Origin of the sequence: Listeria cornellensis FSL F6-0969 (assembly GCF_000525855.1) — a bacterium.
Classification (GTDB): domain Bacteria; phylum Bacillota; class Bacilli; order Lactobacillales; family Listeriaceae; genus Listeria_A; species Listeria_A cornellensis.
Genome location: NZ_AODE01000019.1, coordinates 115,344 through 173,014 on the forward strand (window position 1 = coordinate 115,344; position 57,671 = coordinate 173,014).

Genomic DNA, 57,671 nt, shown 5'->3' on the forward strand with positions numbered 1-57,671 from the left:
CTCGAGCTGATCCATAAAATCCGTGTGATTGTAGCCTTCACTGCCACCGAGAAGTGAGTCGCTCGAACCAGTATCTTGAATCGCGCCATCAATATGAAGCACAGCAATTCGTTTATCCTGACTACCGTCCTCAAGCACCATTTCCGTCACTTCTGTATCCATCGCGGCCAATGATTCTGTCCACGACATGCTGTACTCGTCATCGCTTGCCAAGAGCGTGCTCGTAATCTTCGTAATCCCGCTCACTACTAATAAAGCGGCGACAATCCCGATCGCAATCCATCTTTTTGCATTCACATTATTTCCCCCTTTTTTTATTACCATAGAACTATCATAACGGAAAACAGCTACTTTTTACAGCGAAACTTGAAAAATTCTTATTTTTTACAAGATTAGTAGTGAGCATTCGTGTTATAATGGGGTAGAGATTGAATTAATTAAGAACTCTGGAGGTTTTAGTATGGCTGAGACAATTTTTTACTTTTCCTATCGCAAAACAGAAGAATTACAAAAACATGCCGATGAACTAAAAAAAAGTAACGAAAGAATATGGTTTTGAAGTAACCGAGGATTTCGAAGCTGCAACAGCGATTATTAGTATTGGTGGAGACGGCGCTTTCTTGAAATCCGTGCGCGAAACTGGTTTCCGTTCCGATTGTTTATATGCGGGCATCGCCTTGACAGAACAACTTGGACAATATTGCGATTTCCACGTACACCAAATCGATGAAATTATTAAGGCCGCGGCAGAAGATCGCTGGCTTGTTCGCCGTTACCCAACGATTTACGGTACGGTCAACGATTCGAAGGCTTTTTATGTACTAAACGAGTTCAATATCCGTTCGTCGATTATTCGTACGCTACAAATCGATGTGTATATTAACGACAGCCTGTTTGAAACATTCCGCGGTGATGGCATGGTTATTTCGACACCGACAGGAAGTACGGCTTACAACAAGTCCATCAACGGCTCGATTGTGGATCCATTATTACCTTCCATGCAAGTGAGTGAGCTAGCTTCGATTAATAATAACCGTTTCCGGACGCTGGGTTCTTCGTTCATTTTGAGCCCAAAACGTAAATTGCGGCTAGATATGCGCGCAAATGGCGTGAATGATTTCCCGATTATGGGAATGGATTCCGAAGCGCTTAGCATCCAACATGTTGACGAGATTAAGCTCGAAGTTGGCGATCGCTTTGTGAATATTATCAAACTGCATAATAATTCATTCTGGGATAAAGTAAAACGTAATTTCTTGTAAAATCCGAATTAAAGCTTGTTCGTACTGCCAAATTGGGCGTGTGCGAACAAGCTTTTTTATCGTAAAAAAGCCCCATTCCAAATTTCTAGAACGGAGCACATATCCTTATTTATTCCAACAATCCTTAAATTCCTGCCAACTACCAAAATAATATTTAACCACGCGGTAATCATCAAAATCTGTCATTTTTGGTGTTCTGCCTAGAATCCGGATGATTTCATTAGCCTCTTTAATATAACGTTCTTTCGTCTCTTTTCCCTCACCCTCAGGAGCTACTAACGTCAAATCCGCTGCATTCAAAAACTGCTCCCACGAACCAAAGCTTTTAGTAGCAGCTCCAACACCTGGGAACTCCGATGCCGCGCCTATTGGTGGCCTGCCAAGTACTTTCGTAATGCGTTTTACTTCATCTATCAAATATTCATCCGTATATCGTTTTGCCGCCAATTTAATCAACCTCTCGCTATTAAAGTATTCACAAGGATTATTGTACCATATAATTCTTTCTCCAGTCACTAGATAGCCTTAGATTCCGCAAAAATTTTCCTCACTTCAAGGCTCCTCTATCTGGATAGCTATTCCAATTCCTAAAAGATCAGATAATTCATCTGGACTGAGCAATCCACCACGTCTCATAATCATACCATTAACAATAATGATAGGCAAAACTTTTTGACCATTTTCTGTAAGTTCTGCATGCACTAACTTGTTTTGTATAAATGGAATGTCCGATTCTGACTTCAAGTACAGATGCGTGTTGAGCTCTTCTCCAGCAAAAACGAGATGCGCATTTCTGAACGAATCGTTGTGTATACTTTTGAAAACTTCTAGCTCTATATTGCCATTATCATGTGAGCAGTAGTAGCTAATATCCATCTCGTTTATTTTTTCCCAGTAGAACCAAATCCGCCACGATCCGTATTTCCAAGTGACGTGACCTCTGTAATTCTAACCTCTGGCATTTTCGCCATAATTCTAAACTGGCAAATTCGGTCCCCTTTTTCGATAACCGTATCACGCATCGCAATCGCAGGGAATTTCCAGAAATCATTCTCGCCGCAATAGCTCTCATCGATGACTCCCATACTATTCGATTGGATAATCCCAAAATGCTTATATGTACTAGAACGAGGCACGACATGGGCTTCATAACCTTTTGGCAGCTCCATAGCGACGCCAAGTTCGATTAATTTGTAGTCACCAGCAGCTAAGTGGACTCCTTCATTTGCATGTAAATCAATCCAATCACCTTGCTCGATTTTATTTAGCCTAGCATCTTGATCCGCCGCATATTTCACTTTAATTTCCATTTTATATCACTCCAAATAGTTGAATTCTCTACACTGCTAATCCTATCATATATGAAGCGTTTCGGGAATCAACTTTCTCTAAAAAAGAAGCCTGAATGTAGCGTCTATATAAAAGACGAACACTCAAGCCTCCTATTTAAGTCATCTCAGCGCTAATGTATAGTCAATACCATTAATCGTAACTTTTATCAAACTTGGCCACGATTTTTGATCCCATTTACCATCATTCCCTTGTTTTGCAATTTGATCTGCGGCTGAATTATAGAATTTCTTTTGATTTTTATTGTACCACGGATCGTTATGAGGATTTGGCGAAAATTGATACACATGATTACCAGGATTAAAAGTTAATCCTCGATTCTTACTCCATGATGTTTCCACCCATTTATAGTTAATTCCATTTATTTTTATGTTTCCACCTATGCCTGCTGCTTCCGCTCCAATTACGCCTAGGCTTTTATCCAAACTTACATGTCCCGTATTCACCAAGCTGACACCAATAACCGAAGAAAGTCCAAAAAACACAGCAACGGAGAGCCCAACAATTCTTTTTTTCATGTGCATAAAAATCTCCTACTTTCTCTTATTTTTTGTAGAAGGAATGATGCTCCGAACTACTTTAAAATCGTAACATAGAATCGTTACATCTATGTTACGATTTTAAAGTAGTTGTGTATAGTGTTTCCAATTTTTCATGCACATAAAAAATCTCAGAAAAAGCTAGTAGCATCTAGCAATCCCCGAGATTATCTTATTATACCTTGCTTATCTCCACATATTCTGCAGATGGGCTAAGCGTTGCCCGACAGTCTGTTTCCGTATTTATCGTATGAATAAATCTAGGTATCTTGTCATCTTGTACTTTGAGTCTGATACTTCCAATTTCATTCAGAATAGTAGAGTAGTTTGTGTGTACTTGGAAGCGTTTGAAAACTGCTACAACACGCTCCATTTTAGTGATTCCTCCTCCCCGTTATTTTTATAACATTCTAAAAAATCACGAGATACAACAACATTCCCATGCATTACCATTTTACCTTCCTATGTAAGCACTGTCAAATAATACACAAAATCCAATGCATCCGAATAAATGATGCATTGGATTTCAATTTTCATCCTAAAATCATAACTAGCAAGGCTTTCTGCGCGTGGAGCCTGTTTCCAGCTTGTTGATATACGAGTGATTGTGTGCCGTCGATAACTGCTGTTGCGACTTCTTCCTCGCGATGTGCTGGTAAACAGTGCAAGAAGTGATAGTCTGATTTGGCGTGCGCCACTAACTCGCTCGTCACCGCATAGCCTTCAAAATTGGCAAAACGTTTCGCGTTCTCCTCTTCTTGCCCCATGCTCGTCCACACATCTGTATACACAAAATCAGCGTCAGAAACCGCAAGAACGGGGTCCGTCGTAATCTCGATTTTCGAACCAGTTTTAGCGGCGATTTGCAAAGCTTGGTTCCACACAGTTTCGTCTGGCTCATATCCCGCTGGCATTGCGCACGAAATATCTAGGCCAACCATTGCAGCCGCTAGTAACAGCGAATGGCAAACATTATTTCCATCTCCAATATACGCAAGTTTCACGCCTTCAAATGTGTTTTTCACTTCGAAAATCGTCAGCAAATCGGCAAGCGCTTGGCACGGGTGATGCAGATCCGTCAAGCCATTAATAATTGGAATCGACGCATGTTCCGCAAGCTCCTCCACACCTTCATGGCTGAACGTCCGAATCATCACGGCATTTATATATTCGCTCAAGACATGCGCGGTATCCTTAATCGGCTCGCCACGCCCAATTTGCAACTCTTTTGAGGACATCACAATCGCCTGCCCACCTAATTGCAAAATTCCTGCTTCAAAAGAAATCCGCGTCCGCGTCGATGGTTTATCAAAAATCATCCCTAAAATCTGTCCACTTAATGTATGGCTAAAATGCGCGGGGTTTGTCTTAATCGCAAGCGCCAACTGAACCAATTCCGCGATTTCCTCATTGCTCCATTCCAGTAAACTCAACATATCTTTTCCTTTAGTCGTTTCCTTATAGTACGTCATTATTTCATCCCTACTTCCTGTTTTATTAAGACAGATTCAATCAAATTCGCCGCGCATTTCAACTCTTCTTTTGTCACCGTTAATGGTGGTAAAATACGCAATACGTTCGGTCCCGCTGTTAATGTAAGTAATCCTAGCTCTTGCAACGCTTTGACGACTTCTCCAGCTTCTGATTCTAACGCGATTCCCAGCATCAAACCTTCTCCACGAATTTCAACCACGTTTGCCGCTACTTTTTCGGTGAGCAGTTGTTGGAAATAGGCGCCTTTTTCCGTCACATCCACGAGAAATGCTTCATCAAAAACAATATCAATAACCGCGTCTGCCGCTGCCATCGCAATTTTATTCCCGCCAAAAGTCGAACCATGAACGCCTGGTCCAAATGTTGCGGCAAGTTCTGATTTACCAACCATCGCACCAACTGGCAAGCCGTTTCCAAGCCCTTTTGCTAAGGTGAAAATATCTGGTTCAATCCCTGCATGCTCAAAAGCAAAACGTTTACCTGTTCGCCCAATTCCGGTTTGGACTTCATCGATAATAAGCAGCGCGCCGTGTTTTTGACATAGCTCGGATGCGCCAACTAAGAATGCCGTCGTTGCTGGTAGTACACCGCCTTCACCTTGAATAACTTCCAACATGACAGCTGCTGTTTTTGCCGAAATTGTGTTTTCTAAAGCTTCCAAATCATTGTATGGTAAATATGTAAAACCTGGAAGGAGTGCGCCGAAACCATCATGAATTTTTCCTTGTCCCGTCGCCGTCATCGTCGCAATTGTTCGACCGTGAAACGATTGTTGAAACGTGATAATTTCATCACAACCTGTATGTTTTTTCGCGAGTTTTAAGGCAGCTTCATTTGCCTCAGCGCCACTATTACAGAAAAATACGACACGATCCGCGTCCGCTGTTAATTTTGTCGCGACTTGTTCTTGAATACTACTTTCAAAAAGGTTCGACGTGTGCCAAATTTGACCAAGTTGCTTCTGCACGGCGGCTAGAACCGTTTCGTGGCAATGCCCCAAGTTGCAAACCGCGATACCCGAGGTAAAATCCAGATATTCCTTCCCATTAGCATCCTTCACAACCGTCCCTCTTCCTTCTACAATCTCGATTGGAAATTTGGCGTATGTTGGAAATAAATCACTCATCCTATCTTCACCCCTTCGCTTATTATCGTTCCTTTAGTCGTAATTTCATTCGTGATAATGACTTGTCCAACGCCTTGCATCACTGCATTTTTCGCACTTTTAAGCTTTGGAATCATGCCCCCCGTGATGATTTCTGTCTCGAATAAACCGTCCAATTCGGCCGTATCAATATGCGACACCACTTCCCCCGCGTCAAGAACTCCAGCCACATCTGTCAGCAAAATTAATTCCTCCGCTTGAAGAGCTGCCGCCACCGCACACGCCGCCAAATCCGCATTGACATTCAACCATTGCGTCGACATCGTCAAGCCAAGAGGCGCAATCACTGGCACGATTTGTTGCGCAATTAAACTCTCCATCAAGTCCGTTTTGACATGTGTAATTTCCCCAACAAAACCTAGCTCGCTATCCGTTAATTGTTCTGCTTGCATCAAACCTGCATCTCCTGCATGTAGACCAACCGCCGATATGTGTTGCTGTTCTAACGCTGTCACGATTTCCGGTTGCACTTGCCCAATCAAGACCATTTTCGTCACCGCCAGCGTTTCTTTCGTCGTGATTCGCAATCCAGCCTTCGTTTCGACCGGAATCTGTAGCGCCTCCATCATTTTACTGATCTGAACGCCACCACCGTGAACCAAGACGACCTGTTTGCCGTCCCCCTGCCACGTTTTGATTTGCTTGAAAAAACTTTCATGGAGATGACTTCCCGCGACGCCACCTATTTTCACAACAATAATTCCACTCATCTCATTCACCCCTTTTTCACGTCCGGTAACACGCGTTTATTTTGACATAATCATAGCTTAAATCGCATCCCCAAGCAGTTCCTTCCTCTAAACCACTATGCAAATTTACTTCGATACGTATATTTTCCTTTTGCAAATAATCGGCCAGTACATCCGGATCGTAGTCTGCCGTCTCGCTTTTTTCTAAAATCGCCGTTTCACCAATTCTAATCGTGATATTGTCCGGTGAAAAACGACCACCACTGTAGCCAATCGCACAAATAATTCGCCCCCAATTCGCATCTTCACCGAACATCGCTGTCTTCACAAGGCTGGACGATACAATTTGCTTAGCAATCATTCTCGCGTCTTCTTTTGATGTCGCGCCTTTCACTTGGGCTTCAATGAGTTTCGTTGCTCCTTCGCCATCTCTCGCAATGCTTTTTGCTAAATGTTGGCAAACCGCGTAAAACATTTTTGTGAATGTCGCAAACTCTGTTGTGCCTTCTGAAAAAGCCGTATTCCCCGCGCAACCATTGGCCATCACGACAACCATGTCATTCGTCGATGTGTCACCATCCACCGTTATTTGATTGAACGTTTGGTCTACTTTTTGTTTTAGCAATTTTTGCAATAGTTTAGCTGGCACTGCTGCGTCTGTCGTAATAAAGGAGAGCATCGTCGCCATATTCGGATGAATCATCCTGAACCCTTTGCTACTCCTGAAATCGTGATGGTTTTACCGCCAATTTCCGCTTGTAATGTGAGCTCTTTTTGCACCGTATCCGTCGTTAAAATGGCTTCATGAAAATCAGCGCTCGTGCCAGATTTTGCATCCAATGACGCAATCCCTGTCGCCACTTTTTCCATTGGTAAGTAGTCACCAATCACGCCCGTTGACGCAACCGCCACATCCGTTTCTGCAATGTCTAAATGTTTCGCCGCTAGCGCCCGCATTGCAAAGCCATCTTCCAAGCCTCGTTTCCCAGTGCACGCATTCGCCACGCCACTATTGACCACAATCGCCTGCAACGTCTGGTTCACCGCTAAACTATCCTTTGTTATAAAAATTGGCGCCGCCTGCATCTGATTCATCGTGTAAACCGCTGCCGCCTCAGCTGGCGTTTCCGAAAAAATAATCCCGATATCCTTCCTTTTGCGCTTTAACCCACAATGCTTGCCATCCGCGAAAAAACCGAGTGGCGTTGCAATTGTGCCATTTTCAACCGTTATCCAATCCTCTTTTTCCAATACCTTCTCCATCGTATTTCCCCCTAATCAAGGATAAACCGGTATAAAATCAAGCCCAGCCGTCTCCTCAAATCCGGCCATCAAATTCAAATTTTGAATTGCTTGTCCCGCGGCCCCTTTGACCAAATTATCAATCACCACAACAATCGTAATCATATTCGTTCGTTCATTATAACAAAGCCCAATATCGCAAAAATTCGAAGCCGTCACCTGTTTGAGCGTGGGATAAACATCCTGATCCTGAATACGCACAAATGGCTTCCCATCATAACTTTCTCGGTAAAGCTCGAGTAGCTCCTCCGTCGATGTCTCCCCCTTCGCCTTCACATAAATCGTTGCAAAAATACCTCGCGTCACTGGAATAAGCGATGTCGAAAACGTAATCGCATCAATTCCTGCATCCCATACTCGCAACTGCCGAATAATCTCTGGAATGTGTTGATGCTGATTCATCCGATACAGCGTCATGTTCTCATTCGTCTCCGGAAAATGCGTATTCGCGCTCGGCGTCTTGCCCGCCCCAGAAATGCCCGATTTCGCATCCACAATAATCGAATCCGCCTCCACCTTGCCATGCATCACAAGTGGCGCTAAACCAAGCAAAGTCGCCGTCGCATAGCAACCAGGATTCGAAATAAATGTCGTATCCACGTTTTCTCGCCATTCCGCCAACCCATATTCTGCCTGATCCAAGTAAGCAACCGGCGCAGCGTCCTTGTTATACCACTTCTCATATTTTTCCTTCGTCAACCTGAAATCTCCCGATAAATCAATAACCTTCATCCCAGCATCGATAAACGGCTGTGCAGCCTCCTTCGCGACCCCACTCGGCGTTGCAAGAAAAACAGCTTCACTTTCCTCCGCTATTTTCGCCACGTCAATCTCGGCAAGCTCATGATGGTAACCCGTATGTAAATGCGGGTAAAATCGCGAAATATCATCCGTCTGAGCGGAAAAACTATGCAAAGAAGCAATCTCGACCTGCGGATGTTGATGTAATAGTCGAAGTAATTCGAGCCCTCCATAACCTGTTGCCCCAATAATCGAAACTTTCATGATTTTCCCACCCTTCTTATTTTTTATGATAAAACTTATTATAAACTTGTATATTTATAATGTCAAATGGTTTTTTATAAATTATAAAACTATTTTATACACTTTTTTATGTATATAACCTCTTTTTTTTATGCAAAATATATTCACATACAGACTCGCAAAATCCATCAAAAAAGACCGCTCCTTAGAACGGCCTTCCATCTTATTTCTCTTTATCCGAGTCCTTCTTCACAGCTTTCCTCACACCTTCTGCCGTTTCTTTTGCGTCCGATGCTGCTTCTTTCACCTTGCCCTTCGCTTTTTCCAAAAAGCCCTCTGTTTGCTTCTCCTTATCGCCAGTCAATTTCCCTGTTTTTTCCTTCACTTCACCTTTTACTTGCTCTTTCTTGCCTTTATCATCTACCATACATCTATTCCTCCTTCTTATTTTTAACTAATGATGTGCAGACAAAACATTTCCTTGCCTCTATTTCATTTTTACCCTGTTAGTTATAGAAAAAACATATCTGAAATATGAAAAGATTCCCACCAATAAAAAAAAACGACACCCCAATCGGCATCGTCTCCCTTTTAAAATAGATCTGAAAATTCATCCTGTACTTTTTTTTTCATCTGCAACTTCTACTGAAAATGTTTCTGTTGCATTCACCGCTTCTTGCACTAACGCCTCAAAATCAATAAAGCTCTCATAACGCTCCACTTTATCTAACTTAGGACGTGTTTTCGGAGATGGCGGCGTGAAAATCGTACAGCAATCCTCGAACGGCTGCACAGAAATATCATACGTATCAATCGCCTGCGCAATCTCGATAATCTCATTTTTATCCATCGATACAACGGGGCGAATAATCGGCGTTGTCGTCACAGCATTAATCGCTAGCATACTCTCCAACGTCTGACTCGCTACCTGACCTAAACTCTCACCATTCACAATCGCCAAACCTTCCCGGCGTCGGCGCAGTTCATCCGTCACCCGCAACATCATCCGGCGCGTCACCGTCATCGTGAAACCTTCTGGGATTTGCTTTTTAATCATTTCCTGAATCGCGGTAAATGGCACCACATGCATCTGCACCTGTCCGCTATACTGCGCCAATTTTCCAGCTAAATCAACTGCTTTTTGCTTCGCGCGCTCACTCGTGTATGGCGGACTATGGAAATGCACCGCCTCCACCTCCACGCCACGCTTCATCGCCAAATACCCCGCAACAGGACTATCAATCCCACCCGAGAGCATCAACATCGCGCGTCCCGAAGAACTCACCGGCAAACCGCCCGCGCCTTGAATTGTCTGACACGATAAAAAGATTCCCTCACTGCGAACGTCCACAAGTAGCTTCACATCTGGATTTTTCACATTGACATGCAAGTCATCGATATGCTGCAAAATAAACCCGCCAAGCTCGTGATTAATCCCATTCGTATCCAGCTCAAACGACCGATCTGCACGCCGAGCATTCACTTTAAAGCTCCCGCCAGCCTGATGCATCGCGCGAACAAGTGACAATCCAGCTTGCTTCATCTCCTCTAAATCTTGAGGTACCCGAACCGCCGGACTAAACGACTGAATCCCAAAAATCGGACGCAATCGCTCTAAAATAACCTGATCATCCGCTCCATTTAATAGTAAATACATCCGATCACGCTCTCCAAACACTTTCACTTCTGGAAAATCAGCAATCGCGCGCTTCACATTATGTGCTAATTTCTTAATAAACTGTTTCCGGTTCCGGCCTTTTGTTGATAATTCGCCGTACCGAACGACTATACGATCATATTTCATCATTTCACCACTTCATTCAAATTTTTGATAATTTCTTGTATTGCTTCCATAAAACGCTCTGCTTCCGCCATCGTATTTTGGTAAGACAAGCTCACACGAACGGCGCCCACAGCTTCTTCATCTGTCACCCGCATCGCCTTCAATGTACTACTAGCAAGCTTGGCACGCGAAGAACAAGCGCTCGTCGTCGAAACATAAATCTCATATTTCTCCAGCGCATGCACCAAAATTTCGCCACGATGCCCAACAACTGAAAAACAGCAAATATGCGGTGCCGCTTGGTTTTTATCCGTATGAATCGAGACGTCTGGAATACAGACAAGCGCGTCCAGCAAATAATCACGAATCGCTTCTAAATCAGCACTATGCTCCTTCTGCTCTTCCAAACCAATCCGCAAAGCCTTCGCAAAAGCCACCACGCCAGCCGTATTTTCCGTGCCATTTCGCAGACCAAATTCCTGCCCACCACCATCCAAAAGTGGCGTAACCGAAACGTGTTTCTTCTTTATTAAAACGCCCGTCCCATTCAAGCCATGTATCTTATGCCCAGAAATACTCACCAAGTCAACTCCCGTAACATCTAGCATCACTTTCGTCAACCCTTGCACATAATCCACATGAAAAAAGGTCTGCGGTCGTGCTTTCAAGACATCTGCAATCGCTTGAATCGGTTGTACAGAGCCAACTTCATTATTCACATGCATCACCGACACTAAAATCGTATCTTCCCGTAGCGCACTTTTCAAATCCTCCACCGAAACAACGCCGGATGCATCGACCGGCAACCGCGTCACTTCAAATCCTTGCGCCTCTAGGCTATGCATCGAATTTTGCACCGATGGATGTTCGATCGCCGTCGTAATCACATGCTTTCCGCGATGACGATAAAATCCCGCCACGCCCTTAATCGCCATATTATTACTTTCCGTCCCACCAGAGGTAAAAATAATTTCCTCAGGCAACGTCCCGAGCATCCCAGCCACAAGAACTCGCGCCTGTTCGTGCAACTCACTGACCTTCGCACCATAGCTATGAAGAGAAGACGGGTTCGCAAAATAGTTCGTCGCTACTTTTGCATACGTCTCCACACAAGCATCCAGCGGCTTCGTCGTCGCACTATTGTCAAAATAAATCATCCAAAAAGCCCCCATGAATTAATTCTCATTCATTATTCTATCACAGAATAGCAAAAAGAAAAATCGTCCCATCCTTCTTACTCGGATAAGACGACATTTCCCACTTCACTATTCCTCTACTTCATCCACATTTATCTTCATTTCATACGCCTTCTCAATCTTCTTAAACGCACTCGGCTCCACTTTTTCCAAAGCAGTCACCGAAAGTTCCAGCGCTTTCTTATATTGATAATCATCATAAAAATGATCTTCTGCTTGACGCAGCGCTATTGCAAGGTCCGGCGTCTGCAAACGATAACGGTTCGCATACTGAATCACATGCTCAACTAAATGCGCATTCTCAATCATTTCATCCGCTTTTTCAGTCAAATGATCTAAATCCTGTTGCGCTACTTGCCACTCATGGTTCACCGATTTCATATTCAGCGGCTTCTCTTCCAATTTCTGTTCTAACTTGGAAATCGATGCTTCCATGTGCTCACATAGCGCCAAGTAGTCCTCTGGCTTACCAGGAAGACGCTCACGATCCAATCTGCGGTTCAGATTCAGAATCGCCCGACGCATTCTATCTGCATCCTCACGCGCCTCTAATTCATCTTTTCGTAAGGAGCGCAATTCTTCTGCAAACGCGTCTTGCTCTAGGGAGATCGTCGACACAACCGCATCGATTTCTTTCAACGCATCCTCTGCCGCAGAATACGCAATTTTGACCTCAGAAAGTCGTTCCGTAACGGTCGCCAATTGTTCTTTTTGGAGCTCTAACTGGCTTGCAATTTTCAGGTAGCTCGCCAAGTCTTCTTCCGTCACATGATAGGTCTGCTTCACTTCTTTGATTTGCTCTGCTAACGCGTCCGACACACCCAGCTGTTTCTCTAGTTTCGCTTCCACCACAATGCGATTTTCCTTCACAAAATGGCGCGCCTCGACCTCATGCTCTAACGTATCGTAAAACAAGTTAATTTCCGTATGCAGTTCTGCCACACCGCTTTCCACGGCTTCCAGTTCCCCTGCCACAATCTTGTCTTTCAAATCCGTCACCCGATTGCTCATCCGGCCCAATTCCGCAGCCAGTTGCAATTGTTCTAAGAAATAGCCTTGTTGCGCCATTTCATCATAACCCGCTTGCAACTTGCTCATTTCGTCTGGTAAAATAACGTCGCTCTCACGCAGTAGAACAGGTATTTTTTCCAGTTTCACGCCTAACTTCTCCAGATCATGTTGGACATTCAACACCGTTTCCCGTGCCTCCAAATAATCTCCTTGATCCGTCAGCATATCAAACCGATTCAAGTTCTCCGCAATCGTATCTAACTCACCTTCCACGCTATGTAACGCGTCACCAAGCTTATAACCATTACTCAAAACCTCACGGCGCAACGTCGTGAACTTATCCTTCGCCATCCGAATATCCTGCGCATTGCGTTCCTCACTAGCAATCAATTCCTTCAACCCACGCAAAATTTGCTTCATTTGCGTATCGATTTCATGAATCACCTGCTCGACCTGATTCTCCATCTGCGTCGCTTGGCGGAACTGATAACGATCCGTATGTTGCTCCGCTCCAAGAATATACTCTTCCAGGTTCGGAAATAACTTCGTTGCAATATCATCCCACGAGTCGCGCCATGATTCAAACAAATCCTCCGTCTGCCCGGTAAGCCTCAACTTCTTCACCTTCGTGAGCTCATCAATCACCGGGCGCTCCATCAATTCTATTTTTTGCTCCTCAAGTGCGTTGATTCGCTGATAATGCTTTTTCTTCATTATGTATCCGACCGCAAAAACAACGGCTACTATGACTACAAAGCCAACTAAATACCAAACAAACATGTCGTTTCCTCCTATTATCCCATTATCTCTATTTTTTAAATCGATTCATTAAGTACAAATGACAAATCCATGCTATACTAATTCATTATACACATACACTATTCTAACACGATTCCGCTGTATTTGCCTTATTTAAAATCAAAAATTATGAAAAAGTGGTGAAAAAAATGATTGAAATTCCAAAATTCACTGGAACAAAAGCAGAAAACTATCAATTATGCGTCAAACAAGTCGAAGCAATGATCGCAGGTGAGCCTAACTTCCTAGCCAATATCAGCAATATCTCCGCTCTATTGAATCAAGCGCTAACCGACATTAACTGGGTTGGCTTCTATTTATATGAAGAAACGAGCAATCAACTCGTCCTCGGTCCATTCCAAGGCCTTCCAGCATGCATCCGAATTCCACTCGGTCGCGGTGTTTGTGGGACAGCCGCAGCAGAACAGAAAACGTACCTCGTCCAAAATGTACACGACTTCCCCGGGCACATTGCTTGTGACGCAGCATCCAATTCCGAAATCGTTATTCCGATTGTTCATGATGGAAAACTGCTTGGCGTTTTAGATGTCGACAGCCCCTCTGTCAACCGTTTTGACGAAACAGATCAACATTACTTAGAGCAAGTCGTCACTATTTTAAAAGCATCCATACAATAAAGTTTGACAAGCGTATGCAAAATGTACTATACTAGAAAGCGTGTAAAATGCAGCTTGAGTGATGATGAATATGACCGTTGTTTATCCCCGATTTTTTTTCGTGGTGTATCCTGTAACCTGCTGCTGCAAGGGCGAAGATACATGAAGATAAACTGCACGTATTTGGTTGGTCACACTTGTTTGTTTTATGCTAAAACAAATTTAAAGGAGGAGTCAATCAATGGCTCGTTATACAGGTCCAAGCTGGAAAATTTCCCGTCGTTTAGGGTTATCACTTTCAGGAACAGGTAAAGAATTAGAACGTCGTCCGTACGCTCCAGGGCAACACGGTCCAACACAACGCAAAAAAAATCTCTGAGTACGGTTTACAACAAGCAGAGAAACAAAAATTACGTCACATGTACGGCTTAACAGAACGTCAATTCAAAAACACGTTCATAAAAGCTGGCAAACTACAAGGTAAACACGGTGAGAACTTCATGATCTTACTTGAACAACGCCTTGACAACGTGGTATACCGTTTAGGTCTTGCTCGCACTCGTCGTGCAGCACGCCAATTAGTAAACCACGGTCACATTGTAGTAGATTCAAAACGCGTAGACATCCCTTCTTACCAAGTATCACCTGGTCAAGTAATCAGTGTTCGCGAAAAATCTCTTAAATTATCAGCAATCGCTGAAAGCTTAGACGTTTCGGCATTCGTGCCTGAATACCTAACTTTCGACGCTGAAAAACTGACAGGTACATTAAGCCGCCTGCCAGAACGTTCAGAATTACACGCTGAAATCAACGAAGCATTTATCGTAGAATTTTATTCACGTTAATAGCCATAAAAACCACGGATGCCACTCGCATTCGTGGTTTTTTGTTGCAAAAAAAGCAAGATATCACGAATCCCCTTCTCGGATTAGACGTAATATCTTGCTTCGAACAAAACGAACACTTTATAAATATTTTCTCATTGTAATATCGACTACTTCAAAGCCCATCTTTTTATACACGTGAACCGCTCGCTTATTATGCGCAAAAGCATGTAACGATATCTCCGTAATTCCTCGTTCTTTTGCATTTTCTTCAAGCAAAACTAACAATTCACTGCCGAGGCCTTTATTTTGAAACGCATCGAAAATCAGAATATCATAGATAAAATACGTTTTCTCTTCTTGAAAAACCCATAATGTCCCGACAAATTCCTTACCTTGCATCACTTCCCAAAGAAAATGATCCTTTGTTGCAACGCCATCAGGAAGCAGTTCCATTGTCGTCATTCTCGCTTTAAACAACGCTTCATCGCGTGGCCAAATTCCTGCATCCGCTTGATCCTTTGCATAGCCCACACTAAGAGCCTCCGCAAAATCAGAGAAATGTTCTTTTGGCATCGCCGTTAAACGTAACCCCTCAGACATAGCGCACCAAGAAATATTTTTTCTTACCGCGACGAACAATCGTAAAACGGTCTTCCACACGATCCTCTTTTGTCACTACTTTCTCCAGATCCTGCACACGTTCACCATTGATATAAATCGCGCCATTCCCTATATCCTCACGTGATTGGCGTTTCGACGGCTCAATACCAAGGTCCACAAGCCAGTCTACAAGCAGCTTCTCTTCATGCGTCGCCTCAAACGTTGGCACATCTTTAAAACCTTGCTCAATCTCATCCGCCGTCAACACTTTCACGTCTCCACTGAATAAAGCTTCCGAAATCTTAATCGCTTGATCCAGCGCCTCTTGCCCATGAATAAAGCGCGTCATCTCAGCCGCTAAAGAGCGTTGTGCCGCACGACGATGTGGTTCCAATTTAACCGCGGATTCCAAATCACTAATTTCGCCTTGATCTAAGAACGTGAAGTATTTCAAGTATTTCACAACATCACGATCATCCGTATTAATCCAGAACTGGTAAAACTCGTACGGTGTCGTCTTCTCCGGGTTCAGCCAAATCGCGCCACCTTCTGTTTTACCAAATTTCGTACCATCTGCTTTTGTTAGCAATGGGATCGTTAAACCGAACGCTTTGGAGCCCTCACCTTGTTTTTTACGAATCAAGTCAAGCCCCGCTGTAATATTTCCCCACTGATCACTACCGCCAATCTGCAAACGACAATGATGATTTTCATATAACTCATTGTAATCCATCGCTTGCAAAATTTGGTACGCGAATTCTGTGAACGAAATCCCTACTTCTAGACGATTGGCCACGATATCCTTCGCCAGCATCGTGTTCACATTGAAATTTTTACCAAAATCACGTAAAAAGTCGAGTACCGTCAAATCTTTCGTCCAATCGTAGTTATTCACCATGATTGCACCATTATCACCAGCAAAATCAAAAATCGTTTCTAACTGACCACGCAGGCTCTCGACGTTTTTATTGACTTGTTCAAGCGATTGCAATTGACGCTCTTCTTTCTTACCGCTTGGATCACCAATCGATCCGGTCGCGCCACCAACTAAAATAATCGGACGATGCCCTTTGTTTTGGAAACGACGCAAAATCATAAATGGAATCAAATGCCCAATATGCATCGAATCTCCCGTCGGATCAATCCCACAGTATAGGGAAATCGATTCCTTCTCGGTTAATTCACGAAGTCCCACTTCATCGGTCTGTTGGTAAATCGCGCCACGCCATTCTAATTCATCAATAATATTCATTTCATTCTCTCCTTTTCCTTTATGGACTTCCTAACAAAGCAAAAAGTCCCTCCGTCTATTGACGAAGGGACGCAAAATATACGTGGTACCACCCAACTTAGGAAAGAAATCTTCCTCGCTTCATTAAGATAACGGCAAAAACCGTTTGCAAATGCAAATATGCTCCAGGATGTAATTCGTCCGCCTTATTTGTACTGGTTTGCAGCGACCACCAGCTCTCTTTTCCACAGGGATAAGCGACTACTCCGTCCGTTCATAGCTTTTCGATATGATATTGTACTTCTATTTTTAACACAGCCCAAAACAGATGTCAAGAAACTATTAAAAAAAAAGCCAAACAAATCTATTTCTAGACTGTCCGACTCGCCTTAAAATTAACGCGTTGTTCCGCGCATTTTTTTCGCTATGAGGTAAAATGACTGTTTTTTCTTCTACTTCTTCGTTTGCCATTAATTTCGTCAATAGACGCATCGCCACCGCACCAATATCATAAAGCGGTTGAACCACCGTGGATAATTGCGGACGCGCCATCAATGTCAATTTCGTATTATTGGAAGTCACGATTTCAAGCTCTTCCGGCACTTTCACACCAGCATCAAGCGCAGCGTTCAAAACACCCATTGCAAGCTCGTCATCCGCCACATAAATCGCATCCGGCGTCGCTTTCAAACTGCTTAATTGTGCCCAAGCTTTAACACCTGCTTCATAATTATAAGCCGCCTCCAACACATAGTCTTCGTTAAATTTAATTTTAGCTTCTTTCAGCGCTTCACGATACCCGCCTAATTTCAACTCGCTGTTTACCGGTTCATCTAACGAACCGCTAATGAACGCCACCTTTTTATGTCCATTCTTCGTGAAACGAGACACAGCCTCATAACTTGCTTGTTTATAATCGATATTTACCGATGCAATCTTATTTGCTGCATCCACAGAACCCGCCAAAACAACCGGCGCTGGTGAACGATCAAATTCCTCTTGTAACTGCTCGGAAATACGCTCACCCATGTAGATAATGCCGTCCACTTGTTTACCAAGTAACGTATTCAAAACTTGCAATTCCTTATCTTCATTCTCATCCGAATTACTCAAAATGATATTATATTTATACATCGTCGCAATATCTTCAATTCCACGTGCCAATTCTGCATAAAAAACGTTTGAAATATCAGGAATCATCACACCAACCGTCGTTGTCTTCTTACTAGCCAACCCTCTAGCCACTGCATTAGGACGATATCCCAGCTGTTTAATAACATCCAATACTTTCTTTCTAGTAACCGGCTTTACATTCGGATTCGCATTGACAACACGAGAAACCGTCGCCATCGAAACATTCGCCTCACGCGCCACATCATAAATTGTTATATTCATTCATTTCACTCTCCAGATTCATTTATTTTAACGGTTAGCCATATGTAACCATTGTAAACGTACACAACCGTGCCTACACTTAATAATACGATAGTTTTTTTTCGTTATGCAATTGTTTTCACTTATTATTTACATTACTAAAAATTCAGAAGAAAGCGTTTCATTTGATTATTCAGCCCCTAAAACCATAAAACCCATTCGCAAAGCCAATGTATTCCCTTACATATACTCAAGTAAACCAACCCATCCCTGATTTTTATACACAAAAAAAGCAGCTAGGAAATCATTTCCTAACCACTCTCTGCATACGACTAACTAAAAAATCCGGCTTCCCCACCAAACCTCAGCGCGGCGACAAATGATTAGCCCCTAGGAAAAAGCGAGTACCGAAGCCGAGCCTACTGGTGTATGTTGACTAAAAACAGGGAGGGAGTCTTATCCCCGACCATGTGGGAAGTTATGCGAAACATGGTGTAGAAGAGCATCGGAACACAGCTTTTAACGACGGAAGTGATCGTTTGTCGCCGCGCTGAAGACTTTATTGGATGTTGGATGGGACCAATTTCGATTTCAAAATTTCTTCCCAGAAAGCGTCGAATTCTTTTAAGTCCATTTGTTGCGCTGAATCAGATAAAGCTACTGCTGGATCTGGATGCACCTCAGCCATAACGCCATCCGCACCAATTGCAAGTGCTGCTTTTGCACATGGAAGTAATAAATCTTTACGCCCTGTAGAATGCGTTACATCAACCATAACTGGTAAATGTGTTTCTTGTTTTAAAATTGGAACAGCAGAGATATCTAATGTATTACGTGTTGCTTTTTCGTACGTACGGATACCACGTTCACAAAGAATAATTTGATCGTTTCCTTGCGCCATGATGTACTCGGCTGCACCAACAAATTCTTCAATCGTCGCAGATAACCCGCGTTTTAGCAAGATTGGCTTGTCTACTTGACCAACCGCTTTTAGAAGTTCAAAGTTCTGCATGTTACGTGCACCGATTTGAATTACATCGATATGATCTAACGCCACTTCGATATCACGAGGCGTCACGATTTCACTAATCACGCCTAGGCCAAATTCGTCAGCAACACGTTTCAAAATTTGTAATCCTTCAACGCCAAGTCCTTGGAAATCATATGGGCTCGTACGTGGCTTAAATGCGCCACCACGAAGTAATTTCAACCCTTTATCACGGACAGCGCCAGCAACCGTTGCAACTTGCTCATAAGATTCCACAGAACACGGACCGAATACAAATGTTGGTACACCATTTCCAATCGGCACGCCATTGACATTGACAATCGTGTCCTCTTTCTTATTTTTGCGAGAAACAAGTAAAGCCTTCGAATTGTCGTCTTCTTGTAATTCCAAACCAGCTTTAAAAATTTCTTTAAATAATTTCTCAATCGTGCTATCTTCAAAAGGACCTTTATTCACATCTGTAATCGCATTTAGCATTTGACGTTCACGAACTGGGTCAAAGCGAATAACTCCCTGCATGCCTTTTATTTTGCCGATTTCTTGTACTAAGTTTGCTCGTTTATTGATAGCCTCTAAAACCTCGATATTCAAGCTATCAACTTGTGCGCGTAGTTCTTCTAAATTTGGATTTCCCATATTTTTTGCCACCTCTCCAATTCCCTGTACATCTTTGTAATGTATACCTACTCAATTATAGATGAAAAATAATGATTTGTCACCATACTACTTTTCCGCTTAAGCGCTTTTAAGCATTAAAGTGAATAAAATAATATTAACATTACTTCCTCCCAATTGCAAGCTTATTTTTATACACATCGAGTAGAAGCCTAGAAAACACAAACCTATGTTATAAAAAGAGACAAGAAAATATACGTTAATCCACTGCATTCAACAATCCCATTTTTCCCAAGAAGAATACTATGCGCGTCGTCGTAGCTTTCTGCCTCCTCCAGATTCTAGCTCACGGTGAACAGCCTAACAGTTCTTACTACCTAGCCTATTATTGATTTCCACCACCTAGCACTGGCGCATGCTGGCGTACAAAAAAAACATGTAGCAGCTTTTGCCACCACATGTTTTTTCATTCTTATTTCGTTATTTCTAGTTCTAACTGATCCATTTCTGAACATCTTGCATCGTAGCCACTTGTACCACTTTTCCTTCCACAATAAGCTTAATGGAAACGATATCTGGTGCTGTAATCGAAATACTGGTATGTGGCTCTTCCATCGCTATTATTCCGAGAACAAACTTGCATATTTTCCAACCCATTGCGATTTTGCTGGTTCAGATAAAAGTTGGATTGCAACCCATACATCATCTTTCATCTCCGAATTCACAGCATTCGCCAAGGATGGATTAGCTTGGATTCTTGCTACCACTTCGTTAATTCTTGTGATCAAACTCTCTTCAGGATTATTTTTAAGCCGCTCATTTTCCAAGCCTTTGTTTGTTAGGATAAATGTATTTGTTTTTTGTGATACGTCCACAATGTTTGCGCCGCCTACTTTTAAGCGACCTGGTTCCGCATGATAAATCCGCAATTTATACCCTGCTTTGATATTTATTTCAGCTTTATCAACAACAGTATTCTTACCAGTCATTGATTTCGTATACACAACTGTATCATTTGTATCTAGCACTTCTAATTTTGCGTAAACAACATCAGCAAAATAATCATGCGGCGTAGCAAAACTAGTATTGACGACTAACTTACCTTGCTCTAAATTCACCGTAGCAGAAGCAAACTCCCCATCCGATAATCCTAAGAATCGAATTTTTTGATCTGCTATAGGTCCCACGGTTTTTGGTGTATATTTGATTGTACAATCATTTGTCGTCTCTTTTACGCGTAGGTAGTAATTATCTAGGCTATATTTCACTGTATTACCCGTTGGTGCATCAATTGTGTAAATACCATTAGGTAACGTTCCAAGTGAAATATCTTTCCCCGTTATTTCTACTTTCTTGATTTCTTTCTTCCCGTTCTTGATAGTTAAATATTTACCTTTTAATTGCGTGATATCGTCAATATCTAGATGGATTGTAGCTGTTCCTGATAGACCACTTTTTGCTAATTGTTCTATATCTACAAAGTTCAGATACGATTTCAAACCTAATAGATTTTGAATAGCCTCAAGTTTAGACGCGGGCACAAGTTCTACCAATGGAGCGACTGCGGTGTAGCCCTCTGCACGATTTTCTTCTTGCTGTGTTTTTGACATGACTCCCCCTGATGTCTGAATAACTGGTGTAAAATCAAAGCCACTAGCCTGCCCAAAATATTTTGAAACTAAATCCAGTAAATAATGTTCATTAGCTTTAAAACCTTCTGTATTAGCTAGTTTACGATATTCTTGATTAAAAGTTGTTAAGCCCTTATCCCCAGCTTTTTCAAGGAACATCCTTAAATATAGTTGCTTAGCAATGTCACCCCAATCGTTCACCGGACCCTTACCCGCACCATGCCACCATTCATCCATCGTGTCGTCATTAAATTTCTGCGCACTTTTAGCAGTAGCTATCCCGGCTTCCGATGTATCCTTTTTCTGAACACTATCACTATAAGTAAATGCATATAGCATATTCCAGACTTCGCCAACAGTGAACGATCCGTCATTAAAAGTACCTTGATACCCGTGACCTATCTCATGTAAAGCAGTTACATTAGTTGTTAACAAATCCTCTACACTGTCACCAGAATTGGCTGTATGACTTCCTCCATAATAAGCATAGTTCTTGCCAACACTACTTTTATCGGCTTTCATGAAATACTTGTTAGGAATATTTTTATCTGTAGGATTTTCTGGTGTAAATGATAAGCCCGCTAATTCATTGTATTTCTCAAATGCACGAGTGAAATAATTACATAACTCATGAACCGTTTTAAAGTCACGCATATTTTTCATATAGGCCTTATCTTTTTCGGGGACCAAAATTTGGAGATACTTTGTTTTTATAAGAGCAAATTCTGCATCTGTACTATCCCAGTCTTTAAAAAAGGCAGCTTCGATATCGCCTTGCATATAGTTCGGTAAAGCTTTCATTGCATTTGTTAGCTTAAATTCGATGATGGGTGCCTCACTCCCAAATGTTGTGTCAATCAATGGAACTGATGTAACCGTATTACTTACTTTAGTCCAAGAAGATGTGATTGAAGCACTTTTTTTCTGTTCTTGAATCATCGTTTAAGAGCTCTATTCTTAGGTTCTCTGTAAACTTTGGATTCACTTGACGAACCTCTAACTCCACATTGGCTGGTAAAATAATTCCAAGGTCTTGTTTGTCATGCCCAATCCCTTTACCCAATCCCGCATTGCTCAGCCATGTTGGATTCTCCAGTTTATATAACTTCATCGTCTTGATTTCGTCAGCGTTCGCTTGCATTGAAAAGCTGACACAGGTAATCGCTAGTAAAATTACTAGGAATCCCGCCATTTTTAACTTTTTCATCTCAAAACCCCTTTTCCTTTTTTGTATGCATTTATTGGAACACACATACAAATCTAGTCTACCATTTTAAATATTATTGGTACATACGTTTATGTTGAAATTCACCATAAAAAATCTATTTATGTATTTTTTGTGACTATTATCAATTATTATCATTAAAACTACAAAAAAGGCTATGAATCATGTACAGAAACACATGATTCATAGCCTTTCGCTCATTATGATTCGTCCTTACTTTTTCAGTTCTTTTTGCGCGTCCTCTACAATTTTCTCTGTCTTATCTTTCGCTGTTTTCGAAGCGTCTTTTACTTCTTCTTTTGATTTATCTGCCGCTTGCTTCACATCACCGCCCGCGTCTTTCACTTCGGACTTGAACGTTTCGCCTGCTTTTTGCGCCGCTTGCTTTGTTGCTTCCATGCCTGCTGCAGCTGTGTCTTTTACAGTTTTCGTTTGTTTAGAAACCGTTTCATATAGTTGACCAGACTTATCTTTTACTACGCCAACAAAATCTGACGCAGAATCAACAAGGGCATCTTTTTTTGTCTTTCGCTACGTTGCCAATTTCAATGCCTTTTTCGTACGCAACATCTTTCCATTGCGAACCTTTTTCTTTCATCACATCTACGTGCTCGTTTAAGTCGCCGCGTAGTTCTTTACCTGATTTTGGAGCTAAAAGTAGTGCCGTTACCGAACCTACGATACCTCCGATTAAACCACCGATTAGAAAATCTTTTACGTTAATTCCATCTTTTCCAGACATATATTTTCCCTCCATCTTCATTTTATAAAGTGATTGTTTCTTCTTTCGCTTCCGCCGCAGCTTGTTTGGCAGCTTTATTGGCTTTCATCTTATCACGGAATGATAAAATGGAGTTACTAAATGATACGGCTTGTACGATTTTCGTCTCATTTGTGTGGACTTTATTCGTTGCAAGCGTTGCTAATTCACGAACAGATTGACTTAGCCCAAGAAGCGATACTCCGATGTCTCCAACAGCGTCGAATACTGGATCTACTTTTGCTACTTTGCCATTGATATCCTCGAGAAGATCGTTCGTTTTGCTCATTAGTTTCTCGGCCTGATCCGTAATACCCTTGACCTCACCTGTCATTTCCTCGAGCGATTTGGCCACTTCATCCATTGTTTTTGAGGTTGATTTAAGCGTCATGCCTAGATAAACCGCAATGACAAGTAGCGCGATTGCAGCAATTAGAGCCGCAATGTATAAAATTATTTCCACCTTCTCCACACCTCCACATATATCTAACACTTTACCCCTAATGCGTCTATGTAAAACGACCATTTTTAAAGAACGGGCTGTCTTCATTTTAGCAATATTATGCGAAAAAGGGAAGTAAAATAGCATGGCGGTAACAAGATAAATTCTTTTTGGAAGCATATTTCGTAGATTTGAAGTAAACTATAGGGGTGCCGCGAAACGGTGGAAAAAATGAAATGGAGTGATTTTCTTGAAAGACCCACGTATTGAAAAACTAGCGTATAACTTAATCAACTACTCTGTAAACCTACAACCAGGCGAAAAAGTACTTATCGAAAACTTTGGCTTGCAAAAGGAATTGGTGACATCCCTTGTTGCTGAAGCCTATAAAGCTGGCGGATTTCCATTTGTATCCTTGAAAGAACCGCAAATTGACCGGGAAATGATGCTGGGCGCAAATCCAGAACAATATGCGAAAATTGCTGAATTTGAAGGCAACGTGATGAAGGAAATGGATGCATACATCGGCTTGCGTGCTGGTGATAATATTAATGAGTTATCAGATGTTCCTGCTGAGAAATTAAAAATAAACGGCGAAACAGTCGGCAAAATGCATACGAGTATTCGCGTGAAGCAAACGAAATGGGTCGTTCTGCGTTATCCAAGTGCTTCTATGGCACAATTATCTGGTATGAGCACCGTTGGCTTCGAGGATTTCTATTTCCAAGTTTGTACACTTGATTACAGCAAAATGGGCGAAGCGATGGAGAGTCTTGTAACGTTGATGAATCAAACCGACCGCATTCGTCTCGTCGGAGAAGGCACAGACCTACGTTTTTCGATCAAAGACATTCCTGCAATCAAATGTGCTGGTCAATTAAATATTCCTGATGGCGAGGTTTATACGGCTCCTGTGCGCGATTCTATCAATGGAACCATCACCTACAACACACCTTCCCCTTATCAAGGTTTCGTTTTTGAAAATGTTTCCTTTACTTTTGAAAACGGAAAAATCGTGAAGGCTACTGCCAATGACACCGAACGTATTAACAAAATTTTGGACACAGATGAAGGCGCACGCTTTATTGGTGAGTTCGCGATTGGTGTGAATCCATTCATCCATGAGCCGATGCAAGATATTCTATTTGATGAGAAAATCGAGGGTAGCTTCCACTTCACGCCTGGTCAATGTTACGACGAAGCACCAAACGGCAACGACTCTGCAATTCACTGGGATCTTGTGAATATTCAACGTCCAGAATACGGCGGCGGCGAAATTTACTTTGATGATGTGCTTATTCGTAAAGACGGCCAATTCGTGATTCCAGAACTTGAGAAATTAAACCCGGAAAACTTAATTTAAGCAGCAAAAAGGAATCCCCTTCTCAGCATCGGGATTCTTTTTTTAGGCATGCAAAAAAAGAACTGCAAACCAGGAATCATCCCCATCTACAGTTCCTCATTTATTCTATTAATTTACTACTCGCTTTTCTTCCATTATTTCCACACCTGCGTCGAGAACACCTTCATATGCTGCTTGGAACTTTTGAACATCTCCTGCACCCATAAATAGGATGACTGCATTCGGGTATGCCAATAAACTCTCCATATGCTGTTCTTGAATCACGTGATTGCCTTTTGTTTTCGCTGCTAAGTCTTGAATCGTTAGTGTGCCACGATTTTCACGGGCTGAACCAAAAATATCACACAAATATACTTCGTCAGCTAAGTTCAAGCTATCCGCAAAACCTTGCAAGAACGCTTGTGTACGCGTAAATGTATGTGGTTGGAATACTGCAACAACTTGACGATCTGGGTACTTTTGTCTTGCTGCATTAACGGTCGCTCGGATTTCAGAAGGATGGTGTGCATAATCATCGACTAGCACTTGATCCTTTTTCTCCGTAATACTAAAACGGCGCTTCACACCTTCAAATGTGCGCAGTTCTTTCGCTACATCTTTGGCTGTAATTTTCTCATATTCACTCAGCGCAATCACGCTGAGCGCGTTAAGTACATTATGATCACCATAGGTTGGGATGACAAAATTACCGTACAACTCACCATTATGATATACGTCAAACGTCGAACCTGTCGTCTCTTTAATAATATTTTTAGCTTGGAACTCGTTACCGTCTTCGAAACCGAAATAAACAATCGGAACATCTAGTTTTAAACGACGCAATTGCTTATCATCGCCCAATGCAAAAACGGCTTTCTTCACTTGTTTCCCAAACGATTCAAACGCACTGAAAACGTCATCCTCGCTCTTGAAATAGTCGGGATGATCCCAATCAATGTTTGTCATAATAGCATATGTTGGGGAATACGCTAGGAAATGACGTTGGTATTCACACGCCTCTAACGCAAAATATTTAGCATCACGGTTTCCTTTTCCGGTTCCATCACCAATCAAATAAGATGTCGGGCACAACTCTTCCAGCACATGAGAAAGAAGCCCCGTCGTCGATGTTTTCCCGTGCGATCCAGTAACAGCAATACTCGTATAGCCATCAATTAATTGTCCTAAAAACTTGTGATAACGAATAACCGGTAAATCCATATCCAGTGCTTTCTTAATCTCTGGATGATCGTCCTTAAACGCATTCCCAGCAATAATGGTTAAGTCTTCATGAATATTATCTTCAGAAAATGGTAAAATCTTAATGCCATCCTCTTCTAGTGCTTTTTGTGTAAAGAAATATTTCTCAACATCGCTTCCTTGCACACAGAAACCTTTATCAAACATAATTTGAGCCAGTGCACTCATACCTGACCCTTTAATCCCAACAAAATGATACGTCGTCATTAATTGAACCCCCAGAATTTTAATCTTTGAAGAGGTAGCCTAAAAAATAGTGTGTTGCCCAACTAAAAAAGCATTGTCATTATTTTTATTATTTCTAGACATCTTCTTGTACTACAGTTTAAACGTGTGTTTGATGTTCATCTACGCTGTGACCGAAAAATCTCACTAATTAATTATAGCACTTTCTCGCGCATTAAGAAATCCTTGTAGAAAATTTATATCCAAGGACTTATGTTTTTGCCCTTTTATGCGCAGTAAAGTAGATTTTTATACGCTAATAGAACTACTGATGTATTAATTATCACGTACTTTTTCTAATTGCTCTCGGGTGATAATAACGTCACGTGGTTTTGATCCGTTCGTTTCTGAAACAATACTATGTTTTTCTAGCGCCTCCATCAATCTAGCTGCACGATTGTAGCCAATTCGGAAATGACGTTGCAAAAGCGATGTGGATGCACCGTTTTGCGCCAGTACAAAATCGCACGCTTCATCGAACAAATCGTCCTCCGCCTCTTTTGCTATTTCACGCTCTAAAAGCTCTTCTTGTTTAAACAGATAGTTCGGCTCTGCCTGATTTCGCACATGAGCGATGACGGCATCAATTTCTTGGTCGCCAACATATGTTCCTTGTAAACGAACCGGCTTGGATGATCCACTTGGTAAGAAGAGCATGTCCCCTTTTCCGAGTAGTTTCTCAGCTCCACCAGTATCGATAATCGTTCTAGAGTCAATTTGGGAAGAGACAGAGAAAGAGACGCGCGTCGGGATGTTTGCCTTAATAAGCCCTGTAATAACGTCTACAGAAGGCCTTTGCGTCGCGACAATCATATGAATACCGCAAGCTCTAGCTTTTTGCGCAATACGACTGATAGCTTCTTCTACATCGTTTGGGGCAACCATCATCAAATCTGCTAATTCATCGATAATAATTAAGATATACGGTAATTTTTCACCAGAATGTTCCGGATGGGAAGAATATTCGTTAAATTTCTCCATATTCCGAACACCTGCATGCGAAAATAACTGATATCTGCGCTCCATCTCTTCCACCGCCCATTTGAGTGCCGCCGTTGCTGCTTTAGCATCTGTAATAACCGGGCTAACAAGATGTGGAATACGATTGTAAGGAGCAAGTTCGACCATTTTGGGATCGATGAGTAATAGTTTTAGCTCGTCCGGCGTGGCTTTATAGAGCAGGCTGATGAGTAACGAGTTGATGCACACACTCTTACCAGAACCCGTTGCTCCAGCGATTAATCCATGGGGCATCGTTTGCAAATCCGTCACGATGGGCATGCCAGAAATATCGAGTCCAAGCGCCGCTGTTAACGGAGACTTACTCGTTTGGAACGCCTGACTATTCATAATTTCCGAAAGCATCACGGGACGGCTCGTTTCATTCGGAATCTCAATGCCAATCGTGCTCTTCCCAGGAATTGGCGCCTCGATTCGAATATCTTTTGCAGCTAGACTTAACTTGATATCATCCGTCAAATTCGTGATTTTGCTTACCTTCACGCCTTTTTCTGGTTGCACCTCAAATCGCGTTACCGCCGGACCTTGTGTGACGTTAACGACTTTGGCAGATACATTGAAATTCTCTAGTGTCTCATTTAAAAGCTCTTCTTGGAATGCTAGCCATTCGGCATCCTCATTTTCAAAGACGGGTGGCTTTAGTAAGTTAAGAGATGGGAAATAATAGCCACTTGCGTCTTCTCTCAGATGTTGCTCTGTAGGGAAAACCGGGGCTATTTCTGGTTCTTCCCCTGTCGCTATGATCGGCTCTTCAACAATCGCTCTCTTCTGCTCGACATGTTGTTTGTCTTGATTCACCATCATCACATTAAATGGAATCCTCGTTTTAGGTGGCGTACTAGGTTCTGGTTGCTCTATCTTTTCCGGTTTCGGCGCTTCGTGAATGAGCTCAATGCGTTGTGGCGTAGCAGGAATTTCTTCTTGTTGCATAATTTCCTCTTCCTCTACAACTGGCGAAATTTCCTCTATTTCTTCTAAAACAACTGGTTCTGATTCAACCTCCAAAGCTGCTACAAACTCAGATTCAACTTCTTCCTGCATCGGTTCCACAACCGCTACTAGCTCCTCAATTACGTCACTCGATTCTGGTTCTTTTGTGACATTAAACTCAAAACGACTCGGTCTTTTTTGGAAAGCAAAAACTGGAGAAGGGACATCTGTTGGTCTGAATGGTCGTTTCTTCTCGAACTTTGGCGCCTCTGCATTTTTCGAATGAGCTCTCGGTTTTTGGCGCGGTATCGGTGTTTTATGTAGTGCTGGTTTTGTTTCCGCTTGTTTTTGTCCATCAGGAATGAGCGGAAAGCGGAACTCGCCTTTTGGATATTGATAAACCACTTTGGCATGGACTTCACGCTTTTGTTTCGTCGATTGCGTATTCCCACGTGGTATATTTATCGTTTTCTTGATTTCATTTACGGCTGCTAATTGAACTGGGGGCGCTGTTTCTGCCTCTTTTTTTTGGCTTAGCCACTTCTACTTCTTCATATTCCGCATCTCGATCAGCGAAGAAAAATTCTTTAAACCATCCCATACTATCATCACTACCTATTATATTTTTTAACCGTTTCTTAAACTGATTCTAACAGAGAAATTTAGATAAAGCTATCATGAATGTGCGGTGAAGATGCTACCTAATTAAAAAAAATGTGAAAAGTGGCTGTGCATAAGCATTTTCTCGTGCATAACTTAAACTTATGTCACGTCCCGCCTCGGAATAAAGAACATTTTATAGGTTTATTGTATACGATTAATCACGAAAATAAAACAGCTTTTCGTTAAAAAAGCTGTCCTATTTATACTAGAAGGAAACCGGGAATTCTACGCCAATTTCGTAATTAGCATCCAACACCATAATTCCTTTTTCTTCCGGCGCATTCGGTATCGCTAACTCACGTGCCGCACAAATCATCCCAAATGAGTCTTCCCCACGAAGGTTAGATGGTTTAATAATCAAGCCGCTTGGCATCACCGCACCAATTTTTGCAACGACTACTTTTTGTCCCGCATCGACGTTTGGCGCACCGCATACGATTTGCACTGTTTTATCTCCCAAATCGACTTGACATACATTTAATTTGTCCGCATTTGGATGCTTTTCCTTCGACGCAACATAACCAACGACGAATTTAGGCGAAAGATCCGCTTCGATCACGAAGTCAAAACCATTATCCGCTAATTCTTTGTTGATAAACGCCACATCTTCAAGCGTCAACGAAACCTTACCATTCGCATCAAACGCGCGCTTTTTCGATACGTCGAAAATATTAATCGCAACCGTTTCGCCAGTTTCGACGTCAAAAATACGCGTTACATTCCCTTTTGATTCAAAATCTGTTTTTTCTACATCATTGAGGTGGACTAACAGCGTGTCCCCTACTCCTTTTTCGTTATAAAATGCATTTACAATCACGTTAACTACTCCTTTGGTCTGTTTTTAGCCATAATAAAGATCGGTTCTAGTTTACCATCATTATATACGAGAGGTAAAGAGGTAATTGGTGCAAGGCCGTCCGCAAAAAACTGCATCGTCATGTGCGCCAAGACATCATAGCCTGTATTATTTCTAATGTCCGCGATAATTAAAACGTCCTGATGCGGCACGGCAAGCACCATTTCACCCTCGATACGCGCACGCATTTCTTCTAAAAATGGCTCATTCAAAATCCGACTTGCATCATAACCATCATTTGTTCGCACGAAATAATAATCATTGCCACTCACAGAATCTCTTTTCATCGTCGTTTCTCGCGTACGCAGATTCGCAAACGCCGCAAGCCTGACATCGTCTATCGTTACATCCGTGTTTTCCAAACTCTCTTCCTCGATAAAACGATACGAAGCGCCAACATCCACCACGTAAAAAATAGCTGTTTCCGCTGTGTGTTTCTCCGTCAAAAGCGCCTTACCATCTTTCGTTTCCCGAGGGAAAGACGTTGCTCGGATAACCGGATAAACGTTCGGTAAACTTACCTGAATATCCATTTTGTGTTGCGACGCTTTTAGGCCTTCCTCGACATAATATACGATTTTTTCAACCGCTACATCCGCCTGTTCCTCCCAGTTCGCAATAATTTGTGGGATAGACAGCGTAATTGAATTGCCCGCTTCCGTCACTTTCAGCATGTCCTTCTCCCGATCATAACGAAATGTCCGATTCGCACCAGCAAGCTCTTTTTCAAGCCTTTCCTTCATCTTCATCGTTGTCATTTTCATCGTAGCGCCCTCCCCTCTTCCTTATAACGCGTCAATAAAATCCGTAATTTCTTCTTTTGTTTTGCGATCCTTACTGACAAATCGGCCAATTTCCTCGCCATCTTCAAACGCCAAAAAGCTCGGAATACCGAAAATTGCCAAATCAGCACACAGGCCGATAAACTGGTCACGATCCACATGAGAAAAGGTAAAATCATCATGTTCCGCCTCAATTTCAGGCATAATTGGCTCGATAAACTTACAATCCCCACACCAATCCGCACTAAACATAAAAATCGTTTTACCATTATTTTTTAACACATTAAATTCTTCAACTGTTTCTAAATGTTTCATCGTTCACTCGACTCCTTCTTATCCCTACTTACCTAATCCTAAAGCCCCCACGAAAATTAGTAAAGAATTACGCTCACAAAAGTTGCTATCGGACGCATTTTCTTCTATCATAGCAAGGAAGGAGGCGTTTTTTGATGGACTATCATATTTATTTAGCAGGCGAAATTCATTCGGATTGGCGGGACCAGTTGCGAGCTAGCCTGAAGGAAAAACCAGGAATCCACTTCCATTTTTCCGGACCGCAAGAAAATCACGATCTATCTGACGCTATTGGCGAACACGTGCTAGGCGAGCAACCAAATGCCATTTACAAAGACTTACAAGCTTCAAAAATCAATAATTTACGCACCGAACTACATTTGAAAAAAGCAGATTTAGTGATTGCATTATTCGGCGAGAAATTCAAGCAATGGAACACCGCCACAGATGCCGCCACAGCTATCACGCTCGGAAAACCAACGATTATTATCCGACCAGAATCACTACACCATCCGTTAAAAGAGCTATCTGAGAAAGCGAATGTCACCGTGGATACGATCGAACAAGCCGCGCAAGTTATTGATTACATTTTTGCGTAATCCCCCATGAAAAAGCGCCCCATTCAACGGAGGCGCTTTTTCGCATTCACTTGATCTTTCCAATACCACATAAAACCGAATCCTAAAACGAGCACGCCACCGATAAGCGTCGTCAGAATCCAGCCAAGCTCTGTCTCTCTTAAATAAGGAATACGAAAGAAATGCCCTATCAAGAAAATAAGCGCAGAGAGGAACATGACACTCCCCGTCAAGATAACAGGATGCCGCCATATTTTTTTAAGCATTGTCACGAATCGTTTCCCATGTTGTTTTATCAAGGGCACGAACAATCGTTGTAATCATTTCTTTTGCCGCCGCGTAATCATCCACGTGCAGAATCGAGTTAGAGGAGTGGATGTAACGCGCCGGAACACCAATAACCGCACTAGGAATCCCGCTGTTAGACGTGTGCACTTTCCCTGCATCCGTTCCACCTGGCGAAATGAAATATTGATACGGGATCTTGTTAGACTCCGCTGTATCTAGCAAAAATTCACGCATACCGCGATGCATAATCATCGTCCGATCAAAAATCCGCATTAAGAAACCTTGCCCAATTTGACCGAACTGCGTCTTATCACCTGTCATATCGTTCGCTGGACTCGCATCAAGCGCAAAGAAAATATCCGGCTGAATCATATGCGCACTCACACCCGCACCACGAAGCCCAACTTCCTCTTGTACATTCGCACCTGCAAACAATGTATTCGGCAACTTATCATCCTTCACCGCTTTTAAAAGCTCGATTGCAAGACCCACACCATAACGATTATCCCACGCTTTGGCCATGATTTTTTTCGGATTAGCAAGTGGGGTGAATTCTGCAATTGGAACGATTTGTTGTCCAGGTTTCACGCCAATCGCAATCGCATCCTCGCGATCATCCGCCCCAATATCAATCAAAAGATTTTTCGGATCAGTCGGTTTGCTCCGTTCTGCTTCTGTCAGTAAATGCGGTGGAACAGACGCCACTACACCAATAACTGGTCCATTCAGCGTGATCAATTGCACACGTTGCGCTTGCAAGACTTGCGGATTCCAGCCACCAAGCGTTTGAAAAGCAATCATCCCGTTATCCGTAATCCGCGTCACCATGAAACCAACCTCATCCAAATGCCCAGCAACAAGGATTTTCGGCCCATCTTCCACGCCGTGACGCACACCAAAAATACCGCCTAAACCATCTTGAATCACCTCATCTGAGACAGGCGTAATTTCTTTTCTTACAAAATCTCTCACAAACTGCTCATTTCCAGAAGTGCCCGGCAACTCCGTTAATGTTTTAAATAACTCCAACGTTTCTTTTTCCACTTATAATCAGTCCTTTTCGGTGATATCTCTAGCATTATACCACTTTCAGAAACGTTACGTCTAAGAATTCGGTTAGCCAAATCAGCACGCTCCGATGTAAAGGCTTTTATATTTTTAGTTTAGAGGGTATAATAAGACACAGTAAAGCTATAAAAGAGAAGACAAGTAAGATTTAGGGAGGCAAACAATGAACTGGAAAGTATTTATGACAGGTGTCGCAGCAGGAGCAGCCGCGGGTCATCTTATCAACTATTACCTACTAGAACCAAAGACCATTTCAGGCGATGTAATTCTTGAAAATGTCAAAGAAGCATTCAAAAAAGAGGGGCCAATCGAAGGCTCATGGATTCAATTGAAAAAACAACACTACAAAAAAATTCGCGATGGATACGTTCGTGTATCACGGAGGCATCACAGCCATTCGCGATGGCGAGAAGAAACAATTCGAATTTATCGCAGACGCGACGACCGGGACGGTTATCGACGTTTACTTAACTTGATAGAAATACGAAACTGCAGGCCGATTGCGCGCCTGCAGTTTTTTTATTTGATAAAACTATCCACGCGTTTTTGATCGTACGCTCCTCTTTCAACCATATCTTTCATCTGTTCGCTGAAAATAACTTTTTCGGCACTTTGTAATGCTTTTTTCACCGCAGCAACTTGCAACATAATGTCCTCAAAAGAACGCTCTTCATCTGTCATTTTCTTGATGGATCTAACATGCCCTTCGATTTTAGCGAACCGATTGGAAATGGATTTCCTAACCTCTGACATCGATATACCCCCTAACAATTAAAATAATATTTTTAGACATGTACCGAAAAACAACTCATAAACAGCAATTTTCGTAACCCCCTACACAGGTTACTTCCCACCATACTCTATAGGGGTATGCTAAATTCCTCTTTCCACTCTTACTTTATCCATCACATTTCCATCCACATCAAACTGCAAAGCACGATAGAAAGCATCATGATAAAATAGCAACCATTTTCCCGTTCCATCCAATTCATTCCGAATCCGTTCTTTCGCAAAAATAGAGTCCATTGGATAGTCATCGTATGCCGTCACCCATAGAACATTTTGATGGGCATGCGTTGGAAAAATATCCGCCATATGGATAGCTGATTCACCTTGATTATCTATCCGAATAACCGCGTGTCCATTACTATGTCCGCCCGTTTTCTCCAACGAAATCGCATCATTTAATTCCAAATGTTGCGAATAGGTCTGAATTTGACTCGCAATTCCCTGCCAATTTTCAGGCCAGTATGTCGCTTTGGAACGAATATTGGGTTGGCGAATTTCTTGCCATTCCGTTTCCGTTGTATAAATCGTCGCGTTCTTGAAAATACTTTTTCCACTCGTATCCGTCAAGCCAACGATATGATCAAAATGCAGGTGTGTCATCAGGATACAATCAATGTCTTCCGGCTCAACACCAAGCATTGCTAAATCTTCCAAAATAAACGATTCTTCCACGATGCCGAAATTACGTTTTTGCTTCTCCGTCAACCGACCAACGCCAATTCCCGCGTCAATGAGATAATGCTTGCCCTGATATTCAAAATACATCGGATCCGTCACGCACCGAATTTGATTTTTTTTCGTTCGCTTCATATTTTTTGCTCCATAACGCCTTCGGAACAACGCCAAACATCGCGCCGCCATCGAAATGAGTCACACCACCGCGCAACCAATGAATCGTTATCTCCCCTACCCGCAAAGTATCCATCTTTTTCGCCCTCCTTTAAACTAAAAAAGGCCAGAGTAACCACAATTACTGGAAACTCTAGCCTTTCACTATGATTTAAACGTCGCCTCTAAGCGATAAATCGGAAAACCTTGTGCCGAAAACTTCTCTTCATACTCCGTCATAATATTACCTTCAAATTCACTGTTATGAAGATCAAGCGACAAGTAAGTTAGCAAAACACCATACTCCGAAAACGCCACAAGCGAATATTCAAACAAGCTGCGATTATCCGTTTTAAAATGAATCTCGCCTTCCGCTGGCAACAACGCCTTATAAATATCCAAAAAGCTCGAATGCGTCAATCGACGTTTCGCATGCCTTTTCTTCGGCCACGGATCAGAAAAATTCAAATAAACCCGCGCGACTTCATCAACTTCAAAATACTCCAATAAATCCGCACCATCCACAGACAACAAACGTACATTCGGAATTCCCGCCGCCAAAGCCTTGTCTAATGCCGTAATCAGCACACTTTCTACGACTTCAATACCAATATAATTAATATCCGGATTCGCCTGTGCCATCCCTGTCACAAACTGACCTTTTCCAGTCCCGATTTCAATATGAATCGGATTCTCGTTTCCAAACAGTTGGTGCCATTTCCCTTTTAACTCCTCAGGATTTGCCACACACACTTCTGGGTGAGCCAGAATTTTCTCCCGCGCCCACGGTTTATGTTTTACTCGCATAACGTTTCGTACACCTCATTATCTTCCATTATTTTTTTCAAAAGTATTTCCAAACGGGCAAGTTCTGGCTTTCGATTATGCTCAAACTGCCAATTCATCGCCATTAGAACCTGACAAATAGAAAACCATTTCACCCGTGTATAAAAAGCTTGCGTTAGCTCCTGACCATATTCGCCGAGCCATCCGTCCCACTCCGAATAAGGAATATACTGATACAATAAAACACCAAGATCACTCGCAGGATCAGCAAGCATCGCGCCATCCCAATCGACCAGATAAAGTTCATCCCCTTCCGAGAGCAACCAATTATTATGGTTCACATCGCCATGACAGACAACATGACGTCCCTCTTCCAGTTCATCCACATTCTCTATTAAATATCGATACGCCTCTGAAACTTTCGTATCCACTTGATTCAAGTTATGAATACCATCTGTCACCTTTTCTAACATATAAAAGCAGGAATAGTCCTTTTTTTTCAATGCGCTGCAACATATCCCGCAACGCCTCTGATTGGTGAATTTTTCCTAACAACCTTGCCACACGCGGTTCTCGCATCTCTTTTGCCGTTAATGTCTGCCCATTATTAATCCATTTCTGCGCCGTAATGACGTCTCCATTTTCAACCCGCCGCGTCCAAATTAATTTCGGTACAATATTTTCAACAGAAAGCGCAGCTAAAAAAGGCGAGGAATTCTTTTTTAAAAAGAATTTTTCGTCTTCATGAATCGCAACGAAGGCCTTTCCAGTTTCTCCGCCCGCTGGCTCTATTTCCCAATCTTGCCCAAACAAATTATCTTCCATTCTACATTCACCTTCACTTACGTCGTTGTCTTTCTATTATTTCATTATTATTAACGACGAATCTAGCTCTTACACAACCCCTGTTGATACGCCAAAAATTTCGAGATATAATAAAATTCCAGCGCAATACTTATGTACTTTAGAAAGATGGATAAAAAAAGAGCTATCACAATCCCTTAATAGCTACCCTTTAAATTTTACTTCTCTTCGCGCTTCCCGTCAAGTCAACATACGTTCGTATCCATAGGGCTGCTCCCAACACAAAAAGCAGCAACCCTCTTCCACCGTGAAAACATAGTTTAATTTCTCTTAAACAAAAGACGGGTCATCGTTACTGTATTCCGGAAAAATCGCAACCGCATCGATAAGAAAAGCGGCATTTAAAACCGTTCCGTCTTTTAATACGCCTTGCACTTTTATTTGCGGCGTGACTGGCGTAGTTGGTGGTTGTTTTGCTGCCGGGTCGATTGTTTTGAATGTGTATGAAATTTCATGCCACCCTACCGCCTCACTATTACGTAATTGCGCCGGCATTTCTGTCGTTGTTGCAACATCACCAGACGCAGCAAAATTAATATAAGCGATATTAGTCAATGGCTTTACTTTTAGTCGAATCGTATGGCTGAAGCCCGTCCGGATTGTTGGCAACACGATTGTCACGCCATGATAATTAGCTTTTGTTGTTACTTTAATTGCCTGATTTCCAGAAATGTAATCTGTCAATTCAGAGGTGAGCGCTGACAAGCTAGCATTGGACGATTTGATAGGTAGCGTCTGCCCACTCATAAGCGATGGATTAGCTAACAAGTTCTTGTGTGTTTGTTTAGCATCATAGACGATGACCTCCCCGTCAGCAAGGCTTGCATCGGCATGGATATTTTGTAATCCTAACGCTGCCATATTGAGTGATAACATAGCTCCATTAAGATAACGAATCCCATTTGCATTCTGACCAAAAGCAATACTTTCAATCGTGGCAGCTCCACCATCTACAAAAATAGATCCCGTCGCAATATTCAAATTGCGCACAGCTATTGACTCGCTATTTGTCAAATCAATCGCATGAGCATAGCCGTTCTCCAAGCCAGTCTCATCTAATTCTTCAATCCAACCATTCGAAATAGTCCCCACGGAGCAATCCGTTACACGAATCGAATTTCCCATTAACGCATTAGGGCCTCCCGCAATATTAAACCCCTCTAATTGAAACACATTAGCGTTCGTCAGCGCTAGACCAGAACTATATTTCCCAATAATTTCAATATTCGTCATCATCACAGCATTACCTAGTATTTCCAACGCACTATCCCCCATATTCGTGCTGTTTTTATTGTATATGGAAAGCTTGTCAATACTAAGCATGCTATACATCTTCAATCCAATATTCAAAACACGTTGAAAATTCATCACGCGAATATTTTGAACCGTACACGCAGAAACATTATTATCACATTTCAAAAGTCCAAAATGCGGGGTATTAGACGCTGGATTTGCGTTAAAAGTTAAGCCCTCTATTTCCCACCCTTTTGTCTCTGCACCTAAATTATCAAATAACCACTGATCCTCGGCCAATTTCACCGATAGCACACTCGCTTCCTGAATCCCAAATATCGTTAGCCCACTTGGAAAAGGCAACGTCCCTGTTACTTTATAAATACCCGGTGGAAAATATACTTGCTTTACGCTTACCCCGCCAGAAAGCGCCGCATTTATAGCACTCCTTAACGCTTCTGTATCATCCGTTTGTCCATCCCCTAACGCCCCAAAATCCTTTACATCAATACGTACACTACTCATAAACACCATTCCCCTCCTCGAAAACGAACGAATGTTCTTGTTCGTTTTTTTAAAATTATACAGGATTTAGAAGAATTGTCAAATAAATAGCAATAAAAAAAAAGGCTGCACTTAGTTAGGAGCTAAGTACAGCATGTTTGATTAATGTTCGATGACTTCCGTTTTACTTACAATCGGAGCCAATGATTGTTTTTTCTTTTTGATAAATATTGCCAAAATGACAGCGATAACCGAAAGAATAGAGGATACAAGGAAAGCTGTCTCAATACCATGAATCAACACATGGTTCGCAATTTGTTCTTTTGTTTTCCCCGCAACATCCGCTGCAGTTAAATTCTCACCAAAGCTTTTCGCACTTTTTGACATGGTGGTTATGAGTAGTGCCGTTCCTAGCGAGCCTGCGATTTGCCGGACAGTGTTAAACATCGCCGAGCCGTGCGCCGCCATCGAAAGTGGTAATGAGTTGAGCGCTGCCGTTTGAAGCGGCATCATCACCATCGCCATTCCGCTTGCCCGAATGGTTTGCACGATGACGATATACGTTAAAGTCGTGCTTTCATCGAGATTTGTAAACATAAATGTCGTCACAGCCATGATAATAAGGCCAATTAATGACAAATATTTCGCGCCGAAGCGGTCAAACATAACCCCAGTTATTGGTGAAAGTGCCGCGGTCATCACAGCCCCTGGTAAAAGCACGAGCCTGATTCTAGCGGTGTGAAATGTCGTACACTTTGCAAGAAGATTGGGAATAAAAGCATACCGCCGTATAATCCCATCATAACAAAGAAACTAATGGTTGTTGTCAAAGTAAATGTTCTGTGCTTAAATACGTTGAAATTTAGTAACGGTGCTTTCGCGCGACCTTGGTACCAAATGAATACAGCCAATACAACAAATCCTACTAACACGAATCCAAGCACTTTCGCAGATAGGAAATCATGATCCCCCGCGTTACTGAAGCCTAGTAATAGACTACCAAACCCGATAGTCGATAAAATAACCCCGAAAAAATCCAATTTTGGAAAAGTACGTTTCCCGACATTTTTCAGTAAGAAAAAGGCCACGACAACATCGAGAATTGCGAATGGGATAATAATGTAAAAAAGATTTCGCCAATCATATTCCTGCACAATCCAACCAGATAACGTCGGCCCAATCGCTGGTGCAAAGTTCATCGCAAGGCCAATCAGTCCCATTGCTCTACCGCGTCGCTCCATTGGGAAAAGATTTAGTACAACCACGGTTAAAAGTGGCATCACGATACCCGCACCAATCGCTTGCACCATCCGCCCAATAATAAGTACGGTATAATCCCCTGCAAAACCAGAAATCGTTGTACCAATTGCAAAGGTAACCATCGCAAATAAGTATAGTTGTCTCGTCGTAAATCGTTCAATTAAGAAGGCCGTCATCGGAATCATCACACCATTGACAAGCATAAACCCTGTCGTTAGCCATTGTCCTTGACTCGCCGTAATATTGAAATCTGTCATAATACTTGGGAGTGCCACATTCATCAACGTTTGGTTCAAGATTGTGACAAATGCCCCCATCAGCATCACGATTAAGATACCATTTGTTTTAATTCCATCACTCGCTGCTTTCATATTCATTATTCCGCTTCTCCTTTTCGTTCTAGTAACGCAATCATTTTGTCATGTGTTGCGAGCATAGCCCTCAGTTCTTCCGAGTCTATTTCTAACACCGCCTCTAAACGGTCAAAAAAAAAACATCGTACGTTTCATCCACTTTTGCGAGGCCTTCTGGGGTTAGTTGTAAATTCAGCGCCCGACGATTGCCTTCATCGCGTCCCCGCGTTAAGTAATTCGCCTTCACCAACCGATCAACAATCCCACTCATCGTGCTCTTATTCACGCGCACACGTTCTGCCAGTTCACCTAACGTCAAATGCGGCTCCCTTTTCAACGTACCTAATGAAAATAATTGTACGGTTGTAATGTCACGTTTTGTTGCCTCTTCTTGTAAGTAATGATGTATTTTACGCTGCATCGTTCGAAAAGAGAGAACTACCTCACGTATTAATTTCTCATTCAAATTCCGTTCTCCTCCTTTAATGTTCACAAGCGAAAGATTCGCACGCGAACTATTAACAACGCTTATTATACGCCGATTCCACATGATGTCAAGTAGCTTTTTTCATGAAAGCGGGCACAATAACCGTATAGCAACGAATATTTTTTATATGTCATTATTTATATACATTTCGTTCCCTGATGAAAAACGAGTTGCCATCTAGCATCATTGAATTTCCAGATCGAGCTTCGTAGTGATTCTTGTTTTTGCGCGGCATTAAAAATACGATACGTCGCCAAAACAACATTTTCCGCTAATTCCCGTATTTCAAAATCGCTCAAAGCCATCTCCACTTCCCCGATACCATCCTCGCTAATCGATTCATTTTTGTAAAGCACGCGTCCAGAACTCCCAAATTCGAAAAAATCCTCCGCCAAAATGCATTGCAACGCTTCCCGAGATGATCGAATTTCTGGCTTTAGTAATTGTTCCTCCAATTGTTGCAAGGCCGTTTTTAGTGAATTATCCATTTTAAAAACCTCTCAATCAAAAAAAACCGAATCGATTCATCTACTCATGAATCCATCCGGTCTCATCATTTTTAGTTTACTGCCAATTCCCCACATTGCTGCATAATTTCTTTTGTAAAGGCGTCGTGCAATTTTTTCGTTATCGGTCCGCGTTTGCCATCGCCAACGACTTTACCATCAATTTCGACAATCGGTGTCACTTCAATCGTTGTGCTGGAAATAAACACTTCGTCCGCAGCCGCCAAATCAGTTAGCGTAAAGCCAGATTCAACAACTGGAATACCGTTCTCTTCTGCCACTCGCAAAATAATTTGGCGTGTAATACCTTCTAAAATCAGATTGTTAGAAGCATGCGTCATCAGTTTGCCATCTTTAATCATGTAAGCATTCGCAGCAGAACCTTCTGTCACGTTTTCCCCACGGTGCAGAATCGCTTCAAACGCCCCGGCTTGATGCGCTTTATTTTTTGCAATCGAATTTCCTAGTAAGTTAAGGCTCTTAATATCGCAGCGCAACCAGCGAACATCCTCTTCCAGAATTGCTTTTCGGCCGTTCTCAAATAGCGTCGTATCACGCGGAACTTCGCTAGCGGAGGCCGTGAGAACAGCTTCAGGCGGCGTGCTTGGAATCACATGATTACGTGGCGACTGCTCCCCACGCGTGATTTGAAGATACACATTACCAGTCCCAATATTGTTCGCTTTCATCAAACTGTCCACAAGCGCGCGCAATTCCGGCTTGCTATAAGGAATCACAAGATCAATTTTGGCCGCGCTAGCATACAAACGCTCGATATGCTCATCATATGTAAAAAATTGGCCATTATACATACGAATAACCTCGTAAACCCCGTCTCCGAACTGGTAACCTCTATCTTCAACATCAACTTTTGCTTCATCACGTTCTATTAATTGGTTCTTCACTAATACTTTCATCTCTTCAGCACTCCTTCGCGAATGTTTTTGCAACTATCTAAAAATTCCAATCAAGACCAGGGCAGAGGGCAAAACCTGCGTTTCGTTCCTCTGCTACATCCAGTCTGAATCTTAATTTTTTTCAATTATATACTTTACTTCGCTAGTTTGTAAAGGGCTTCGGCGTAAATTGCAATGGTTTTAATTAAATCGTCGAAATACGCGAACTCATCTTTTTGATGCATGGTGTCTTCGCGGCCTGGGAATAGCGCTCCAAAAGCAACACCAGTCTCCATGTGACGCGCATAAGTTCCACCACCAATAGCGAGTAATGTTGCTTCTTCGCCAGTTTGGTTCGTGTAGACTTCTTGCAACGTTTGGATTAGCGGATGGTCTTTTGGTACGAATAATGGTTTAGAGTCGTCGTAATGCGTGTATTGACCGTTATACTCGTTCACGACTGTCTCCATTTTAAGCTTCAGCTGATCCATGTTTGCTGTCACCGGATAACGGAAGTTCAGGCCATAACGACCGCCTTCTTCTACACTATAACGAATCACACCAACGTTCATCGTCAACTCGCCGCTCTCGTCGTCTTCATAGCGAATGCCAAGTTTCATCGCGCGCGAATCACCATATAAGTAATCTTTACCAAATGTTATAAAATCACTTGCAGCTCCCGTTTGCGTAAATTTGCCAAGGAATGCAACGAGATGAAGTCCAGCGTTAATACCATTATTTGGTTCCATCGCATGTGCCGCTTTACCGACCATGGAAATTGTCACCGTGTTGCCTGATTCTACTAGTTCACCAGCTAGTTTTGTTTCTTTTTGATACGCTGCGAATTTTTTAGAAAGCACGTCAAAATCTTTCACGTTCTCTAAAACTGCTTTCGCGTGGTCTGGTACCATATTATAACGCGCGCCAGATTCGAAACTAATCAGACGGAAATCAGCGTTTCCTTCTTTTTCGCCGTCTTTGAAAGAAATATCAAGTTCAGAAATACCTTTTTCAGCGTGGATAATCGGGAATTCGGCATCTGGCACAAAGCCCATTGTTGGTTGTTCTTCTGTTTCGAAATAACGCTCTACGCACGACATACCACTTTCTTCATCCGAACCGTAAATCATCCGAACGCGGCGTGATAGCGGTAAATCAAGTTCTTTAATAATTTTCATCGCATAGTAAGCAGCCATCGCTGGTCCTTTGTCATCCGCTGAACCTCGCGCGAATACTTTACCATCTTTTAAAATCGGGTCAAATGGATCGTGTGACCAATCATCGCCAACCGGTACCACATCGACATGACCAAGCGCAGCAACTAGTTCTTCGCCTTGACCAAATTCAGCGTGCCCTGCAACATTGCCAACTTCTTTCGTTATAAAACCGTCTTTTGCCGCTAGTTCTAAAGCAAAATCCAATGCTTTTTTCACGTCTGGGCCAAATGGTGCGTCCTCCGTTGCTTTGGAATCATCGCGCACACTCGGAATGCTCAAAATCGCAAATAAGTCACGTTTGAAATCATCGCGGCGCTTCTCTACTTCCTCTTGCCAATTGATCGTACTCATATTATAACAATCCCTTCAACAGTTAATTTACCTACTCCATTGTATACCCTTTTGCGCTCGTATGAAAGCATTTTGAGAAGAATTACGACATAAATCCTTGAATCGCTTCAAAATCCCACCGGACCATCCGTGAGGCGAACACAACATCCATTCGTTCGAGGCTGCTCGCGTCAAGCGGAAACCATTCGTATGCTTGATGTTCACTTGAAAGCCGTACATCCCCATCTGGTTTTTCACATAAGTAAATCACGCCTGTTATTTGATATTCTGGTTGAAAAAATTCCCACGTGTCATACAGAATAAACGGTTGGACTTGAAGCCCTGTTTCTTCTTGCACTTCCCGAAATAGCGCCTCACCTTTCGTCTCTCCAAAGTTCATTCGTCCTCCTGGAAGCTCCCAGACATCGCCTTCTACACCTGCTTTTTTCAAAACTAAAAATTGGCCGTTATGTATGATGACTGCTTTTACTGCTGGAAAAATTGGTTTCATTTTACTTCACTCCTTTTGTGCATAGGTTATACTATATTGGACAATTTGGCAAGTAGGTTTATAATGGAGACTAAGATTACATACTATAAAAGAAAATTTGGAAAGGTTGTGGCACAATGAAAAAAAATCACGCCCAAGGTTATTTGCGCTTGGATCAAGCAGCGCGAAGAGGAGTCGAATAAAGGTGATTATGGTCGCGTCTTATTAATTGGCGGTACAGAACGGCTTGGTGGTGCGATTATTATGGCTGCACAAGGCGCGATTTATAGCGGCGCTGGACTTGTTACTGTCGCGACGCATCCTGTGAATCGATCGGCACTCCACGCAAGACTCCCAGAAGCGATGTGCCTCGATTATAATGATACGGACTATTTAGTCGAGATGTTGCCACAATTTGATACCATCTTAATTGGACCAGGACTTGGCGTAGACAAGATGGCGCAACAGCTTTTGTCGCTCGTTTGCGAACACGCCCACAAGGATCAGCGCGTCGTAATCGATGGGGATGGGATTACGCTATACGCTTCGCAAGATTTCCAAAAACCAAATGCGGCGCTTGTTTTCACGCCTCACCGTAAGGAATGGGAACGACTGACGCATATGGAAACCGAAAATTTAGATGATATCACAAACCAGGATTTTGCGACAGAACTCGACGCGATTGTCGTTTTGAAAGACCACCGTACGCGTGTCTACATTGGCGAAGATATTTGGCAAAACATTTACGGAACTCCAGCCATGGCAACGGGCGGTATGGGTGATACGCTGGCGGGTATGATTGCCGGACTACTCGGCCAACTAGAGAAACCAAAACATGCGGTTCTAACTGCCGTATTTTTGCATAGTTATATCGGGGAGACGCTGGCGAAGAAGAAATATGTCGTCCTACCTACCGAAGTCGCCGAACAAATCCCTTATTATTTGAAGAAATTTAGTGAAACAGACGATAATCCGTATTAACGTCATATGTATAGCTCCTTTTTAAAATTTCCCATATTTCTAAGTTATAGCATCTCCAAAATCATTTGAATAGCCTAAAAAAGCTTGCAAAGTCTAGATACGACCTGCAAGCTTTATTCGTTATTCTTTTGTTCTTGGAAGTTTCAATCCAATCGTCATGCCAACTAATAAAGAAGCAAGCATGGCGAATGGAATGGCAACCCAAATGTAGTCTAGAAATAGTGCGCCCAGTCCTGCTATGGCGCAAATCACGCCGAGTGTCAAAAATACGCGGGCTCGCCGTGCTTCTTTTGACCGCTTTCTTGTTCGTTTTTCCATGATGTGTTTGCCTCCCTTTTATGCTTTTATGCGCAGTTTCCGGCGAATTGTTGCGGCTCTTGGGCCAAATACTTTGTCGAATAGGCGTAATCGCAAGCTTAGATAACCGTATACGAACGCCCCTACCCCACCACAAAGGATGAGTAGAATCATCGAATTGAGCTTCGTTTCTGGATTAATAAACATCGTCAAACCTTGATATACAAGCAATACGGAGATTGCCATCGCTAAATTAAGGAGTAACATTAAGACCGTTCTTCTCAAAATGACACTGAAATTGTAGTTCGCGTATTTCCGAATAATGATCATCGCGAAAATAACGGATACAGTATAGCCAAGTCCAGTGGCTGCAACGGAACCGCGCGCTCCCATCCACATCATCAGTGGCATTTGGAAAACGGATTTTGTCAATAAACCGATAAGTAGGCTCAAAATCGTGAATCGTTGCTCATCAATTCCTTGCAAAATCGCGGCCGTCACGCTGAATAAAGACAGTAAAATCGCGACTGGTGCATAGAACGCCAAGATTTGAATTCCCGCAGGATCATGTTCATAAAACACCGTGTAAAGCGGTTCTGCGAGTAAGGACATCCCGATACAAGCTGGTAATGTGATGAAAAGTAGTACTTGGAAAACATCATTTAGTTGTTTTTTCACGTTTTCCTGTTCACCACGCGCATAGGCCGCCGTCACGAGAGGCACAATCGTCATCGAAAACGCAGTCGCCAAACTGACTGGAATGATGACTAATTTTTGCGCACTGAAGTTAACGATACCGAGTAAATTCTCTGCTTCGTGGCCACTGTAGCCAATCCACGTTAAAATTCGGCCAAACGTGAACTGGTCGATTTGTTGGTAAAGTGAGCTGGCAATGCCGACAACAACGAATGGCACCGCCGTAATGAAAATATCTTTGTACATCGACGGTAATGAGACCGTCACTTCGCCTTTACTGGTTCGTAACAGGGCATCGAGACCTTTTTTGCGTTTGAAGAAGTACCAAAGTAGGCAGGCAAGACTCGCCAATGCGCCGATGAAAGCTGCAAACGTCGCGATACTGATGGCGCTAACGATTGTGCCGTGCAGGATATAAAGCACCGTTGCCGAACCGACAAGCAGGAACGCAATACGGACAATTTGCTCGATAACTTGTGAAACCGCAGAAGGCCCCATCGATTGGTACCCTTGGAAAAAGCCACGAATCAGGCTCATAACCGGGATAACAATAAGCGCAAAACTGACCGCACGGATAACCCCCGTCACGTCCTCAACCGTATAACCGCTACCTTCAATTGATTGCAACCCAGCAAGTACAGGCGCTAAAGCGTACATCGCGATAAAGCTGACAACACCCGTTGCGAGCATTAAGTAAACGCCCGTTCGGAATAAACGACGCCCAATTTCGTACTCGCCAATCGCGTTATATTTCGCGACATATTTCGCGACCGCTAGCGGAACACCAGCCGTTGCAATTCCTAGAAAAATTTGATACGGGACATACCCGAAATTATACAAAGTCATTGGTCCAGCGCCACCCATAATCCAATAAAATGGAATGACATAAAAAAGACCTAAAAATTTAGAAATAAAAGTTCCCAACGTTAAAATGAAAGTTCCTCGAAGTAGTTTTGATGAAGACATAGACCTCGTCCTTTATTGTGAAGTGCTCGTTTTTGAGCCGATTAATGACACTCGCTTTTTCATAAAATAATGGTTTGTTTAAAACTCAACTAAATTTTAGTTTACTCCTTCTTGCACAAGCTTGCAATCATTAGTTGAAAATAAATAGAAAAAAAGCGGAAAAATATCCGCTTTTTTTCTATTTATTTAATTTGACTCGCCCCAGTAATAAACGCACTAAGCTCTTCATACTTCCCATCATGCAACAACTGCACAACTTTACTCCCCACAATCACCCCATCACATGCAGCGGCAAATCTCGCCACATGATCCAGATTCGAAATGCCAAACCCCGCCAAAACCGGCACAGGACTAATCGTTTTTAAGTACGTCAAATTTTCATCAATCTTATCGCCGAACACTGCGCGCTCGCCTGTTGTCCCGTTCACTGTCACCGCGTAAATGAATCCTTGTGCTTGTTTCGCAATTAATTCCATCCGCTCTTTCGGACTCGTCAGCGAAATCAACGGAATCAGGGCAATATCGGTATTTTCTAAATGTGGCAAAATTAAATCGCGATGTTCATATGGTAAATCAGGAATAATCAGCCTTTAATCGGTGTTTTTTTAGCAAGCTCGATGAATTTTTCAACGCCAAGGTGATAAATCGGGTTAAAATAACTCATCACGACTAGCGGAATCTCGATTTTGCTCGTTGTCAGTGTTTCTAAAATCTGCTCAAGGCTAATCTTCGCCGCCAAAGCACGCGCGCCAGCTTCTTGAATCACCGGTCCGTCAGCTACTGGATCCGAGAAAGGAATACCAAGTTCAATCGCCGTCGCACCTGCATCACTGAGTAGTTGCATCTGATTTTCTAACTGGTCGAGGCCGCCATCCCCCGCCATAATATAGGGAACTACGGCTAAATTAGCTTTTTCGATTGCGTTTTGTAATATCATTTGTCATCTGCTCCTTTCAAACGTGCGCGGATTTGGTCCACGTCTTTATCGCCACGGCCAGATAGGCAAACGACGATGCTTTCTTCGGGTTTCATTTTGCCAGCGAGTTCTACAGCGAAGGAGATCGCGTGTGAGCTTTCTAACGCTGGAATAATGCCTTCGGTACGGCAAAGCAATTGGAACGCTTCTACGGCCTCGTCATCGGTCACAGAGGCATACTCGGCGCGTCCTTCGTCTCGTAAAAAACTATGTTCAGGACCGATTCCTGGATAATCCAAGCCTGCCGAAATCGAATAAGCTTCCTGAATTTGACCGGCATCATCTTGCAAAATATGCATCATCGCGCCATGCAAAACGCCAATTTCACCTTTTGAGAGTGACGCTGCGTGAAAAGCGGTATCCAGACCAGAGCCCGCCGCTTCAACACCGTACATTTTAACCGATGTATCATTCACAAACGGATAAAAAAGTCCCATCGAGTTACTGCCACCACCGATACAAGCCACTAATGCGTCTGGCAAACGGTTCTCCTTCTCCAAATGCTGCGCGCGGGCTTCCGCTCCAATCACGCTTTGGAAATCGCGAACAATCTGCGGAAACGGATGTGGTCCTAAAACCGATCCCATGATGTAATGCGTATCTTCCACGTTCGCCACCCAATAGCGCAACGCCTCATTGACAGCGTCTTTTAGCGTGCCATTCCCACCTGAAACACTGACCACTTTCGCGCCGAGCAACTCCATTCGGAAAACGTTCAACTGCTGACGTCTAATATCCTCTTCTCCCATAAAAATCGTACATTCCAAGTTAAACAAGGCAGCCACAGTTGCCGTCGCTACGCCATGTTGCCCAGCTCCCGTTTCCGCCACGACTTTCTTTTTCCCCCATTTGGCGTGTCAACAAAGCTTGTCCGATGCAATTATTGATTTTGTGCGCGCCTGTGTGGTTCAAATCTTCCCGTTTCAAATAAATTTTGGCACCACCCGCATGTGCCGTCAATTGTTCCGCAAAATAAAGCGGAGACTCGCGTCCAACGTAATCGCGCAAATAGTAGCTCAATTCCTCTTGAAAAGCCTCATCTGTTTTCGAAATTTCGTACGCCTCTTCTAGTTCTGTGACAGCTTTCATCAATGTTTCAGGGACAAATTTCCCGCCATAATTTCCATAAAAACCCGCTTTATTCGGTGCATCATAACTCATTTTCAGGACTCCTTCGCTTTTTGAATGAATTTTATTATTTTTTCAGGATCTTTCGTACCGTTCGTTTCGACACCCGAGGAAACGTCGACAGCAAATGGCTGGAATTGCTCGATTGCTGCAGCGACATTATCTATGTGCAAACCACCCGCGATAATAAGCCGTTCCTTGGGCAATTCGCTGTTCACAATCGCCTGCCAATCAAACGTTTCGCCGAGCCCAGCAATTGGTGCATCGAGTAAGATCAGACTATCTGGAAACGCTGTTAGATCGCCATTTATCTTGCCATGCTTCACTTGAAAAGCCTTTATTGTCGGACGGTTTATTTTCGCTAAATCCGCCGCCGTCTCTTGACCGTGACATTGCACGATATCCAGCGGAACCATCGCCGCAATTCGGTTGATTTCCGCAGGACTTTCATTCACAAACACGCCTACTTTTTTGACCGAATTTGGTATATGCTGCGCTAAAATTCGAGCCTGATTCGGTGTCACTTGGCGCTTACTCGGCGCAAACACGAAACCAATCATCTCCGCTCCATTCGCGACCGCAACCTCGATATCAGGACGGTATTTCAATCCGCAAATTTTGACCTGTGTCATACGCGGCTCACCTTCAATGCACGCGCGGCTTGTTCCACATTTTCCGCTCGCATCAACGCTTCACCGACGAGAACCACACTAAATGCTTTCGCCACGCGCGCCACATCCGCCGGTTCACGGAAACCACTTTCACTGATATAAAACGTCTCCGCAAGTGAAAATTCCTCAGCCACGCGTTCACTCACCGCAATATCCACCACAAAACTATGTAAGTCGCGGTTATTCACGCCAATCAATTTTGCACCTAGTCGTTCAGCAATCTCCAATTCCGCTTCATTATGCACTTCCACGAGAACCTCTAAATCAAGCGCCGTTGCCTGTTTGTACAATGTTGTCAAATCTTCCTCCACCAAAGCCGCCACAATCAACAACACTATCGAAGCCCCCGCGTTTTTGGCGCGAATCAACTGTTTTTCACTAATAATAAAGTCCTTGCACAAAACCGGAATGCTCACTGCCTCTGCCACAGCCCGCAAATCCTCGATATCCCCTTTGAAAAACTGCTGATCCGTCAAAACTGAAATCGCACCCGCGCCAGCCGCTTCATAACTTTTCGCCTGGGCAACTGGATCCACATCTAGATTAATCGCGCCTTTCGATGGAGAAGCTCGCTTTACTTCCGCAATCAACTGCACCGCGCCTTTATTCGCCTTTAAAAAATCATGAAAATACGTTTTTTGTCGCCCTAATTCTACTTTTTCAACCGGCATTTCTGCCACTTCCTGCGCTTTTTTCGCTAAAATCTCTTCTAAAAATGTCATCCTACTAATCGCTCCTTTTGACAAGCTAATAATTGTGTTAATTTGGCATAAGCCGCACCGCTATCAATCAAATCACGCGCCATTTCGATTCCCGAAACAAGCGTCGTTACTTTTCCATGCGCTAGCAAACCAAGGCCAGCATTCAAAATCACCGTGTCGTAATACGCACTTGGCTCCGCTTTTAAAACCGACAGCAAAATTTCCGCATTCCGTTTCGCATCGCCGCCTTGAATCGACGCCAAATCGCGACTTTCTAAGCCAACATCCTCTGGTAAAAAGCGATGCATCGTCACCTCACCATTTTCGAGGAGCGCGTAGTGATTCTCACCCGCAAGCGATGCCTCATCCATGAAACCACCGCCATTCACGACAATCGCGCGCTTCCTGCCTAATTTTCCAAGCACTTGCGCGGTTTGCTCCAATAAATCACGGCGATAAATTCCCATCAATTGCGTTTCCAATTTTACCGGATTCGTCAGCGGTCCAATCAAGTTAAAAATCGTCGGCGTATTCAACTCCCGCCGCACTTCCATCACATACTTCATATTCGGATGCACATGTGGCGCGAACAAGAAAGCAATACCAGCATTCTCCAGTAAATATACCATATCCTCCACGCCAAGCGAAATATCAATGCCCAACTCCTGGCAAACGTCCGCGCTTCCCGACTTACTTGAAATACTGCGATTACCATGTTTCGCGACCTTAATACCCGCTGCCGCCAGAACAAAAGCTGATGTCGTACTCACATTAAAGCTGAGCGATTTATCTCCGCCAGTTCCGCAATTATCCATCGTATTTTCAGACGCCATCGGTAACTGCAACGCAACGCCCTGCATCGTTTCCGCAATCGCCTGCATCTCCTCAATCGTTTCCCCTTTTATTTTCAGAGCCATCAAGAAAGCCGCGATTTGCGCCTGACTTAATTCCCCTGCAAAAATCGCCGAAGCAACCCTCTGCATCTCCACTCGCGTCAAATTCTGCTGATCATACACTTTTTGCAAATACGCTTCCATCTCGCTCACCCTCCTTTTCCACAATCGCTACAAAATTCGCCATCATCCGTTTGCCATCCAACGTCCCAATCGATTCCGGATGAAACTGCAACCCATAAACCGGAAAATCGCGCAACTGCATCGCCATAATCTCATCATCATCCAACGACCGCGCCAAAACTTCCAAAGCATCTGGAAACCCGTCCTTCTCTACAATCAGCGAATGATACCGCATAATTTCCAGTTCCTCATCTAGCCCCGCAAAAATCGCGCCTCCTACCGTTTGTCGCATCATCGAAACCTTCCCATGCCGAATCACACCAGCCTGACTCACCGTTCCACCAAATACCTCGCCGATAGCCTGATGCCCTAAGCAAATCCCCAACATCGGCAACTTATGCGCGAACCGCCGTACAACCTCTTCCAAAAGCCCCGCTTCACTCGGTTTCCCAGGCCCAGGCGACAGCACAATCCCTGTCGCACTCGCCGCCAACTCCATCAAATCCGTTGCATCATTCCGACAAACCACAACCTCATCTGCAAATTCCGCCAAATACTGCTCCAAGTTATACGTAAACGAATCATAATTATCGACTAATAAAATCATTTTCCAACCTCCAATAACGCTTTGGCTTTTTGTAACGTTTCTAAATATTCACTCTCCGGATCCGAATCATAGACAATCCCAGCACCTGCCTGAACATAGGCCGTTCCCTGATGCAACACCATCGTCCGAATCGCCAGCGCAAAATCACAATCCCCTTGATGCGTCAAATACCCGACCGCACCTGCATAAGGACCACGCTTCACATTTTCCCATTCATAAATCCGTTCCATCGCTCGAATCTTCGGCGCACCGCTCACCGTTCCAGCCGGCAGCACCGATTTCAGCGCATCCATCGCCGTCAACTCTGGTTTCAGCGTCCCTTCCACAACCGACACTAAGTGCATCAAAAAGCGATACCGCTCTATTGTCAAGTATACCGGAACAGTCACACTACCCGTCACCGCAATTTTGCCAATATCATTACGCCCCAAATCCACCAACATCCGATGTTCCGCAAGTTCCTTTTCATCGTGCAAAAGTTCCTCCGCCAAGCGCTCATCCTCCTGCTTCGTCCCCCCACGTTTTCGAGTCCCAGCAATCGGATTCGTCACGACCACATCGCCCGTCACACTCACCAAACTCTCCGGAGAAGACCCAATCAACGTCGTCTCATCAAAATCAACGAAAAACAAGTACGGCGAAGGATTCAACAATCGTAATTTCCGGTAATAATCAAACGCATCACCCTTAAATGGCGCCTCCAAACGCTGCGACAACACAATTTGGAAAAAGTCTCCGTTCCTAATATGCTCCTTCGCCCGCTCCACCCGCGTCATATACTCCGCCTTCGTCACATTACTCGTATATTCCATCGGTGTCACCACAACGTCCCGCGCCTCGCGCTCACCCGCCGTCACCAACTGCTCCTGCATCCGGTCCAGCGCCTCCCGCATCGCACCCTCCGCCCGACCCGAGTAGCAATTATCCTGCACCAGCGTCATTTCCTCCGCCTGATGATCCATAATCAAAAATGACTCATACAGCATAAAATGAATATCCGCTAGCCCCTCGCGCGTTTCCTGTGGTATCTCGCCCAAATCCTCATATAACGCAATCGTATCATAGCCAACATATCCAATCGCACCCGCCTCAAAAGGAAGCGAATCCGCATTTTTTGGCGCCGTCCGAATCACCTTATCAAGCTCCGCCAGCGGATCAACCACCGTTCTCTCCACCCCATCCAGCACGAATCGCTGACCATAGACCTTGATCTCATGTACCGGATCCATCGCAATAATCGAATACCGTCCCGCATCCGCATCCCGCGCCGCACCCTCAAGTAACGCTTTATTTTTCCCATCTAAGCGCTCATAAGCCAAAATCGCCGTAATCGTATCCGCATTTATTTTTCTCGTTAATTTCATTTCTCATTCCTCCAATTCCAGAATACAAAAAAGCCCCCTAAAGAACGCAGCCAAAATCACTGTTTTCTTTAGAGGGCGAATAATCAAATACCGCGGTACCACCTCATATTGGAACCATAAAAGTTCCATCTCATTCGAGCACGAATCACATACTCTATCTCTTTAACGGGAGAACCCGGCAGCTCCTACTTTTTCGTTCAAAGCCACACGCGCAAGGACCACTTCGGCAAAATAACTTTATCAGTTCACACCAACCACTGACTCTCTGTAAAAATTATGTTTGCTTACTCTTCTTGCTTTATGATTTAGATTATTTGTTTTAGTTTCGTTTGGTGGTGCTGCGATAGAGAAGGTGATGGATTACATGCTCACTGCGTTCTCATGCATATTGCGGTTCTAACTCAGCACACGACGCTTCGTAAGAACCGCAACAAAAAAGGGCCTCCCTCCATATCTAATAGACTTAGATAAGGACGGGAGACCCGTGGTACCACCTTAATTAACCGAAAAAAAAACGATTCACTCAATCCCACAATAACTATGGGGTGCCTTGTATAACGATAAGGCCTAATCGCTAACTCCTACTGAGGAAAAATCCCGTTCAGCTTAGTTGCTCCGAAGTCCATTCACATCATCTCTGCTACTGATTCACACCAACCATCAGCTCTCTTAAAACATCCATCATGTTACTTACTCTTCATCCACGCATTCATTTAATATAACACTCATATTAACCGATGTTCCTACTAAAGTCAAGCATTTTTTACAATGAATTCTCCTTAAGTCGCTTGTGAAGATGACCACATTTTTCAAGAACATATTCGAATGTCCTCCTGTCTTCATCCAAAAAAATATACACATTCTGCATCCTATTATAGCCGATTTCAATATCCCTATCTGTCTTCAGGCACTCCCAATAGTTGAATTTACTAATAGTTTTCCCTAAAGTCTTAGCTTCATGGCTCAAGTCTTGTTCTATCCTCTTTTGCTCAACGATAAAATACAGTTCACTCTCTGATTCCAATAGCAACTTTTGAATGGAAGTCAACTCAAATAATATAATCGGTTCCATCAAATACGCACAATGTGGCTCAAACGTCGTAAAAGCCGTCGTCTCAACCTTGACTGTCCCGACTCTTCGCAGCGAATCTTTCTTTGAAAAGTCAGTCTCAAATAAAATATTATACTCATAAACCGATGTCCTCAAACCACTTCCCGAGACACTTTGCGGATGTGCTGTATTTATCTCCAATTGTGTATAACGCGAAGTCACTTTCTTCAACGCATTACTTTTACTCGTTTTAGAAATAAATTTTTCATTATTAAATGTTAAATCGATATCTTCTGAAAAGCGATTAATCCTCTTTAAACATTTATATAATGCTGTCCCACCTTTAAAATATACGTCATACTCTCGTTGTACAGCAGCTATTTCCTGCAACATCAAACATACATAATAATCTTTCTCTAAAATCTCTGGTAATATGTCGCACTCATTAAAAATGGATTCTAGTAAATCCCTAAACGCATGTCGATCGTGATGCAAAGTATAGTACATTAACCAATCAGCTCCCTGTCTAGAACAGCCTCCGCTAGTTCATCCAGTACGTGCATTACTTTTTGATTATAATATTTCTTTGCGTAGCCCAGTAGTTTAAAGCCATCGATTCGCTCTCGTTCCATATAGTCATAAAGCGACACGTAAAAAGAAGCATCCAACACATGATACTGCTCAATATCTCGCAATGTATCCAGCAGCTGAAAATAACGATAATTATGCTTAGAAATTGGCACTTTAGGCTTTTTAATGATTGGTGGGTTACTAAATTTATGAATCGGTTTCTTCACGTTGTAATTATTTGTCACGATTTCCCGCCGATTCGTCATATTATTAGAAAAACCATTAGCGCTAAGAAAAGCAGCCCCCGCAACGTATCCAATCACCTCATCCTCATCCATGATATAGGCCTTCTTAATAAGTTTCTCTTTGTCGATAGCGCTTCGTCCAAACTTAGTCTCTTTGCTACGAAAATAAATACCATCATCATATTTAGAAATCACGCCTCTTTTTTCCAATCTACGCAAATATTCATTCACTGTTCTCGTAAAACCATCATTACTGGCTACTTCAAACTGTTCATTTACTTGTTGCTTAATCTCCTTCGTGAAAATCGGCTCCCCAACCTGATATTCCAAGGCTAACCCTTCAATTTCTTCCATTAATACTTTCTTCGCACCCAAGTCGTCCCCCATCATTATCACCTTCTTCATCAAGTTTCCTTTATTGTATCACAAACTCCTTATTTTAGCGAAAAAGGAAACTAAAAAAAGATAAGCCGCTGTTGGCCTATCTTTTTGAAATTATGTAGCAAACAAATCAAGATTCCCTAAATCGATTCGTCGCTTCCCTTGATGTCCTTATCTGCTCGATCATTTCCTCATAATGATGCGAAGCGTAAAAGTAGAACAAAATATCAATCACTAAAAACTGCGCTTGCCTTGAACTCGTAGCCGCACTCCTGAGCTCGGTTTCTGGCGCGCGTGATGTTTCCAGTGCAACTGCCGCTCGCTGTTTCAATTTATTCTGCCCAAAACGGGTCAAACTAAGCAGTTCTAAGCCATTGTTCAGCGCTTCATCAGCCAACTGCAATACTTCACTCGTTTCCCCACTATTGGAAATCGCGAAGAAAACCGCATTTTTAGAACCCGCCGCAAAAGCCATCGCTAAAATATGTGGATCTGCAATCGCAATCGCGTGTTTTCCAGCGCGCATCCATTTTTGAGCAATATCCTCGGCAATTAACCACGAAGCGCCAACACCATACGCATAGATTGTATCCGCTTTATAGAGAATCTCGCACGCATCCATAATTTTTTCTTTCTCTAGCTGCCCAACCGTGTCATTCAATGTTTGCACCGTGTTAGAAACAAGCTTCCGCGTAATCTCTTCAAACTCCTCATTCGGCTCAATATCGTAATAGCCTACCTTTTCAGGCCGAACAAGCTCGACGGATAGCTTCATTTTCAGCTCTGGAAAGCCTTCTAACCCCATCGAATGGCAAAAACGAATCACCGCAGCACCACTTGCGCCAGAAGTTTCAGCCAGTTCATGAATCGACATTTTTACAATTTTACTTGGATCGGCTAATATTGCGCGACCTACTTTTGCCTCTGACTTCGGTAGTTCTTCTAAAATACCTTGAATTCGATTCATCACACTTCCCATTATGTTTGTTGCCGCCTCCTTCGAATAAATTCCATGCTTTGATTATAACATGCGACTAGACAATACAACAAAAAAAAGTGAGACACATTCGCCTCACTTCTCTGTTTTACTCTTCAACCACTTCCATCGCATCTTTTGGAACACCCCATAGATACGTGAGGATGAAACCACCAAGATAGGCTGCTAGTAGGCCGATAACATATTCAAACCATGTGTTATTAGCGATAAGCGGGATGAGCGCTACGCCTGATGGGCCAATTGCGATGGCTCCAACATTACCGAAGAAGCCAATAATAGCTCCACCGATACCACCACCGAGACACGCCGTAATAAACGGACGACCAAGTGGGACCGTAACTCCGTAGATTAATGGTTCGCCAATACCGAGAATTCCGACTGGCAAACCTCCTTTAATCATAGTAACTAAAGGTTTGTTTTTACGACAACGCATCCAAATCGCGATGGATGCACCAACTTGTCCGCCACCTGCCATCGCAAGCATTGGAAGCAAAATGGTATAGCCGTCTTGCGCAATCATTTCAACGTGAATCGGCGTCAGTACTTGATGAAGTCCAAGCATAACCATTGGCAAGAATAGCGTCCCCAGAACAAATCCGGCGAATAGTCCACCTTTTGCGATAATCCAGTTGATGCTTCCGACTAAGCTCGTTGAAATAACGCCCGCGAATGGCATGATGATGAAAATCGTGAACAAACCAATGATGAGTAACGCTAACATCGGCGTCAAAATGATGTCGAGCGAATTCGGAATCCATTTACGTAAAAACTTCTCCAGTACGCAAAGTAGGTAAACCGCTAGAAGCACCCCGATAATACCACCTTGTCCGGCGACCATATCACTGCCATCAAAAATATTCTTAATTGGAAACTCTGGTGTCACACCCATGAGTAACGTCACACCACCGACAGCTCCACCAAGTACTGGCGTGCCCCCAAATTCTTGCGCCGTATTGATTCCTACATAGATAACAAGAAACGCGAAAATACCATTTTTAATAACGTTTAACACCGTGACATATTGCGTCCAAGTTCCGGCATCGAGATTACCAGCTTGAATATTATTGAAAAGAATGGCCGCGATACCTGCAATTAAACCGGCACCAACGAAACCTGGAATTAGCGGAACAAAAATATTCGCGATCGATTTCAATAGACGCTTAAATCCAGATGTGTTGTTTTGTTTCTTTTTCAATGCAGCTTTTGTTGCCGCAGCCTTCTCCTCGACTAACTCTTTCCCAGTTTTAGCCGAGCTTTGTGTCAAATTCTCA

49 protein-coding genes, 13 pseudogenes and 3 other annotated features (2 of these 65 cut by a window edge) are annotated in these 57,671 nt (G+C 43.0%); of the genes and pseudogenes, 7 read left to right on the forward strand and 55 right to left on the reverse strand.

Annotation, left to right across the window (positions count from 1 at the left end):
* Positions 1-297, reverse strand: the 5' portion of a protein-coding gene (sppA, locus tag PCORN_RS08455; RefSeq protein WP_036079362.1) for a signal peptide peptidase SppA. Its footprint begins 726 nt before the window's first position; only the first 297 of its 1,023 coding nucleotides appear in the window; it begins with the start codon at positions 295-297; its stop codon lies beyond the left edge, outside the window.
* A 163-nt stretch (positions 298-460) separates the two neighbouring features.
* On the opposite strand from sppA, the pseudogene PCORN_RS08460 reads away from it, so the two are divergent.
* Positions 461-1,262 (forward strand): annotated as a pseudogene (locus PCORN_RS08460) (NAD kinase).
* Positions 1,263-1,367: 105 nt separating this feature from the next.
* Here PCORN_RS08460 and PCORN_RS08465 read toward each other — a convergent pair.
* The 14 genes and pseudogenes from PCORN_RS08465 to PCORN_RS08530 all read right to left on the reverse strand — a co-directional run bounded on the left by PCORN_RS08465 (position 1,368) and on the right by PCORN_RS08530 (position 13,555).
* On the reverse strand, positions 1,368-1,709 hold the full coding sequence (locus tag PCORN_RS08465) for a homing endonuclease associated repeat-containing protein (protein ID WP_036079364.1): 342 nt from the start codon (positions 1,707-1,709) through the stop codon (positions 1,368-1,370).
* Between the two features lie 105 nt (positions 1,710-1,814).
* On the reverse strand, positions 1,815-2,138 hold the full coding sequence (locus tag PCORN_RS08470) for an arsenic metallochaperone ArsD family protein (RefSeq protein ID WP_036079365.1): 324 nt from the start codon (positions 2,136-2,138) through the stop codon (positions 1,815-1,817).
* Between the two features lie 5 nt (positions 2,139-2,143).
* Positions 2,144-2,572: a dUTP diphosphatase gene (locus tag PCORN_RS08475; RefSeq protein ID WP_036079367.1), complete on the reverse strand. Its 429-nt coding sequence runs from the start codon at positions 2,570-2,572 to the stop codon at positions 2,144-2,146.
* Positions 2,573-2,713: 141 nt separating this feature from the next.
* Positions 2,714-3,130, reverse strand: a complete 417-nt coding sequence (locus PCORN_RS08480; RefSeq protein ID WP_036079369.1) for a hypothetical protein — start codon at positions 3,128-3,130, stop codon at positions 2,714-2,716.
* 196 nt (positions 3,131-3,326) lie between these two features.
* The gene (locus PCORN_RS08485) at positions 3,327-3,524 is read right to left on the reverse strand and encodes a hypothetical protein (protein ID WP_036079370.1); all 198 of its coding nucleotides are present in this window, start codon (positions 3,522-3,524) and stop codon (positions 3,327-3,329) included.
* A 160-nt stretch (positions 3,525-3,684) separates the two neighbouring features.
* On the reverse strand, positions 3,685-4,623 hold the full coding sequence (gene argF / locus PCORN_RS08490) for an ornithine carbamoyltransferase (protein WP_036079371.1): 939 nt from the start codon (positions 4,621-4,623) through the stop codon (positions 3,685-3,687).
* Positions 4,623-5,771 (reverse strand): acetylornithine transaminase, encoded by a 1,149-nt coding sequence (locus PCORN_RS08495; RefSeq protein ID WP_036079372.1) that lies wholly within the window; start codon positions 5,769-5,771, stop codon positions 4,623-4,625. Before PCORN_RS08495 ends, argF begins: the two co-directional genes overlap by 1 nt.
* Positions 5,768-6,520 carry an acetylglutamate kinase gene (argB, locus tag PCORN_RS08500; protein ID WP_036079373.1) on the reverse strand — a complete coding sequence of 251 codons (753 nt, stop codon included), beginning with the start codon at positions 6,518-6,520 and terminating at the stop codon, positions 5,768-5,770. Before argB ends, PCORN_RS08495 begins: the two co-directional genes overlap by 4 nt.
* Before the next feature lie 16 nt (positions 6,521-6,536).
* Positions 6,537-7,732: pseudogene (gene argJ / locus PCORN_RS08505) on the reverse strand (bifunctional glutamate N-acetyltransferase/amino-acid acetyltransferase ArgJ).
* 45 nt (positions 7,733-7,777) lie between these two features.
* The gene (argC, locus tag PCORN_RS08510) at positions 7,778-8,806 is read right to left on the reverse strand and encodes an N-acetyl-gamma-glutamyl-phosphate reductase (RefSeq protein ID WP_036079374.1); all 1,029 of its coding nucleotides are present in this window, start codon (positions 8,804-8,806) and stop codon (positions 7,778-7,780) included.
* A 202-nt stretch (positions 8,807-9,008) separates the two neighbouring features.
* Positions 9,009-9,212, reverse strand: a complete 204-nt coding sequence (locus tag PCORN_RS08515; protein WP_036079375.1) for a CsbD family protein — start codon at positions 9,210-9,212, stop codon at positions 9,009-9,011.
* Between the two features lie 164 nt (positions 9,213-9,376).
* Positions 9,377-10,589 (reverse strand): annotated as a pseudogene (gene thiI, locus PCORN_RS08520) (tRNA uracil 4-sulfurtransferase ThiI).
* Positions 10,589-11,725, reverse strand: coding sequence for a cysteine desulfurase family protein (locus tag PCORN_RS08525; RefSeq protein WP_036079377.1), 1,137 nt, complete (start codon positions 11,723-11,725; stop codon positions 10,589-10,591). Before PCORN_RS08525 ends, thiI begins: the two are co-directional and overlap by 1 nt.
* A 108-nt stretch (positions 11,726-11,833) precedes the next feature.
* On the reverse strand, positions 11,834-13,555 hold the full coding sequence (locus PCORN_RS08530) for a septation ring formation regulator EzrA (protein WP_036079378.1): 1,722 nt from the start codon (positions 13,553-13,555) through the stop codon (positions 11,834-11,836).
* 167 nt (positions 13,556-13,722) lie between these two features.
* Between PCORN_RS08530 and PCORN_RS08535 the strand changes: the two genes are divergently transcribed.
* Together PCORN_RS08535 and rpsD are read left to right on the forward strand one after the other, a co-directional pair.
* Entirely contained in the window at positions 13,723-14,211 is a 489-nt protein-coding gene (locus tag PCORN_RS08535) for a GAF domain-containing protein (RefSeq protein WP_036079379.1), read from the forward strand.
* Positions 14,212-14,431: 220 nt separating this feature from the next.
* Positions 14,432-15,035 (forward strand): annotated as a pseudogene (gene rpsD, locus PCORN_RS08540) (30S ribosomal protein S4).
* Positions 15,036-15,155: 120 nt separating this feature from the next.
* Here the strand turns inward: rpsD and PCORN_RS08545 are convergent.
* From PCORN_RS08545 to PCORN_RS08575, 9 genes and pseudogenes are all read right to left on the reverse strand, one after another.
* The gene (locus PCORN_RS08545) at positions 15,156-15,617 is read right to left on the reverse strand and encodes a GNAT family N-acetyltransferase (protein ID WP_036079383.1); all 462 of its coding nucleotides are present in this window, start codon (positions 15,615-15,617) and stop codon (positions 15,156-15,158) included.
* Positions 15,610-16,869: a tyrosine--tRNA ligase gene (gene tyrS / locus PCORN_RS08550; RefSeq protein WP_036079386.1), complete on the reverse strand. Its 1,260-nt coding sequence runs from the start codon at positions 16,867-16,869 to the stop codon at positions 15,610-15,612. The genes PCORN_RS08545 and tyrS overlap by 8 nt, the downstream gene beginning before the upstream one ends.
* A gap of 62 nt (positions 16,870-16,931) precedes the next feature.
* Positions 16,932-17,135, reverse strand: a binding site (T-box leader).
* Between the two features lie 108 nt (positions 17,136-17,243).
* Positions 17,244-18,243, reverse strand: a pseudogene (gene ccpA / locus PCORN_RS08555) (catabolite control protein A).
* A gap of 538 nt (positions 18,244-18,781) precedes the next feature.
* Positions 18,782-19,867 carry a bifunctional 3-deoxy-7-phosphoheptulonate synthase/chorismate mutase gene (locus PCORN_RS08560; RefSeq protein ID WP_036079387.1) on the reverse strand — a complete coding sequence of 362 codons (1,086 nt, stop codon included), beginning with the start codon at positions 19,865-19,867 and terminating at the stop codon, positions 18,782-18,784.
* Positions 19,868-20,338: 471 nt separating this feature from the next.
* The gene (locus PCORN_RS20790; protein WP_277620175.1) at positions 20,339-20,461 is read right to left on the reverse strand and encodes a hypothetical protein; all 123 of its coding nucleotides are present in this window, start codon (positions 20,459-20,461) and stop codon (positions 20,339-20,341) included.
* Positions 20,462-20,466: 5 nt separating this feature from the next.
* Positions 20,467-22,416, reverse strand: a complete 1,950-nt coding sequence (locus PCORN_RS08565) for a putative mucin/carbohydrate-binding domain-containing protein (protein ID WP_051999335.1) — start codon at positions 22,414-22,416, stop codon at positions 20,467-20,469.
* Positions 22,367-22,684, reverse strand: coding sequence for a hypothetical protein (locus tag PCORN_RS17260; RefSeq protein ID WP_051999336.1), 318 nt, complete (start codon positions 22,682-22,684; stop codon positions 22,367-22,369). Before PCORN_RS17260 ends, PCORN_RS08565 begins: the two co-directional genes overlap by 50 nt.
* A 231-nt stretch (positions 22,685-22,915) precedes the next feature.
* A pseudogene (locus PCORN_RS08570) lies at positions 22,916-23,444 on the reverse strand (YtxH domain-containing protein).
* A gap of 22 nt (positions 23,445-23,466) precedes the next feature.
* Positions 23,467-23,925: a DUF948 domain-containing protein gene (locus tag PCORN_RS08575; protein ID WP_036079392.1), complete on the reverse strand. Its 459-nt coding sequence runs from the start codon at positions 23,923-23,925 to the stop codon at positions 23,467-23,469.
* Between the two features lie 229 nt (positions 23,926-24,154).
* Between PCORN_RS08575 and PCORN_RS08580 the strand changes: the two genes are divergently transcribed.
* Positions 24,155-25,267, forward strand: a complete 1,113-nt coding sequence (locus PCORN_RS08580) for an aminopeptidase (protein WP_036079394.1) — start codon at positions 24,155-24,157, stop codon at positions 25,265-25,267.
* 108 nt (positions 25,268-25,375) lie between these two features.
* On the opposite strand, the gene murC is transcribed toward PCORN_RS08580, so the two are convergent.
* The 5 genes from murC to PCORN_RS08605 all read right to left on the reverse strand — a co-directional run bounded on the left by murC (position 25,376) and on the right by PCORN_RS08605 (position 31,297).
* Positions 25,376-26,713, reverse strand: a complete 1,338-nt coding sequence (murC, locus tag PCORN_RS08585; protein ID WP_036079396.1) for a UDP-N-acetylmuramate--L-alanine ligase — start codon at positions 26,711-26,713, stop codon at positions 25,376-25,378.
* Positions 26,714-27,007: 294 nt separating this feature from the next.
* Complete coding sequence (locus PCORN_RS08590) at positions 27,008-29,086, reverse strand: DNA translocase FtsK (RefSeq protein ID WP_420912024.1); 2,079 nt, start codon at positions 29,084-29,086, stop codon at positions 27,008-27,010.
* Between the two features lie 463 nt (positions 29,087-29,549).
* Positions 29,550-30,161, reverse strand: a complete 612-nt coding sequence (gene ytpR / locus PCORN_RS08595; RefSeq protein WP_036079399.1) for a YtpR family tRNA-binding protein — start codon at positions 30,159-30,161, stop codon at positions 29,550-29,552.
* A 5-nt stretch (positions 30,162-30,166) separates the two neighbouring features.
* Positions 30,167-30,964: a DUF1444 domain-containing protein gene (locus PCORN_RS08600; protein ID WP_036079401.1), complete on the reverse strand. Its 798-nt coding sequence runs from the start codon at positions 30,962-30,964 to the stop codon at positions 30,167-30,169.
* A 21-nt stretch (positions 30,965-30,985) separates the two neighbouring features.
* Entirely contained in the window at positions 30,986-31,297 is a 312-nt protein-coding gene (locus tag PCORN_RS08605; protein WP_036079403.1) for a thioredoxin family protein, read from the reverse strand.
* 134 nt (positions 31,298-31,431) lie between these two features.
* Between PCORN_RS08605 and PCORN_RS08610 the strand changes: the two genes are divergently transcribed.
* Positions 31,432-31,875: a YtoQ family protein gene (locus PCORN_RS08610; protein WP_036079409.1), complete on the forward strand. Its 444-nt coding sequence runs from the start codon at positions 31,432-31,434 to the stop codon at positions 31,873-31,875.
* Between the two features lie 23 nt (positions 31,876-31,898).
* Here PCORN_RS08610 and PCORN_RS08615 read toward each other — a convergent pair whose 3' ends face one another.
* Together PCORN_RS08615 and PCORN_RS08620 are read right to left on the reverse strand one after the other, a co-directional pair.
* Positions 31,899-32,126, reverse strand: a complete 228-nt coding sequence (locus PCORN_RS08615) for a hypothetical protein (protein WP_149024293.1) — start codon at positions 32,124-32,126, stop codon at positions 31,899-31,901.
* A complete protein-coding gene (locus PCORN_RS08620; protein WP_036079412.1) occupies positions 32,113-33,186 on the reverse strand; it encodes a M42 family metallopeptidase in 1,074 nt (357 codons plus the stop codon). The genes PCORN_RS08615 and PCORN_RS08620 overlap by 14 nt, the downstream gene beginning before the upstream one ends.
* Positions 33,187-33,373: 187 nt before the next feature.
* On the opposite strand from PCORN_RS08620, the pseudogene PCORN_RS08625 reads away from it, so the two are divergent.
* Positions 33,374-33,686, forward strand: a pseudogene (locus PCORN_RS08625) (hypothetical protein).
* 43 nt (positions 33,687-33,729) lie between these two features.
* Here PCORN_RS08625 and PCORN_RS08630 read toward each other — a convergent pair.
* The 11 genes and pseudogenes from PCORN_RS08630 to PCORN_RS08680 all read right to left on the reverse strand — a co-directional run bounded on the left by PCORN_RS08630 (position 33,730) and on the right by PCORN_RS08680 (position 43,774).
* A complete protein-coding gene (locus tag PCORN_RS08630; protein WP_036079414.1) occupies positions 33,730-33,963 on the reverse strand; it encodes a metal-sensitive transcriptional regulator in 234 nt (77 codons plus the stop codon).
* Positions 33,964-34,083: 120 nt separating this feature from the next.
* Positions 34,084-34,924: pseudogene (locus tag PCORN_RS08635) on the reverse strand (YtnP family quorum-quenching lactonase).
* 68 nt (positions 34,925-34,992) lie between these two features.
* Entirely contained in the window at positions 34,993-35,634 is a 642-nt protein-coding gene (gene trmB / locus PCORN_RS08640) for a tRNA (guanosine(46)-N7)-methyltransferase TrmB (RefSeq protein WP_036079416.1), read from the reverse strand.
* Positions 35,625-36,438: pseudogene (locus PCORN_RS08645) on the reverse strand (phosphotransferase). Before PCORN_RS08645 ends, trmB begins: the two are co-directional and overlap by 10 nt.
* A 309-nt stretch (positions 36,439-36,747) precedes the next feature.
* Entirely contained in the window at positions 36,748-38,235 is a 1,488-nt protein-coding gene (locus PCORN_RS08650) for a glycosyl hydrolase family 28-related protein (RefSeq protein ID WP_036079422.1), read from the reverse strand.
* Between the two features lie 141 nt (positions 38,236-38,376).
* Positions 38,377-39,851 (reverse strand): annotated as a pseudogene (gene mdrM, locus PCORN_RS08655) (multidrug efflux MFS transporter MdrM).
* A pseudogene (locus tag PCORN_RS08660) lies at positions 39,851-40,293 on the reverse strand (MarR family winged helix-turn-helix transcriptional regulator). Before PCORN_RS08660 ends, mdrM begins: the two co-directional pseudogenes overlap by 1 nt.
* A 158-nt stretch (positions 40,294-40,451) precedes the next feature.
* The gene (locus PCORN_RS08665) at positions 40,452-40,802 is read right to left on the reverse strand and encodes a nuclear transport factor 2 family protein (protein ID WP_036079425.1); all 351 of its coding nucleotides are present in this window, start codon (positions 40,800-40,802) and stop codon (positions 40,452-40,454) included.
* A gap of 71 nt (positions 40,803-40,873) precedes the next feature.
* On the reverse strand, positions 40,874-41,737 hold the full coding sequence (gene dat / locus PCORN_RS08670) for a D-amino-acid transaminase (protein ID WP_036079427.1): 864 nt from the start codon (positions 41,735-41,737) through the stop codon (positions 40,874-40,876).
* Between the two features lie 134 nt (positions 41,738-41,871).
* The gene (gene pepV / locus PCORN_RS08675) at positions 41,872-43,284 is read right to left on the reverse strand and encodes a dipeptidase PepV (protein WP_036079428.1); all 1,413 of its coding nucleotides are present in this window, start codon (positions 43,282-43,284) and stop codon (positions 41,872-41,874) included.
* 82 nt (positions 43,285-43,366) lie between these two features.
* Positions 43,367-43,774, reverse strand: coding sequence for an NUDIX hydrolase (locus tag PCORN_RS08680; RefSeq protein ID WP_036079430.1), 408 nt, complete (start codon positions 43,772-43,774; stop codon positions 43,367-43,369).
* 126 nt (positions 43,775-43,900) lie between these two features.
* Here PCORN_RS08680 and PCORN_RS08685 point away from each other — a divergent pair, with 126 nt between their 5' ends.
* The gene (locus PCORN_RS08685) at positions 43,901-44,734 is read left to right on the forward strand and encodes an NAD(P)H-hydrate dehydratase (protein ID WP_051999337.1); all 834 of its coding nucleotides are present in this window, start codon (positions 43,901-43,903) and stop codon (positions 44,732-44,734) included.
* Positions 44,735-44,854: 120 nt separating this feature from the next.
* Here the strand turns inward: PCORN_RS08685 and PCORN_RS08690 are convergent, their stop codons facing one another.
* The 13 genes and pseudogenes from PCORN_RS08690 to PCORN_RS08750 all read right to left on the reverse strand — a co-directional run.
* Positions 44,855-45,052, reverse strand: a complete 198-nt coding sequence (locus PCORN_RS08690; protein ID WP_036079432.1) for a hypothetical protein — start codon at positions 45,050-45,052, stop codon at positions 44,855-44,857.
* 18 nt (positions 45,053-45,070) lie between these two features.
* A complete protein-coding gene (locus PCORN_RS08695; RefSeq protein ID WP_036079433.1) occupies positions 45,071-46,693 on the reverse strand; it encodes a putative polysaccharide biosynthesis protein in 1,623 nt (540 codons plus the stop codon).
* Between the two features lie 182 nt (positions 46,694-46,875).
* A pseudogene (gene trpA / locus PCORN_RS08700) lies at positions 46,876-47,630 on the reverse strand (tryptophan synthase subunit alpha).
* A pseudogene (gene trpB / locus PCORN_RS08705) lies at positions 47,627-48,830 on the reverse strand (tryptophan synthase subunit beta). The pseudogenes trpA and trpB overlap by 4 nt, the downstream one beginning before the upstream one ends.
* 2 nt (positions 48,831-48,832) lie before the next feature.
* A complete protein-coding gene (locus PCORN_RS08710; protein WP_036079434.1) occupies positions 48,833-49,429 on the reverse strand; it encodes a phosphoribosylanthranilate isomerase in 597 nt (198 codons plus the stop codon).
* On the reverse strand, positions 49,426-50,190 hold the full coding sequence (trpC, locus tag PCORN_RS08715) for an indole-3-glycerol phosphate synthase TrpC (protein WP_036079435.1): 765 nt from the start codon (positions 50,188-50,190) through the stop codon (positions 49,426-49,428). The genes PCORN_RS08710 and trpC overlap by 4 nt, the downstream gene beginning before the upstream one ends.
* Positions 50,187-51,206, reverse strand: coding sequence for an anthranilate phosphoribosyltransferase (trpD, locus tag PCORN_RS08720; RefSeq protein ID WP_036079436.1), 1,020 nt, complete (start codon positions 51,204-51,206; stop codon positions 50,187-50,189). Before trpD ends, trpC begins: the two co-directional genes overlap by 4 nt.
* Positions 51,178-51,792: an anthranilate synthase component II gene (locus PCORN_RS08725; protein WP_036079438.1), complete on the reverse strand. Its 615-nt coding sequence runs from the start codon at positions 51,790-51,792 to the stop codon at positions 51,178-51,180. The genes trpD and PCORN_RS08725 overlap by 29 nt, the downstream gene beginning before the upstream one ends.
* Complete coding sequence (gene trpE / locus PCORN_RS08730; RefSeq protein ID WP_036079439.1) at positions 51,789-53,156, reverse strand: anthranilate synthase component I; 1,368 nt, start codon at positions 53,154-53,156, stop codon at positions 51,789-51,791. The genes PCORN_RS08725 and trpE overlap by 4 nt, the downstream gene beginning before the upstream one ends.
* Positions 53,157-53,224: 68 nt before the next feature.
* Positions 53,225-53,466: a binding site (T-box leader), on the reverse strand.
* 156 nt (positions 53,467-53,622) lie between these two features.
* Positions 53,623-53,869, reverse strand: a binding site (T-box leader).
* 50 nt (positions 53,870-53,919) lie between these two features.
* Positions 53,920-54,714, reverse strand: a complete 795-nt coding sequence (locus PCORN_RS17265) for a nucleotidyl transferase AbiEii/AbiGii toxin family protein (RefSeq protein WP_051999338.1) — start codon at positions 54,712-54,714, stop codon at positions 53,920-53,922.
* Positions 54,714-55,427, reverse strand: coding sequence for a hypothetical protein (locus PCORN_RS08740; RefSeq protein WP_149024295.1), 714 nt, complete (start codon positions 55,425-55,427; stop codon positions 54,714-54,716). Before PCORN_RS08740 ends, PCORN_RS17265 begins: the two co-directional genes overlap by 1 nt.
* Before the next feature lie 106 nt (positions 55,428-55,533).
* Positions 55,534-56,370 carry a MurR/RpiR family transcriptional regulator gene (locus PCORN_RS08745; RefSeq protein WP_241433127.1) on the reverse strand — a complete coding sequence of 279 codons (837 nt, stop codon included), beginning with the start codon at positions 56,368-56,370 and terminating at the stop codon, positions 55,534-55,536.
* Between the two features lie 118 nt (positions 56,371-56,488).
* On the reverse strand, positions 56,489-57,671 hold the 3' portion of the coding sequence (locus PCORN_RS08750) for a PTS transporter subunit EIIC (RefSeq protein ID WP_036079446.1). 281 nt of this gene lie beyond the right edge of the window; the window shows 1,183 of its 1,464 coding nt (coding positions 282-1,464); the start codon falls outside the window, past its right edge; its stop codon occupies positions 56,489-56,491.

Bases quoted from the DNA above. Each gene is read 5' to 3' on its own strand.
- PCORN_RS08470 (WP_036079365.1), bottom strand. From the start codon at position 2,138: ATGGATATTAGCTACTACTGCTCACATGATAATGGCAATATAGAGCTA.
- PCORN_RS08475 (WP_036079367.1), bottom strand. From the start codon at position 2,572: ATGGAAATTAAAGTGAAATATGCGGCGGATCAAGATGCTAGGCTAAAT.
- PCORN_RS08480 (WP_036079369.1), bottom strand. From the start codon at position 3,130: ATGAAAAAAAGAATTGTTGGGCTCTCCGTTGCTGTGTTTTTTGGACTT.
- PCORN_RS08485 (WP_036079370.1), bottom strand. From the start codon at position 3,524: ATGGAGCGTGTTGTAGCAGTTTTCAAACGCTTCCAAGTACACACAAAC.
- argF (WP_036079371.1), bottom strand. From the start codon at position 4,623: ATGACGTACTATAAGGAAACGACTAAAGGAAAAGATATGTTGAGTTTA.
- PCORN_RS08495 (WP_036079372.1), bottom strand. From the start codon at position 5,771: ATGAGTGATTTATTTCCAACATACGCCAAATTTCCAATCGAGATTGTA.
- argB (WP_036079373.1), bottom strand. From the start codon at position 6,520: ATGAGTGGAATTATTGTTGTGAAAATAGGTGGCGTCGCGGGAAGTCAT.
- argC (WP_036079374.1), bottom strand. From the start codon at position 8,806: ATGAAAGTTTCGATTATTGGGGCAACAGGTTATGGAGGGCTCGAATTA.
- PCORN_RS08515 (WP_036079375.1), bottom strand. From the start codon at position 9,212: ATGGTAGATGATAAAGGCAAGAAAGAGCAAGTAAAAGGTGAAGTGAAG.
- PCORN_RS08525 (WP_036079377.1), bottom strand. From the start codon at position 11,725: ATGATTTATTTTGACAATAGTGCGACGACGAAGCCGCTGGATGCTTGT.
- PCORN_RS08530 (WP_036079378.1), bottom strand. From the start codon at position 13,555: ATGTTTGTTTGGTATTTAGTTGGCTTTGTAGTCATAGTAGCCGTTGTT.
- PCORN_RS08535 (WP_036079379.1), top strand. From the start codon at position 13,723: ATGATTGAAATTCCAAAATTCACTGGAACAAAAGCAGAAAACTATCAA.
- PCORN_RS08545 (WP_036079383.1), bottom strand. From the start codon at position 15,617: ATGTCTGAGGGGTTACGTTTAACGGCGATGCCAAAAGAACATTTCTCT.
- tyrS (WP_036079386.1), bottom strand. From the start codon at position 16,869: ATGAATATTATTGATGAATTAGAATGGCGTGGCGCGATTTACCAACAG.
- PCORN_RS08560 (WP_036079387.1), bottom strand. From the start codon at position 19,867: ATGGGAAATCCAAATTTAGAAGAACTACGCGCACAAGTTGATAGCTTG.
- PCORN_RS20790 (WP_277620175.1), bottom strand. From the start codon at position 20,461: ATGGAAGAGCCACATACCAGTATTTCGATTACAGCACCAGATATCGTT.
- PCORN_RS08565 (WP_051999335.1), bottom strand. From the start codon at position 22,416: ATGATTCAAGAACAGAAAAAAAGTGCTTCAATCACATCTTCTTGGACT.
- PCORN_RS17260 (WP_051999336.1), bottom strand. From the start codon at position 22,684: ATGAAAAAGTTAAAAATGGCGGGATTCCTAGTAATTTTACTAGCGATT.
- murC (WP_036079396.1), bottom strand. From the start codon at position 26,713: ATGACGACGTATCATTTTGTTGGGATTAAAGGGTCAGGTATGAGTGCA.
- PCORN_RS08600 (WP_036079401.1), bottom strand. From the start codon at position 30,964: ATGAAAATGACAACGATGAAGATGAAGGAAAGGCTTGAAAAAGAGCTT.
- PCORN_RS08605 (WP_036079403.1), bottom strand. From the start codon at position 31,297: ATGAAACATTTAGAAACAGTTGAAGAATTTAATGTGTTAAAAAATAAT.
- PCORN_RS08610 (WP_036079409.1), top strand. From the start codon at position 31,432: ATGGACTATCATATTTATTTAGCAGGCGAAATTCATTCGGATTGGCGG.
- PCORN_RS08630 (WP_036079414.1), bottom strand. From the start codon at position 33,963: ATGTCAGAGGTTAGGAAATCCATTTCCAATCGGTTCGCTAAAATCGAA.
- trmB (WP_036079416.1), bottom strand. From the start codon at position 35,634: ATGCGAGTAAAACATAAACCGTGGGCGCGGGAGAAAATTCTGGCTCAC.
- PCORN_RS08650 (WP_036079422.1), bottom strand. From the start codon at position 38,235: ATGAGTAGTGTACGTATTGATGTAAAGGATTTTGGGGCGTTAGGGGAT.
- PCORN_RS08665 (WP_036079425.1), bottom strand. From the start codon at position 40,802: ATGGATAATTCACTAAAAACGGCCTTGCAACAATTGGAGGAACAATTA.
- dat (WP_036079427.1), bottom strand. From the start codon at position 41,737: ATGAAAGTATTAGTGAAGAACCAATTAATAGAACGTGATGAAGCAAAA.
- pepV (WP_036079428.1), bottom strand. From the start codon at position 43,284: ATGAGTACGATCAATTGGCAAGAGGAAGTAGAGAAGCGCCGCGATGAT.
- PCORN_RS08680 (WP_036079430.1), bottom strand. From the start codon at position 43,774: ATGAAACCAATTTTTCCAGCAGTAAAAGCAGTCATCATACATAACGGC.
- PCORN_RS08690 (WP_036079432.1), bottom strand. From the start codon at position 45,052: ATGGAAAAACGAACAAGAAAGCGGTCAAAAGAAGCACGGCGAGCCCGC.
- PCORN_RS08695 (WP_036079433.1), bottom strand. From the start codon at position 46,693: ATGTCTTCATCAAAACTACTTCGAGGAACTTTCATTTTAACGTTGGGA.
- PCORN_RS08710 (WP_036079434.1), bottom strand. From the start codon at position 49,429: ATGACACAGGTCAAAATTTGCGGATTGAAATACCGTCCTGATATCGAG.
- trpC (WP_036079435.1), bottom strand. From the start codon at position 50,190: ATGACATTTTTAGAAGAGATTTTAGCGAAAAAAGCGCAGGAAGTGGCA.
- trpD (WP_036079436.1), bottom strand. From the start codon at position 51,206: ATGGAAGCGTATTTGCAAAAAGTGTATGATCAGCAGAATTTGACGCGA.
- PCORN_RS08725 (WP_036079438.1), bottom strand. From the start codon at position 51,792: ATGATTTTATTAGTCGATAATTATGATTCGTTTACGTATAACTTGGAG.
- trpE (WP_036079439.1), bottom strand. From the start codon at position 53,156: ATGAAATTAACGAGAAAAATAAATGCGGATACGATTACGGCGATTTTG.
- PCORN_RS17265 (WP_051999338.1), bottom strand. From the start codon at position 54,714: ATGTACTATACTTTGCATCACGATCGACATGCGTTTAGGGATTTACTA.
- PCORN_RS08740 (WP_149024295.1), bottom strand. From the start codon at position 55,427: ATGAAGAAGGTGATAATGATGGGGGACGACTTGGGTGCGAAGAAAGTA.
- PCORN_RS08745 (WP_241433127.1), bottom strand. From the start codon at position 56,370: ATGAATCGAATTCAAGGTATTTTAGAAGAACTACCGAAGTCAGAGGCA.